This is a genomic window from Zobellia sp. 1_MG-2023, assembly GCF_030549125.1.
Lineage (GTDB): Bacteria > Bacteroidota > Bacteroidia > Flavobacteriales > Flavobacteriaceae > Zobellia > Zobellia russellii.
Genome location: NZ_JAUOSY010000003.1, coordinates 230,687 through 288,357 on the forward strand (window position 1 = coordinate 230,687; position 57,671 = coordinate 288,357).

The window sequence follows — 57,671 nt, forward strand, 5'->3', positions numbered from 1 at the left end:
AGCAGCTCCATTTCAAAAGGTTTACGTATATATCCTTCAACACCCAATTTTAGATTTTCTATTTCACTTTCTTCGGATGCTTTTGCCGTAAGCATTACCACTGGAATATGACTCGTTTCTTTATTGGTCTTAAGTTTTTCGCAGAACTCGGTACCGTTCATTACGGGCATTAAAATATCCGTTAAGATAATATTGGGCATAAGACTTTTAGCTAGTTTTAAAGCTTGTTTGCCGTTTTCCGCCTCGTATATTACATACTCCGCTTCCAAAGCCTGTTTTACCAAAGTACGAATATCCTCATTGTCATCAACAATAAGTAGAATAGGGAGTTTAGGGCGTGATTTTGACACATCTTCATCAAGAATTTCATCATTTATCCCAATGGCAAACGACTCAGTTTCCGAAGAGCGCACCAAGAAATCGCTTTCTGAAACCTCTTTTATACTCACCTCTGGAATGTTCATAAAGGTTTCCTTTTCCATTGGAAGTCGTACTATAAAATCAGTCCCTTTATTCGGTTTACTCTTAACGACAATAGAACCTTGATGTAACTCGATCAAATTTTTAGTAAACGATAATCCTATACCCGCCCCTTGAAGATTTCTTCTGTCTTTTTTATCCTGAGTATTAAAACGTTCAAAAATAGTGTTCACTCTATTTTTTGCTATTCCAAACCCAGAATCTCGAACTTTAATAACTACGTTTCTGTTACTTTCCTCAGCTTCACCACTCTTTTCTCTTTCTATTGATATCTCTACGTTTATATGTCCTCCATCAGGAGTATATTTAAAAGCATTGGATAACAGGTTGTTCATAATCTTTTCTAGAGCATCATGATCAAACCATGATACAATAGCGTCATCACTAGCGGAAATATTAAAATCTACATTTTGCTTGTGAGCTAGAAATTGGAAGGGCTGACAAACTTCTTGAATAAATTCAACAACATTACTATTACGCACTACCAAGTGCATTTTTCCCTGATCTATCTTTCTAAAGTCTAAAAGCTGATTTACCAATTTCAATAAATAATTGGTGTTTTTGTACATGATATTGTACTGCTCCTGAACTTTAGTTTGGCTTACCTTTAGCCCATCCTTCCTTAAATATTCTAGCGGACCTTTTATGAGCGTGAGCGGTGTTCTAAACTCATGCGAGATATTGGTGAAGAACTCAAGTTTTACACGTTGCATTTCTTCAGATTTCTCTTTTTCAAGATGATCCAGTTCTAATTGATGTTTTTTACTAGTCCTGATAAACGTGTATCTCCAGAATAACCATAAAACCCCCAACATTAAAAAGCTATAAAACAAATATGCGGCAGAAGTTTGCCAAATTGGCGGTGTAATCTTAATTTTTATTTCCGAAGGAGACTGATCCCATAGACCATCATTATTGGACGCTTTTACCCTAAAAGTATAATCTCCCGGTCCTAAATTTGTATACGTAGCAAAGCGTTTATCCGAAGTAGTTTGTATCCAATCCTTATCAAAACCCTCTAACATATAAGCGAACTTATTTTTTAAAGGTGCTGCATAATGTAAGGCCGCAAATTCAAAGGAAAAATTATTCTGTTTATAGCTAAGTTCAATATCACTAATTTGATTGATGTTTTTTTTCAGAATGACCTTGTCATTCATTTTCTCACCAACCCTTACGGATTTATTGGATACGAGTAAATCCGTAATTACTGTTTCCGCGGGCTGTTCGTTATCATTTATTTCTTCTGGGTAAAACGCATTAAATCCGTTTATCCCGCCAAAAAGCATTTCTCCATCTGCCCGTTTAACACACGCCAATTCCTGAAACTCATTATCTTGCAAACCATCACTTTCATTATAGTTTTTAAACGTCTCGTTTACGGGGTCAAATTTAGAAAGCCCCATATTGGTGGAAAGCCATAAGTTACCTTCACGATCCTCTAGAATACCTTTAATTACATTATTGGGCAGTCCGTCTTTTAACGAATAAGAAATGAAACTATCATCATTTCCGTTTTCACCTGGTATGAATTTGTTTAATCCACCACCAAAAGTACCTACCCATAAATCTCCCGCGATACTTTGGTACAAGGAAAGAATATAATTGTGGCTTATTGCCCCTTTTTGATTCGGGTGCGTTTTATAGGTTTTAAATTTTGGTTGTTTTTTGTAACGTTCTATCTTATTAAGACTACTCAAACCATCTCCAGTTGCAAACCAGATAGTACCATTACTGTCTTCAAGAATATCCCTAATGATGTTGCTAGGTAAAGCGTTGGGTTGCTTGGGGTAACTTTTAAAAGTTGATTTAAGGTAGTCTTTGCCATTATCCTCCTTAATCCACCTATGAATACCTGAAGTATAAGTCCCAATCCAGATATTTTCGTTAGAATCGTTCAAAAGACTGAACACGCCGTGCATTAATCCTTGGGATTTCAGATTTGATTCTTTGATAGCATTTGGATTGCTAATATCCAAAAGATATAGACCCGGTGTGCCTTCTGATCCAATTAATAAAGTTCTCTTATTTGCAATTGTTGTTTCTGTAATTGCAAATGTTCTAGAAATAGAATTAAAATGTTCAAATTTATTATAATTACCGTCATCATCTTCTTCCAATAACATATTTAGGCCGCCACCTTCTGTGCCTACCCATACGGTTCCATTGCTATCCTCGTACATAGCCCTAATCTTATCATAACTTAAACTCTTAGGGTCCGGTGTGTTTCTTACATTTAGGAATTGTTTTTTACCTGGATCAAAAGTATTGACCCCGCCACCGTTGGTCCCGACCCAAATGATACCCGTCTTATCTAAATACAGTGATTTTATGATATTCTTACTAATGCTACCTATATCTCTAGAATCATACGTAAAGCGTTTGACAAATTTGGGTTTTTTCTCAATAGACGTGTTCTCAAAATAAAAGAGTCCCTCATTGGACCCTGCCCAAATGCGGTTGTTATTGTCAACTAGAAGGTTGTTAAAATTGGTGTCGTGAATTTTTACAAGTTCTCTACCCTTGCCTTTTACTTGGCAAAATATACCAATGTTAGTAGCAATGATTAATCGGCCCCAATTATCTTCTAAAATACTCCTAACAATACAATCAGGGAGTCCTAATGAATTGTTTACGTTCCCGAAATAATCCTTTCCGTTTGAATCTTTTTTTAATTTAAAAATACCCGTTGCCCCACCAATAAGAATTTGGCCGTTCTTATCTTCATAAATCGTGTAAATAGAGCTACCGTCCCAACCAATAATAAAAGGCTCCTGTTCAGAATTAAAATGCTGAAACTTTATTTTCTCTGGCGAAACGTTAAGGTCAACCATATCCAAACCGTCACGAACACCTACCCACAAACGGTTTTTACTATCCTTGAACAAGGCAGTCACATGGTTGCCTATAAGACTATTTGAATTTTCATCCTCATTCCTATAAGAGGTGAACGTACCTGTAGCAGCATTATAAAAATTAAGACCACTCCCCGTGGTTCCTACCCATAAGTTACCCTTATCATCCCCTGTTATGGCTCCAATAAGGTTACTGCTAATCTGATTTGGTGAATTGGCACTTGGGTTATAGACCGTAAACTTATACCCGTCATATTTGTTTAGACCATCATGCGTACCAAACCACATGAAACCTTGTTTATCTTGATAAATGGCGTTAATATCACTTTGCGAAAGACCATCACTTGTTGTAATGTGTTTAAAGCTAATGTGGCTTTGGGCATTACCAACAATGGTAAACAAAACTGAAACAATTATAATTATATAATCAAAAAGCTTTACTCTCATCTTCATATATGTGCCCCCTTCTTTTCTATTTCCTTTAATCTAGAACAACCTCTCTACTTATACCTTCAGCATCATAAATTAAAATCTTATCCATTGATTCGTGAACCTGAATACTATTTGACGATTGCGATAAATAACCGGCACCATAATAGAACTCTTGCTTGGCTACATCTCCATTTTTAAAATATATCTCGGCATTAGTTTCCCCCGGTTCAAACTGCACAATGGGTAACTTGAGATTTTGTCTAAAACGTTTTACCTTATTGGAATTTACCGATGCTAACCACAAAAGGGTAGAATCATTTAGAACCACATTCACCAAAGCACGTGCATCATTCTCAACTTTAAACCCAGTTTTAGTATGTAAAACCGATGTGAAGTTCCCTTGATTATCCCCGCTAAGCACAACACCTTTTCCAGCATCATACCAGCCTGAGATTACCTCGGTAAGATAAAAGTTTCCAACTCCCAAAATATCATCCGAACCATCTGAGTTAAAATCACCTGTATCCAAACCAAAAAGTGGAGACAGCTGTGCTTTTTGAGGTAATGGGACTACAGTAAATTTTCCGCTGCCTAAATTTTCAATATAACTAGAGCTTATATAATTAACCTTCAACACTCTCATTCCAGTAGTATCTAATGCCTTTAGTACTTTGGGCATATCAGCCTCTGCATATTGATCATAATTAGGAAATATTCTTTTAATGGAAACCAATTGTTTTGCCAATTCACCTCTAGGAGCCAAGGGTACTTCCTTCCCTTTAATATACCTTGTAATTATAGGATCTATACTAGAATTTTTGTCAAAATCCTTGGCGTATACCCTCATTGGTTCTTTTTTGGTTACTTTATATGCGGTGTTTTCCCCTAAATTACCTGCTATATAATCTATATCTCCATCATGGTCAAAATCCTTACCGATTAAGCTATTCCAAAATCCACTATAATTCTCCAGCCCAGTTTGAGTATTATGCTCCAATCTACCATTTTTATTTTCAAATATGGTTATTGGCATCCATTCTCCAGCCACCATAAGGTCCAAGTCGCCATCATTATCATAATCTGTCCATAGAGCAGAACTGACCAACCCTATTGTACGCAGTTTTTCCGCTTTCTTTTCAGTAACATCTATAAATTTTCCATTAACATTCTCGAGCAAATAACTATTTGGTGTGTCCGGAAAATTTCCTGGAACAATCATACCCCCAACAAATAAATCCAAATCACCATCCGAATCAAAATCGGCAGCTACTACGCAAGATCCGCTAGCCTTTATTTCTGGTAATGCATCTGTTTTATGTTCAAAAACTTCATTACCCTTATTAATGTACAGCCTATCTTGATAGTGACCTTTATCAAAATATTTTACAGAACTACCTCCGCTAACGACATATAAATCAAGGTCATCATCTCCGTCAGAATCAAAGAATAGAGCCCCAAGGTCTTCATATTTTTTGGAGCCCGGAAGACTTATAGAATCAAAAATACCGTTTGACCTGTTGAGAAAAATTTTACCGGGGTAATTTCTTGCCCCACCAACATAGACATCCTTTTTACCATTACCGTTAATATCTCCTGTTGCTATTCCAGGGCCATTAAAATCATTTAAATGCAATAGTAAAGGTTCTCCTCTAAAATCACTGTTATCATTTTCAAAGTGATTATACCCTATAACATTTGCATCTTCAATTTCCGTAAACATTCTGGCAGCAGGAACTTGATTTTTCTTATTGATTGTTGATGCTTCGTTCTTGTTAAGGTTATATAATGTATCTACACGAATATTTTCAAGAAGCTGTTGAGTACCATCTTGCCAAATAACTTTTAAAGAATCTACATGGTTTTGTTTACCTAGCCCCATGTGAATGGCAGAACTTACCGATGACATATAACCCTTTACGGGGTTGTATTCATAATAAAGTTTTTCTTTACTGGATAAAAAAGCAATGACCTTTGCTCCTATACCTTCTACATTATTCTTATTTCCATTTAACCGCACTCTTAAATAGTGGTTTTCCTGAGTCTTATCAGAATTATTTTTATAGAGAAAGGCCGGAGCATTAATATTATTCACGACCAAATCCAAATCTCCATCGTTATCAAAATCTGCATATACAGCACCGTTGGATAAAGATGCCTGTTCAAGTCCCCATAGTTGGGTCTTATCCGTAAACTTTAAACTCCCATCATTGGAAAAAGCGTAATTAGGCAAGAATATACTATCCAACTTTTTTAAGCGCTCTACTATTTTCTTTTCGGAGGCCCTACCCGTTCCATTTTTAAATATTCCGGCCTGACTTGAATATTCCATAAAGTCGTGATTGGTTATATCCCGCCTAAAGCCATTGGTTATATAGACATCTTTAAACCCATCATTATCAAAATCTGCAATTAACGGAGACCAACTCCAATCTGTTTGATGCAAACCAGAATAGCGACCTATTTCACTAAAAACAGGCTTACCTTGTACGTCGTTACCTTGATTTAATTGCAGTGTGTTTCTAATGAACTGTGGCGAAAACCCCTCCCTAAGGGTTTGTTTAAAATGTTCGTGGTTCATATTGGCGGTCATGGTTTTCTGACGCTTATTAATCTCCGGTAGCATATCCATGACCAGTACATCAGGCAGGGCATCATTATTTATGTCCGAAACATCTATACCCATACCATTTCTTGATGTATGCTGAAAATATTGAGATAATTTGTTCGAGAATGTACCGTCCTGATTATTAATATACAAAAGGTCATTAGCAACAAAATCATTGGCTACATAAATATCCGGCCAACCATCTTTATTAATGTCCGTTATTGCAAGTCCCAAACCATAACCCTCTATTAAAATACCAGCTTTTTCCGAGACATTTTCAAACTGAGGATAGCCATTTGCTCCCACGCCCTTATTCTCATATAGACGGTCCGTACTTGGTCCTGAACCATCATTTTTTGTATATAGCTTTTCTATTTCTTTTGGCGGTTCATTTGCATGAGTCATTACATACAAATCTAAATCCCCATCTCTGTCATAATCAAAAAATCCGGCTTGAGTAGAATATCCGGAATCATCTATACCATAATTTGCTGCTTGCTCCGTAAACTTAAAGTTCCCTTGATTTATATAAAGTTTGTTTTTTCGCTCAGCCTCAGTAGCAAAGCCTCCAACAGAGACATACACATCCATCAAACCATCTTGATTAATGTCAATTACGGATATCCCATTAGCCCAATAGCTGCCTTCAATACCCGAACTTTGGGTAACATCTTCAAACTTAAAATCTCCAGTATTCTTGTAAATCTTGGATGAAACCACGTTTCCCGCAAAAAAAATATCATTAAGGCCATCATTATCAAAATCTGCCACACCAACACCTCCTCCTATATAGATGTAGGGGAAACTAAAATAATGGAGTTCATCGGTTTCGTTTATCGTGTTTGCAAAATCAATACCTGAATCACGCTCAGAAACCAGCTGAAATTGTTTTTGTTGATTATCGCAGGATATAAAGGAAATCAAACTTGCTATAAATAGTAATTTCTTCAAGGGCATAATTCTAAAATTCAATTTAAAAAAAAAGGAACCATCTCGCAATGGTTCCTTTAAAAATAAACAACAATAAATTAGTATCCTGGATTTTGTTTAAATACAGGGTTAGCATCTATCTCATTCTGAGGAATAGCAATATATTCACGACCAGGTCTATATGAGCTTGTACCTGCACTCTCAGATTTTAACTCTGGTTTGTTTACAATATACTCCTCTACTTTACCCCATCTTAGAATATCAAAGTATCTGGTTCTTTCCAAAGACAACTCTTTAACTCTTTCATCTTCTATGTCTTGCATTGTAATGCTTGTTAATGCCGGCATATCAACTCTTGCCCGTACTTCATTAATAGCATTTAGAGCATCTGCAGTAGAGCCATTTAACATAAACTCGGCCTCTGCATACATCAATAGGATATCTGCATAGCGTAACAACCTTAAGTTGTTACCTGACTGATGCCATCCGTTATCTTGAGAACCTGTCTTATCGTCAAATTTTATATCCAACCACTTGTTACCCCAAACTAAATCGGTATCTGGAAACACCTCTTTATAACTTTTATCTCCGTACGTCTGAGAAACCAATGTATCTCCTTGATAAACGGTAAACTCGTCCGTATTAAAAAATAAAGTTGTAAAAGCTCTTGGGTCTATTTCATCATTTACGGTTCTTTCATCTAAGAATAAATCTAGAACCCAATCATTGATACGCATACCATCCTGGCCTGTAAATCCTCTAGGAGCTATATCCGGATGAAAAGCAGCACCTTTACCAGCTCCAGGAGCATCTCCTCCCCAACCAGTATTTCCATCGTTTACCAATTGAATTTCAAACAATGACTCCTTATTGTTTTCCGAAGCTTCGGTAAAGTTATCCGCGTAGTTTTCCATCAATTCGTATCTGCCGTCCATTATTTTGGCAAATTCCGCTTTGGCCTCAGCATATTTCTTTTGATATAAATAAACTTTACCCAAGAAACCTGTTGCGGTACCAGAAGTAATCCTTCCTTTCATAGCAGACGGCCATGATTCTGGCGCCATAGCCTGAGCTTCCTTTAAATCGCTTTCTATTTGTGCCCATACTTCTGCAGGATCTGCTTGCGGAACCGCCTTAGGGTTTTCCAAATCTGAAATCGGTTCCGTAATAAGCGGCACATTTAACCAACCGTTTACAAGGTTAAAATAGTTATAAGCACGAATAAAATAGGCTTCGCCCAATATATTTTCTTTGGCCGTAGCATCCATTTCTATATCAGGAACATTGGCCAATACTTCGTTGGCACGGGTTACTCCTTGAAACATAGCACTCCAAACCCAAAATGCACCGTTACTTTGCGGAATTCCATTAAAAGATCCCGCTGCAGTACGTTCTGATGTTGCGAAAGCATTCACAACGTCATCTCTATAATCCGAAAGGAATATTTCAAAACGTGTATAGTACCAAATATGTGTAAACGGACTGTAAGCCCCAATGATACCTTTATTGGCGTCATCCTCTGTTTTCCAAAATGATTGCGGTGTTACCGCGTTTGGATTTTCCTGTTCTAATATGTCTTTCCGACAACTATATGATATCACTAGCAGCAATACCAGTGCAGCCAATAGACTTCTTGATATTATTTTATTTTTCATGTCTTTTTTTGTTAGAATTAAAATGAAACCTGTACTCCCAGTTGAATAGTTCTTGCTGTTGGATAAGCACTTTCATCTACACCCGAGCTAAAAATTCTTCTAGACGATCTTGTGTTTCTACCTACCTCAGGGTAATAACCTGTATAATCTGTAATTGTAAACAGATTTGTAGCAGAACCGTATATACGCAACTTCGTCATCTTCATTTTTTCAGAGATATCAGATGGAATAGTATAACCCAACTGCATATTCTTTAATCTGAAGTAAGCACCATTCTCTAAATAAAAATCAGATGGTCTTCTGTTGAAACCTGGATCTGACTGTGTATTTCTTGGAATGTTAGTATTCGTATTTGTTGGTGTCCAAGCTCTTAGAGCATCCGTAAGATAGTTCCCCTCTGTATCAAAATATCCTCGATAAATGTTACCGTTCAATATTTTGTTACCTGAAACGCCGTTAAAGAAAAGACTTAAATCAAAATCTTTGTATGTCGCGGAAATATTGAAACCGTATTCAAAATTAGGAGCGGGATTCCCTAAAAAGGTTTGGTCATTTTCATCAACAATTCCATCTGGCCCTGAACCATCGGGACCAGCGATATCTCTAAATTTTAAATCTCCCGCTTGTGGGTTATTATTATCATTTGCCGCTAGAGCTTCTGCATCTGTTTGATAGATTCCATCTACAATATATCCATAAAAAGAAGAAACGGGTTGACCAACATCTGTTTTAGTTCCTCTTAACCCATTTGATGTAAATTGTCCTTCTATAATTGGAGTAGCATCACCCAAAGCCGTAACTTCGTTGTTTAATGTTGTGAAGTTTCCACTAATATTAAATGAAAAATCTTCACTTAAACTATCCGAATAATTTGCCAAAAATTCAAAACCAGTATTTTCAATACTTGCCGTATTAAATGGCACTCTGTTTCCAAAACCAGTATATAAAGGTAACCCCAACTCAACCAATACATCTTCGGATTTCTTCTGAAAATAGTCCATTGTTATACTCAACTTCTGATTCAATGCCCTAAATTCCAAACCTATATCGGTTGTCTTACTGGTTTCCCAAGTAATTTGATCATTAATACCTTTAGTAATTGAGTATCCCGTAGCTCTTTCCTGACCGTCACCTATTGGATATTCACTATTAAGGTTCAATTCTGGACTTAATGAATAAATTGGAACGTTATCCGACCCAACTTCACCATAACTTGCTCGAATTTTTATATCAGTAATGGCTGTAAAGTTTTCCATAAAACTTTCATTACCTAAATTCCAACCTATAGCAAATGAAGGAAAAGTACCCCATCTAAGATCTTCTTTGAACAATGAAGAACCATCTCTACGTATGGTAGCCGTTAACAAGTATCTGCTATCATAAGCATAACTCAACCTACCAAAGTAACTCTGAATAGTTTTAGTTAAATCTTGGGATGGAAAATTAACTTTATCTTCGGCAGCAGAAGCTACACGCACATCGTTAGAAGGAAATTTTCTAGCCAAAGCTCCAAGAGACCTTGTGTTTGAAACCTGATCTGTATAACCAGCTACAAAGTTTATATTATGTTTATTGAACTCCTTACTGTAAGTTAAAGTGTGTTCAATTAAGGTTGAAAGAAAGTTTGTATTCGTTTCGGCCAACTCAGCAAATTGGTTGTTACCAAACGTGGCAGAATTGAATACATAGGTTGGGGTAAATCTATAATTATTGTTCGCATAATAATCTAAACCTAAATTTAGTTTATAGGTCAGCCCATCGATAATTTCAAACGAACCGGCAATATTACCTAATATACTGTTTCGAGTAACCGTTCTATCTTCAACGGTTGCCAGACCTAAGGAGTTACCTACGTTTCCAACACCATAAAATGCTCCTACCGCTACATCAGCTGGCTGATCAGTAGCACTAAAGTTACCTTCATCATCGTATATACGGATAGTTGGTACCAAATCTCTTTCCTTATTGAAATATGGGTTAGGGTTATCAATAGAACGTGTTAAACCTACCGTGTTTTCTAACTTAAACCTTCCTTTTGTCAATGTAGCGTTTATTCTCGCAGTAGTTCTTTTATAATCTGACTGCTTTACAATACCTTCTTGATCATAATGGTTCATAGAAAGGCTATAGGTGCTATTTTCAGTACCACCATAAATTCTTGCATTGGCATTCATTACGCCAGCAGTACGTAGTGATTCCTTTTGAATATCACTATCTATACTAGGATTGAACTGAGCATCATTTGCTGGAAACCTTGCGTTTCCATCATTATCCCTAGCCCTGTTAACAATGGTAGCATAATCTCTAGAGTTGGCCCAGTCAATAGTCTTTACAGATGATTGAAGACCATAGCTATAATCCAAATCTACTTTTATACCTCCACGGGTACCTTTTTTTGTAGTAACGATAATAACACCATTAGCTGCCCTAGAACCGTAAATAGCACTGGCAGAAGCATCCTTTAATACGGAGATACTTTCTATATCACCTGGGTTCAACGACGTCATGTCTCCGGTAAGCATACCATCAATCACATATAATGGACCTGCATCTGACAAGGTACTGGAGCCACGAATGGTGACTAGGGCATTTGCACCGGGAGAACCTCCATTGGCCTCTACTCTCACACCCGCTGTACGACCTTGAATAGCCTGAGCAGCATCATTATAAGTAAATTTATTTATTTCCTCGCTGTCTACAGTACTTACCGCCCCAGTCAAATCCGACTTTTTCTGAGAACCATAACCAATTACAACAACCTCTTCTAATTGACTGGCATCTTCCGCCAGGGTTGCATTAACCACTGTCTGACCATTAACAGCAACCTCTTGCTTGGTAAAGCCAATATAACTGAATACCAAAGTTGCATCTCCTTCTGCGGTAATAGTATAGTTACCATCAAAATCTGTTTGGGTACCGCTGGTTGTTCCCTTTACAAGTACATTGGCACCCGCTAAAGGAATTCCTGTGTCATCCGAAACCGTTCCGCTTACGGTTATCTCTTGAGCATGGCCATACGCTATGGCCAAAAGCCATAACAATCCCGACAGATATCTGTGGGGTAGCCAGTTTTTAATTTTAAAGTTAGTTCCATTCATAAGTTAAAAAGTTTAATTGAGCAGTTAACATTTGTTTAAGTTTCCCCAAATGTGAACTTTATTTAACTATTCCTTAACAACAAATGATCAGATGACTATAACAAATGGTTCAGAAGTGTTTTTAAGTGTACTAGATACACAATATATGCGCTAAAAGCCCATGTAATAAAGAAATAACCTACACTCAAATAGCCTTTAAAAAGTATTATCCCACACTTATTTTGAACAAATTTTTAGTTGTTTTTATTTAAATGTTCCAGTATTCATGAATATTTTGCCTTATTAAATTCCGTTAAAAACTAGATTTCAAACCTCCACTTCTATCATTTAAATTAGATTGTTTTATCTTGGCCTTTTAATATAAAACATGAATACATTATGTTCAACATAGAAAATAAAGTTGCTGTCATAACAGGTGCGAGTGGTGCTTTAGCCGGTAGCGTTGCCAAAAGCTTGGCAAAGTCTGGAGTTAAATTGGCCTTGTTAACGAGAAAGAAGACATCGGTACAATCCTTATTAGATGGAATTAAAACCGTGGGCGTACACGCTAATGCCTACGAGGCTGATATTTTGAGTGAACAATCTCTTGAAAGTGCAAAAAACCAAATTATAGCTGATTTTGGAAAAATAGATATCCTTCTTAATATCGCCGGAGGCAACCTTCCTGGAGCTACAGTGGCTCCCGACAAAACCATCTTTGACATAAAAGTTGATGACTTTAAAAAGGTTACGGAACTTAATCTAAACGGAACCCTTATCCCCTCTCTAATATTCGGCAAAGTGATGTCCAAACAAAAAGAGGGTGTCATTATAAATTATTCTTCTATGGCCGCTGACCGTGTCATAACCAGAGTGGCCGGTTATTCCGCCTCAAAAGCAGCAATGGAAAACTTCACAAAGTGGATGGCCGTTGAAATGGCTACGAAATTTGGTAGTGGTATACGGGTTAACGCTATAGCCCCAGGTTTCTTCATCGGAAAACAAAATAAGGCCCTACTAACAAATGAGGATGGCTCATTTACCCATCGTGGTGAAACCATTATTAGAAACACACCAATGGGGCGTTTCGGAGAAGTTGAAGAATTAAATGGTGCCATACAGTTTTTATGCAGTGATGCTTCTAAGTTTATTACCGGCATTGTTCTTCCTGTAGATGGTGGATTTAGTGCTTTCAGCGGAGTATAGTTACCTATCAAAATTTTAAAATCATATATCAAACAATCATAAGTACCTAATATGGAACAAACATGGAGATGGTATGGGCCCAATGACCCAGTAAGCTTACAGGATATTAAACAGGCAGGTGCCACAGGAATCGTTACCGCTTTGCACCACATACCTAATGGCGAAGTTTGGACTGTAGCCGAAATAGAGGAAAGAAAAAATCTATTAGAAAATAATGGGTTGGTATGGTCCGTAGTAGAATCTTTACCTATTCATGAAAGTATAAAGACGCAGCAAGATGGCTTTGAACAACTTATAGAAAATTACAAACAGAGTTTGATTAACCTTGGCAAATGCGACATCAACGTAGTTTGCTACAATTTTATGCCTGTATTGGACTGGACGCGCACCAGCCTAGACCATGAAGTGGAAGATGGGTCCAAGGCTCTTTTTTTTAATGCCACCGCTCTAGCCGCTTTTGACCTATTTATATTAAAAAGGCCCGATACCGAAAAAAGTTTCTCCCCATCACAAACTAAAGCGGCAAAATCTTATTATGATGCTATGTCCGAAGAGGACATACATAAATTAGTAAAAACAATTATAGCCGGTCTCCCTGGCTCTTCCGAAACATATAACATACCTAAGACAGATTTTGATTTAAGTCTGTTTCAGAAGACTTTAGACACCTATAAGGGCATGAACGAAGATAATATGCGCAGCAACCTTGTTTATTTTTTAAATTCCATAATGTCTACTGCTGAGGAAAACGGAATACTCATGTGTATTCACCCAGATGATCCGCCATTTTCTATATTAGGATTGCCACGTATTATGCGCACCGAAGAGGATTACGCCTATATTTTTGATAAAGTACCATCTATAAGCAACGGTATTACTTTCTGTACGGGTTCTTTAGGGGCCAGGGCAGATAATGACCTACCGAAAATGTTTGAACGTTTTTCTGATCGTGTTCATTTCCTGCACCTTAGAAGTACAAAGCGTGATGATAACGGGAACTTCTACGAGGCCAACCATCTTGAAGGTGATGTACCCATGTATGACCTAATTAAATTGATTCTTGCTGAAGAAAAAAGAAGACAAACAGAAGGAAGAAAGGATGCCATAATTCCTATGAGACCAGATCATGGTCACCAAATGTTAGATGACCTCCATAAAAAAACCAATCCCGGTTATTCAGCTATTGGCCGCTTGCGCGGTTTAGCCGAATTACGAGGATTGGAATTAGGAATTCGAAAAGCGTTTTTCGAATAGTATTAAGATCTTAGCTTTTTAATCAAAGCCAAAGTTTCCCTTACACGATTTTCTAGGCCAGCATAATCCTTGTTGGCCAAAATATCTTTACTGATTAACTGAGAACCCATACCCACACAGGTAACGCCAGCATCAAACCAACCTTTTAGATTAGCTTCATCTGTACTTACACCTCCTGTTGGCATAACGCTAGTCCATGGTTGTGGGCCTTTTATAGCCTTAACATACCCTGGTCCGTAAGTAGAACCTGGAAAAAGTTTGATGATTTCACATCCCATTTCTTCCGCTCTATTTATCTCTGCCAAAGAACCGCATCCCGGTGACCAAAGCACCTTTCTACGATTACAGGCAATTGCTATATCTTCACGAAGTGATGGCGTAACAATAAAGTTAGCCCCCATTTGCATGAACAAACTAGCAGCAGCGGCATCAGTAATAGAACCAACTCCCATAACCATTCCAGGAAGTTCTTTTATCGCATACTTGTTCAATTCCAGAAACACCTCATAAGCGAAATCTCCGCGAGCGGTAAACTCCATTAAACGTGATCCACCGTCATAACATGCCTTTAAAACTTTTTTACCCAACTCTACATCTGGGTGATAAAACAAAGGCACCATACCGTTTTCTTTCATTACGGATGCAACCTCTATTCTTGAATACTGAGCCATATTTTATTGTTTGTAGTTAATGTTCTTATCTTGCAACACGACCGGAAGCATCGCCACCCATCAATTTTTCAACTTCGCTTACGGTTACCAAGTTGGCATCTCCTTTAATTGTATGTTTCAAACAGGAAGCAGCAACGGCAAAGTCCAATGCATTTTGGTCATCTTCAGGGTATTTCAGCAATCCGTAGATCAAACCGCCCATAAATGAATCACCTCCTCCTACTCTATCAACAATATCCGTAATTTGGTATTGACGTGTTTCGTACATTTTGGAACCGTCCCATAATACACCTGCCCACGTATTGTGAGAAGCAGAAATAGAGCCTCTTAAAGTTGTAATTACCTTTTTGGCTTTAGGAAATTTTTTCATCATTTGTTTACAAACGGATAAGAACGCTTCTGCCTTAACATCGGCGCCATCCTTATGAACGTCCAAACCTTCAGGGTGAATACCAAAGTGCTTCTCTGCATCTTCTTCGTTCCCCAAAATAATATCACAATATGATGTAAGTTCGGTCATGATAGCTTCTCTATCACCACCGTAATTCCAAAGCTTGGCCCTGTAATTTAAATCAGTTGAAATAGTAATTCCTTTTTCACTTGCCGCTTTTACAGCTTCCAAACAAACATCTGCAGCACCTTGAGAAATAGCTGGTGTAATACCTGTCCAATGGAACCATTCTACGCCTTCAAACACGGCGTCCCAATCAATCATTCCTCTTTCTATTTCAGCAATAGCGGAATGAGCCCGGTCATAAACTACCTTACTCCCTCGGCTAACAGCTCCTGTCTCTAGGAAATAAATTCCCAAACGGTCACCTCCAAAAACAATTTTATCGGTACCAACGCCACGCTTTCGCATTTCCATTAGTGCACATTCACCAATATCATTCTTTGGCAAACGTGTTACAAAATCAACTGGTACACCATAGTTAGCTAGAGAAACGGCTACATTGCTCTCGCCTCCACCGTAAATTACATCAAAACTGGTGGCTTGAGAAAACCTTAAAAATCCTGCAGGGGCCAAACGCAACATAATTTCCCCGAAAGTGACTACTTTTTTCATTTTAACAATTAGGTTATTTAGTTCTTAGTTTACGAAAATAGTTGTTATTTTTTTGACAGCTACAAAACTAAGATTTCCCACAAACTAATTAACCGTAAATACTGGTCAATTATTTAACTTTCTATACGTTTAACAATATTCATAGCTTTTGAGATATAAGCCACCCCTACCAATACCTACTAATAATAAGGAGTTTACACAAAAAACGAATATAACTACCGTTCAACCAAAAACCATCTTTACTTCTAATAATATTTTTTTATTTGTGTCCTGAGCCAAAACTATAGACATGAAAAACCACCAAACCACTAACGGCGCTTTGGTAAATACCCTTACCGAGGTAGAAAAAGCCGCTTTTTACAGAAAAACCTATGCCCATTTAGCTAGCGCCGTGTTACTGTTCATTCTTATTGAAACCCTATTTTTTCAGATTCCCCCACTATTGAATTTTGCACTTTCGCTAACGCAAGGGTATAGCTGGTTGATTATGTTGGGAGGTTTTTTATTCATTACCAATTACGCAGAACGTTTGGCTTTGAAGAGCGATAAGAACAGTACGCATTACTGGGGTCTTCTCCTCTATGTTGTTGCCGAAGCATTCATATTTATTCCATTAATATTTATTGCCATAACAATGACAGAAAGTGGCTCTCTTGATATTTTAAACCAAGCTGCCATCATGACCCTATCTTTGTTCACAGGTCTTTCTGCCATTGTACTTCTGACCCAAAAGGATTTTTCCTTCCTGAAATCAATATTGGCCGTGGGTTTTGCCATTGCTCTAGGACTCATTGTAGCAGGTATATTATTTGGTTTTAACCTAGGGCTTCTATTTAGTGCCGCCATGGTAATTTTGGCGTCGGGGTCTATTTTATACCAAACCTCAAACCTGGTCCATAAATATAAATCCAACCAGTATGTTGCAGCTTCCTTAGGACTATTTGCCAGTCTTATGTTGCTTTTTTGGTATATACTGAACTTACATACAAATGATTAATTTTTAGTGTTTATTTATTTTGAGAGAGGCCCCGGAAATTTTGCGGGGCTTTTTTTATACCTTACCCCTGTATATCGTAAAACCACTAAAAAATGAAAAGCACCTCTTTATTCTTTTTTGTATTATTGACTTCAATAGGAACACTTTACGCCCAAAATAGTGATATTGAAACCATAAAAAATATTCTTCACAATCAAGAAAAGGCATGGTCTAATCAAGACCTAGAAGGATTCATGGAAGGTTACTGGAAATCCGAAGACCTTACCTACTATAGTGGTGGTAGAATCACAAAAGGATGGCAAACCACTTTGGATAATTACAAGAAAGGATACCCCACCCAAGCCGAAATAGGAACATTAAATTTTAAAATTGACCAGATTTCCAAAATAACCGAAGACTCTTACTACGTTATGGGGCAATATTTTTTAGTACGAGACGTAGGTGATGCCAATGGCACATTTATGATAATCTTTAAACGGATAAATGGTGAGTGGAAAATTATAGCAGATTCTTCCTGCTAATATTTCAATTCTTCTGTTCTTCCAAAACGGTCTGATTTGCAACCGGCGGGTAATATTTTATACGTCTTGTAGTATACGTGTTGCTAGGTGTAATTATTTCTTTTACCCAATTATTGGCAGAAGTACCATCAAATTGATAAATGTATTCTTGAGTAAGCTCACCAAAGCGCTTTTTGGTCGTGACAACAGAAAGGAATCCGTTTTCATCGTATTGATAACTTTCATCGTTCAATGATATCCATTTTTCTGTAGAACCATCAAACATGAACTCTTTATGCTGTATTACCTTGTTCTTTGGGTTTAAAACCTCAACGGTTTTAGAAGCAAGATTGCCTTCCATATAGTTTTTTGAAATAACCTTTTTAAATTTTCGGTCATTCTCTACAAAAAAAGTGGTAGTAACCAATTTAGATAATACCCCGTTTACCTTTTTAGAAACCGTATCTACGGTATCATTCTTAACATATTCAAAGTCTATTTCATCTATACCACTGGTATTGGTGCGAACAAGTTTTACTAATTTCTCATCCGTATCATAACTATAAACGTTCTTTTCCAATTGTTTCTTTTCATAAGAAACGATTTTCTCCATTATCTTTCTTGCTACGGTATCTATCTCATAAAGACTGGCAATGGAAGTGGCATAATCAAAAACGCCATCCATATAATTCTCTATCCTACGTTCTTTTAAAAAACCGTCCTTAAACTTATAATACGTGGTTTCATAATCCGTATCATTATAACGGGTAACCGATTTGGTTAAAAAACCCTCTGGATTAAAGTAATATTCTTCCTTACCATAGTCCGTGATTACCAAACAGGATTTAACATTTCCCTTTAGGTTAAAATCGGAAATTTTAAAAATCTCGATGTCTTGGGAAAATACCATTGAGGATATGCCCCATACCATACACACAAACAAGAATTTCTTAATCATACTACAAAACTACTTGATATTCTGTCAACTGAAAACAAAACACGTACCAAATTGACAAAACGAAAAGACCCGCCCAGAGAAAACTGGACGGGTCTTATATGTAGAGCGCTAAACGCTTATACTTATTTTACTTCTTCAAAGTCTACATCTTCTACGTTATCACCTTCTTTAGGCTCTTCCGCCGTAGCAGTATCACCTTCAGGAGCTGCACCGTTTTGCTGTGCTTCTGCTTGAGCTTTGTACATTTCTTCAGAAGCAACTTTCCAAGCCTCATTGATTTTATCCAAAGCTGGCGTAATAACTGCTAGGTCTTTAGATTCGTATGCTGCTTTTAACTCGGTTAAAGCTTCTTCAATTGGTTTTTTCTTATCATCTGATAATTTTTCACCAAATTCTTTCAGTTGCTTTTCTGTTTGGAAAATCATTCCGTCTGCTTCGTTCAACTTGTCAGCAGTTTCTTTTGCTTTTTTATCAGATTCAGCATTAGCTTCCGCTTCCGCTTTCATTTTCTTGATTTCTTCCTCTGTTAATCCTGAAGAAGCTTCAATTCTGATATCCTGCGTTTTGTTCGTTGCCTTATCCGTTGCAGAAACTTTGATGATACCATTGGCATCAATATCAAAAGTTACTTCAATTTGAGGTGTTCCTCTTGGTGCTGGTGGAATACCGTCTAAGTGGAAACGACCAATTGTCTTGTTGTCTGATGCCATTGGACGCTCACCCTGCAATACATGAATCTCTACTGATGGTTGATTGTCCGCTGCCGTAGAAAATACTTGAGATTTCTTTGTTGGAATCGTAGTATTCGCCTCGATCAACTTGGTCATTACGCTACCCATAGTTTCAATACCTAAGGATAATGGAGTAACATCCAATAACAATACATCTTTAACATCTCCTGTAAGAACACCACCTTGAATAGCTGCTCCAATTGCAACAACCTCATCCGGGTTTACTCCTTTAGAAGGTTTCTTACCAAAGAATTTCTCAACCGCTTCTTGTACTGCTGGAATTCTTGTAGAACCACCTACTAAGATAATTTCATCAATATCGCTCTTAGAAAGTCCAGCAGATTTAAGTGCTGTCTCACATGGCTCAATAGTTCTTTTTACCAAATCTTCGATCAATTGCTCAAACTTGGCTCTTGTAAGTGTACGTACCAAATGCTTAGGTCCTGTAGCGGTAGCCGTTACATAAGGTAAGTTGATTTCAGTTTGTGCAGAAGAAGACAATTCAATTTTAGCTTTCTCAGCAGCTTCACGTAAACGTTGTAATGCCATAGCATCTTTACGCAAATCTATGCTTTCGTCTTTATTGAACTCATCCGCCAACCAATCAATAATTTTTTGATCAACATCATCACCACCAAGGTGTGTATCACCATCTGTTGACAATACTTCAAAAACACCGTCACCCAACTCTAGGATAGATACATCATGTGTACCACCACCAAAGTCAAAAACAACTATTTTCTGATCCGTATCTTTCTTGTCCATACCGTAAGCCAAAGAAGCTGCGGTAGGCTCGTTGATAATTCTTTCTACAGTAAGACCTGCTATCTCACCAGCTTCTTTAGTTGCCTGACGTTGTGCATCGTTAAAATATGCTGGAACGGTAATTACCGCACGGCTAACATCCTGCCCTAAATAATCTTCTGCAGTTTTCTTCATTTTCTGAAGAATCATAGCAGAAAGTTCTTGTGGCGTATACAAACGGCCATCAATATCTACACGTGGTGTGTCATTATCTCCTTTTACTACTTTATAAGGAACTCTTTCGGCCTCTTTACTAGACTCCGAAAATTTGTTTCCCATAAAACGCTTAATAGAATATATAGTGTTGTGAGGGTTGGTTACCGCCTGTCTTTTTGCAGGATCACCAACTTTAATTTCTCCACCTTCTACAAACGCAATTACAGAGGGTGTTGTTCTTTTTCCTTCTGCATTAGGGATCACTACCGGTTCGTTACCTTCCATAACGGAAACACAGGAGTTGGTAGTACCCAAGTCAATACCTATAATTTTACTCATGCTATATGTTTTAAATATTAGTGCTAATTTTTATAATCGGTTTCTAAATGACAAACAATATGCCAACCGTCCACAACCTGACATGATGTCATTTTTACTTTTTTTATAGCGAAGAACACGCCAGAACAACCCTTTTTTACTGCTAAAACCGACAACTTAGGGCAAAAAAGCAACAATTGACTTAAACGGGTATTGCTATTTCTTAAGTTTTTGGCTTCCCGTTTTTGACTTTGCCAGAAGCATGCTTTATCTATCTTTACACCATAAATTAAGTTTATGGAGTCCATCAGTATTTTTGATATGCTTAAGATCGGTGTAGGCCCTTCTAGTTCCCATACCTTAGGTCCGTGGCGAGCTGCCGAACGTTGGATTAGCGAACTACGGTCTGCGCAAATCTTTGATGAGGTTATTGCCGTAAAAGTACATATGTACGGCTCTCTCTCCCTAACAGGCAAGGGGCACGCTACGGACTATGCCGTAATGCTGGGTCTATCCGGCACCGATCCTGTTAAAATTCCTGTTGATACCATTCACTCCATTATATCGCACATACAGGAAAACAATGTATTAAACTTTGGGGCATGTAAAGAAATTCCCTTCCACCCTAAAACCGATATTATATTCCATAAAAAATTTCTAGAATTTCATGCCAACGGACTTCAGTTTGAGGCTACCTTAAAATCGGGTAAAACTAAAAAGAACACGTATTATTCTATAGGAGGCGGATTTGTAGTTGTTAAAGAACGAAAAAATGCCAAACGCAACATAGCTACTTTTGACAGTTTTCCTTTTCCAATTCAAAAAGGCTCCGAACTTTTGGCATACTGTGCAAGCGAAAACAAAAGTATTTCAGAAATAGTACAGGAAAATGAACGCTCCTTACGTGATGATGCCCAAATAGATCAAAAGTTAAATGATGTTTGGCAAACCATGTTGGAATGTATGTACATTGGCTGTCATACCGAAGGTAAATTACCCGGGGGACTAAACGTTACCCGTCGTGCTTTTGAGCTCAACAAAAATTTATTGGGAGATTCTACCACTTATAATTCTCCCCAATCTTGGTTAAACACCATTCGCAATACAGAAGTTAAATTCCGCCAAATCCTAAAATGGGTAAGTTGTTTTGCTTTAGCGGTCAATGAAGTAAATGCTTCGTTGGGGCGCGTGGTAACAGCTCCCACCAATGGTAGTGCAGGAGTCATTCCCGCGGTTCTTATGTATTATATGGTGATAGAAAACCATGAGGCCCATTTTGAGCACGTCAAAAAATTTCTGTTCGTAGCCGGTGAAATTGGCAGCATTTTTAAAAAAGGCGCTACCATTTCTGCAGCAATGGGTGGATGTCAAGCAGAAATTGGTGTTTCTAGTGCCATGGCGGCAGGTGCTCTTACTGAATTACTTGGCGGCTCACCAGAGCAAGTCCTTATGGCGGCCGAAATTGCCATGGAACATCATCTTGGCCTAACTTGCGACCCCATAGGCGGACTCGTACAAATACCCTGTATAGAGCGCAATAGTATGGGCGCCATAAAAGCCATTAACGCCGCAGAGTTAGCATTAGTCTCAGACCCTAAAGATGCTAAGGTTCCGCTGGACAAGGTAGTTGAAACCATGTGGGCTACGGCAAAAGACATGAGCTCCAAATACAAAGAAACTTCGGAAGGCGGACTCGCAGTGGGTATCAACATGAGTGATTGCTAATACCTGTACCAATGTTTAATATGTCAAACATTTATTTAAAAAGTAGTGTAATTCTTTCTAAAATATAAGATTATTCCTATTTTAATCATATCTATTATACTCATGATATTTAGCCCCAGAGCTAATAAAACAAACAGAACCAATGTATCAAATTGAATTTATTGAAAATGAAATCCGCGATTTACGAAATCAACTTCAAAATCACCCCCTTTACAATAACCTCAACAGTATAGAAGATATTAGAACCTTTACTGAAAACCATGTGTATGCGGTTTGGGACTTCATGTCGCTGCTAAAGTCCCTTCAGATATCATTGACCAATGTTAGTATTCCATGGACCCCCAGTGCCAATCCTGTGTTAGCACGGTTTATTAATGAAATAGTACATGGTGAAGAAAGTGATATAAACGAATTAGGAGAGCCTAAAAGTCATTTTGAGATGTATTTGGAAGCTATGCAGCAATTAGGAGCTGACATTTCAAAATCCAAAACTTTTATTCGCCATCTAGAACAAGGGGTTACGGTAAACGACGCATTGCAAAAAATAGACATTCCCAAAAAGGTAGCGGATTTTGTTCGTTTCTCATTTGAGACTATCGCTACCGGAAAACCGCATTTAGTAGCATCTGCATTTACGTTTGGCAGGGAAGATGTTATACCGGATATGTTTATGGAAGTTTTAAAAAGTGCCGATGCAGAAAACAAAGAATACAACAAGTTTGTATACTACCTAGAAAGACATATTGAGCTAGATGGTGATGAACATGGCCCACTCTCCTTGCAAATGGTATCCGAACTTTGCGGACATGACGAACAAAAATGGCAAGAAACATTGTCCGTAGCCAAAGAAGCCCTGAATAATCGCATAAAACTATGGGATGCTATTGACGAAGCTATAACAAGAAATAAAACCGCATTAAAAAACAGTTTGTAAGGACGTAAGCTTACGTAAAAACAAACATAATTTAAAACGTAGAATAACCACTCAACTACTAAAGTTTTGCATTTTTGATGTCTTAATCTTAGTAACACACCTATTTATGGCTTTTGATAGTAATTTTTTGAACACCCCTATACATCCTCCAAAGTTAAATAACATAGATGCTGCTTATCAATTGGAAGGCTCTGAAATAGTAGATTACACCCATTTTTCTTTGGCGTTAAGTAGACGCACCAAATTTGCTATTTGGGTGGCATGGAATATAGATGGCAGAAACCTTAAAAAAGTCCCCCGAAAGGGTGCAAGCTTTTTTGAGGATTCAAGAATACCATCAGAGAACCAAGCAGGAAACCAATTGTACAAAAGCAATCCTTTAGATCGTGGCCACCTTGCCCGTAGAGTGGATTTAAACTGGGGCAGTTATGCCGAGGCGAAAAAAGCCAACTCTGATTCTTTTGTTTTCACCAATATAGCGCCACAAATGGACAGTTTTAACCAAAGTGGAAAAGGCGGTGTTTGGGGAGAACTTGAAAATTCCCTGTACGATCAAACAGAAATGGATCGGTCTCGTGTTAGCATTATTGGTGGGTGTATTTTTAATGAGGATGACCGTGAATACCGAGGTTATAAAATCCCTTCGGAATTCTACAAAACCATTATGTACGAAGAGAACGGAAAGCTAAAGACCAAATCATTTATATTGACGCAAGATTTAAGCAGGTTGTCCTTTCTAGATTTGGAAGCGTTTAAAACGTACGAAGTGGCTCCGTCAGAAATTGAAGCCAAATGCGACTTTACTTTTGACGAGGCTATTCACCAAGCCAATGAATTTGATTTAAATTCTATTATAACAACGGAACGTAAGCCTTTGACACTTTCTTCCGAAATTAACTGGTAGCAATACAAAAACGCCTACTGCTCAAAGGCGGTAGGCGTTTTCTAAGTATTCTTATTGAAGCACTACTCTACTCTTGGAGTTACCTCAAACTTTCTGAACATTATAGGACCGTGATCTCCTTGAATTAAAAACGGACCCGGCTCTCCTTCCTTACTATCTAGCGCCCCACCGGTTATTCCTGGAATATTTTGATCGTTTATAATCGTTTTTCCGTTTGCCACAATGGTCACACGACGGCCAATTAACGTAATATCATACGTTTGCCACTCACTGGCATCATTAGCCGCCATTTCATTTGGGGTCAGAAAGCCGTAGATACCTCCAAACAATACACTTGAAGGGTCAGAACTCTTATCATCCGTAATCTGCACTTCGTAACGTCCTCTTAGATAAATACCGCTATTACTTCCAGATGGCACTTTAAATTCTGCATGTAATTTAAAGTCCTTGAACTTTTCTTCGGACACCAAGTTGGCACCAGACTTTGGACTGGACAGAATACCATCTTCAACTAGCCACTGGTTTTCCCCCATTGCTTTCCATCCGCTTAAATCCTTACCGTTAAAAAGCTCTTTGGTCTTACCCCATTTGGCTTTTGCTACGTAATCTAATTTTGGTGCCCTAACGGCGGTCCAACTATAAGGTTGCCCATCCGTATAAATCATAGTTCCCTTAAGACCTTCGCCATCCAAAGCTCCGGTAAAGGTCATATCCGTTCCTTCCGGCTCCCATTGCTTAGGTATAACAAAACTAAAAACATCATTATTTACCACTACTTCCGAAATTGGTCTTGCACTACCAAATGCATACACAAAACGACCTACCAAAGTATTTGTTCCGGAATGGGTAATCTCTAGCCACGAGGGAAGCTGGGTTCCATCCTTTTCAATTACCAAATCCCACTTTCCTTCTAATGGGTTTTCATCTTGCGCTTGTAACACATTTCCTGTCCACAGTAATAAAACTGTAGCTGCCATCATTAATCTTGACTTCATTTTCATTAATTGAGTTGTTTTTAGATTGGTCCGGTTAGCTGAGGTCCCCGTTACCAATTCTGAATTAGTATAAGGTGCTAAATTTATAGATTATTTTTAATTCGGTAGCAGTTCCTCAGATGAAGTTGGGTGATTTTCAACTTCATCTTATTCATGTGGCTCAATATGAATTAATACATGGCCCAAATTTGGTATTTCTGATTTTAAATGGTCCTTTAGGTTATGGGCAATTTCATGTCCGTCCTTTACGGAAATAGTAGCATTTACCCTAGCGTGCAAATCTACATGGTATTTCATTCCCGCTTTTCTAATGTAACATTTTTCAGTATCCAGCACTCCGCTCACTTCCATAGATTTTTCTCGGACCCTAACCAATATGTCATCATATAATTGCTCGTCCATAATCTCACCAAGTGCAGGTCTAAAAATCAAATAGCTATTGTAAAGAATAAATGCCGAAGCCAGCAAAGCTGCCCAATCATCCGCAGTTTCGTACCCCTTACCAAAAATAATAGCTATTGAGATTCCAATAAAGGCCATTATAGAAGTTACGGCATCGCTTCTATGGTGCCAAGCATCGGCTTTTAAAGAAGAGCTATGGGTCTCTTTACTTTTCTTGATAACCAAACGATATAGAATTTCTTTCCATAAAATTATACCCGCTAAAACTATAAGTGTCCACGCTTTTGGAACCTTATGGGGTGTTTGTATGTTCTGTATACTCTCATAGGCAATAATGGTTGCCGAAGTCACTAAAAAGGCTACCACCCCAAAAGTAATTAAGGGCTCAATTTTACCATGACCGTACGGATGGTTGGAATCTGCCGGGCGTTTTGCGTACTTAAAACCCAATAAAACTAGAGCCGAAGAAAAAATATCCGTAGTAGACTCTATGGCATCGGCAATTAAAGCATAAGAGTTTCCAAAAATACCGGCAAGCCCTTTTATAAGTGCTAAAACCACATTCCCAAAAATACTAAGATAGGTGGTGCGTATGCCAATTTGCTCGTTGGTCATCATTGCTTTTTAGGTTACTCGTCATGTAAATTTTAAAGGTAGCAAATACATATGGTTCACCTTGTATTTGCTTAACTGATACCTCTACTATTATGAAGTTTTAACTTTTCTTCAAAGTGGGGGAAATTTAAGTAACTTTAGAAGCCTTTCACAACTAAAACCAAAAATTAATGGCACACAAAAAAAACAACTCCTCAACCAGTTCAAGAAGATCCTTTATTAAAAAAGGAGCAATCGCATCCTCAATTTTCATTGTCCCCAGGCACGTTTTGGGCGGTGTGGGCTACTTGGCCCCAAGCGACCGTTTAAACCTTGCTGCCATTGGCGCAGGGGGCAAAGGTTCTAGCGATATTTTTAATGCCTCCGTAAACGGCCGCGAAAAAGTAGCTGCTTTATGTGATGTAGATTTTGGCGGTTCTGCCAAAAAATCCGTAGAAAATTTTCCAAAGGCGAAGCTCTATGCCGATTACCGCAAAATGTTGGATAAAGAAAAGGGTATTGATGCTGTTACCATTTCTACACCTGATCACATTCACGGCCCAGCTGCAGCGTATGCTATGGAAAGAGGCATACATGTCTACGTACAGAAACCCATGACGCATAACATACGCGAGGCGCGAATCCTGACCCAAATGGCACGGGACAACAAAATTGTAAGTCAGATGGGAAACCAAGGAGGTTCCAATCCGCTTTTAGGTATGGTTCAAAAATGGATAGATGATGACGCTATTGGTGCCGTATCCAAAGTCCAGGTATGGACCAATCGTCCTGTATGGCCGCAAGGTGGTGCCATGCAAGCTCCCGACCCAAGTTTAAAACCGGATAGCCTAGATTGGAATCTTTGGCTAGGCCCGGCGCCTGAAAAACCTTATACGCCCAACTTGCACCCTTTTAGCTGGAGAGGTTGGTGGGATTATGGTACTGGAGCCTTAGGTGATGTAGGTTGTCATTTGATAGATATTCCGTTTAGAACATTAGGATTAAAGTATCCTACGGATGCCGAGGCCAGTGTTAGTTCTGTATATTCACAAATGTGGAATGCGGATTATCACCCTGAAGGTTGCCCAGCTTCCTCGTTCATTACACTTCATTTTGATGCCACGGAAAAAACTAAAACCCCAATTGAAATGACCTGGAACGATGGTGGAATTAGACCTTCGCACCCAGATATTATACCGGCCAATAATGACATAGGTGGACCAGGAAGCTATAATGGAGTTCTTATCATTGGAGAAAAAGGAATTATCTCTACCAACATAAACGATAGTAGTCCGCTTACTCCAAAATTATACTTGAACGATGGTACAACTGATTTTGGTCCTGAAACTGAGCCTAACGAAGAACCTGAATACGGACATCAGCGCAAGTGGGTAGATGCCTGTAAAGCCGGTTTTGGCAGTGAAGAACATAAAGGTTTAACTTCCTCTTTCGATTATGCCGGTCCTATGACTGAAACCGTTCTTATGGGGAACTTGGCCATTAGAAGCTATTTGTTGAGAAAAGAAGACAGTGCCGGCAAAATGGATTTCTATGCCCGGAAAAAACTTTTATGGGACGGCGAAAACATGCGCATTACCAATCTAGAAGAAGCCAACCAATTTGTAGGCAGAACCTACCGTGATGGCTGGAAAGTTTAAATTGACACCTTGTAAAGATTGAAAAAGGCGGGTTTAACAATCCGCCCTTTTATTTACAATTTTCCTTTCTCCTAGTATCTATAATGTAGATTATTTTCCAATCTTTCTCGTTCTCTTTTACCAATTGAAAAGAGTTGACCCCACAATGATGAAACGCACCATCAATTTTAAAGATATAAGGCGTCCAAGCATTAGCCATTGGACCATCTATTTGAATGGAATAATCAGTTATAACCTCTTCAAATTTTGTGCTTTCGGGAATACTGACTATCGATTTTAAAAAATCTGAAAACTCTTGGGTCTTTACTAATGGGTTTCCTTTTTCATCCGTTGCAATGGTTTGCATGATTACGGTATTGGAAACTGTATTTTTAATTTGAACCGAATCTTGTTGATGAAATCCATCAAAAAAAGCTTCAATGGTCTTCTTAATGGCTATTTCTTCTGTTTCCTGAGCAGAAACGGACAATGAGAAAAGGCAGAATAGTATTTTAAAAATGTTTTTCATCGCTATCTGTTTTATCAAACTTAATAAATATTCCATTTAGTACTAGCAAGTTACCCACCCTTATACCTCTATATACTAGAAGGCAACGGCGTTTAGCCTCTAAACCCAACATTTTCCTTACATTTATCCCACCAAAACAAAACTACTATGTCAACGGCAAAGAAAGAATATAAGAGAGTAACGGTAAAGTCTTTAGTGGACATGAAAAAGCACGGCGAAAAAATATCTATGCTTACGGCATATGATTATTCTATGGCCAAGATTGTAGATTCTGCCAATGTAGATGTTATTCTTGTAGGTGATTCCGCAAGTAACGTTATGGCGGGCCACGAAACTACCCTGCCTATTACCTTGGACCAAATGATTTATCATGCTACTTCGGTTATTCGTGCTATAGAAAGAGCTTTGGTGGTTGTGGATATTCCTTTTGGGAGTTACCAGAGCGATCCTAAAGAAGCACTCCGCTCAGCTATTAGAATTATGAAAGAAAGTGGTGCACATGCCGTAAAACTAGAAGGTGGGATAGAAATTAAAGAATCCGTAAAGAGAATATTGAATGCGGGCATACCGGTTATGGGCCACTTAGGGCTTACACCGCAGTCCATTTATAAGTTTGGCACCTATACGGTTCGCGCCAAAGAAGAAGAGGAAGCTGAAAAATTAATAGAAGATGCCAAACTCCTTGAGAAACTAGGGTGTTTTGCTATTGTTCTGGAAAAGATTCCGGCAGCATTGACCAAAAAAGTTTCCGAAAGTATTTCTATTCCTACCATTGGTATTGGCGGTGGTAAGCATGCAGATGGACAAGTACTTGTAATTCATGATTTGCTAGGTATGACCCATGAGTTTAACCCAAGGTTTTTACGCCGTTATATGAATCTCTATGAAGAAATGGGAAGTGCCATTTCGCAATATGTTACCGATGTAAAGAATAGGGATTTCCCTAACGATGACGAGCAATATTAAGTCCGTTTTACCAACTCTAATTATTTGCTCCAGTGGCCAAAAAAGTTATTTCCGACCCCAAAAATCTATTGGTACTATCCGAAGACAATCATCTGATTGCCATAAACAAGCGGCCGGGAGATATTGTGCAGGGCGATAAGACCGGGGATATGCCGCTTAGCGAGGTGGTTAAACTGTATATAAAGGAAAAGTACAATAAGCCGGGGAATGTTTATTTAGGTGTGGCCCATAGGCTAGACCGCCCCACTTCGGGTATTGTGGTCTTTTCAAAAACGTCAAAGGCCCTACCCCGTCTAAACAAATTGTTTGCCGAAAAAGAAGCAAAAAAGACCTATTGGGCCATCGTAAAAAATGCACCTAACAAAAGCCAAGATACCCTTACACATTGGTTGAAGCGTAATCCTAAACAAAACAAATCCTACGCCCATTCCAAAGAGGTTCCGGATAGCAAAAAAGCGGTTCTAGAGTATAAAGTGATAAAAAAACTGGATCGTTATTTCCTTCTTGAAATAGATTTACATACCGGTCGCCATCATCAAATAAGGGCGCAATTGGCCGCTATAGGTTGTCCTATAAAAGGAGATTTAAAATACGGTTTTGACCGAAGCAATCCCAATGCCAGTATTCATTTGCACGCCCGTAAACTAAAGTTTGTGCATCCAGTAAAAAAAGAAGCTTTAGAAATAGTGGCCCCGCCCCCTAATGACCCAGTTTGGAACGCTTGTTGTTAAAAACAGTATATTTAACTGTATAAACACAAGACCATGATCAGAAGAACACTAATCCTTTGCAGTCTTGTACTGCTTGCCTCATGCGGTACTTATAATTCAATAGACACTTTCTACAACGCCCACAAAGAAGATGACCATGTAACGGCCGTACGGGTACCCCGCTTTATGCTCTCGCTCATTAGTGGCATCTCTCCCGAAATGAAATCCCTTGTTGGCAATACCAAAGATTTGCGTTACATGTCTTTTCCCAGCACAACTGCTGCGAAAACCGAATTTTTAAACAAACAAATGAACGGCATAACGGGTAGTTCTTTTATTGAAGTATACCGAAAAAACGATGAACTAAAGCGTAATGTGGTAAGCATACGTGAAAAAAGAGATGCCGTCAAAGAAATCCTGATTTATAATAACAATAATCAAAATGGCTCTTTTCTATATTTTAACGGGAACTTTGACCCGGTAAAAGTGCGTCAAATGGCGCAGAACGAAGAATTTCAAAAACTGGGAGATGGACTTATCAACCAATATCAGGGTGGAAATTTTACTCCTGGCATCAACCAAGAAAAAAGTAATTAAATAGCTTAGAGTCGATTTTATTTATAAGCCATGAATAGAATAGTTAATTTCCAACAGGAATAAGGTTAGCTTTCTATTTATCATTTACAGACTTAGACTTGAATGCATTCTAAAAAACGCTCGTAAGGAAATCTATTCTTATGAGCGTTTTTTTTTGGTTACTTTGCAGAATCATACTAATTAGTATCTTTTATGGGCAAAGCATCAAATACACGCAACACTATCCTTCAAAAGGCCTTTCAACTTATTTATAAAAAAGGGTACCAAACCACCAGTATTGATGAAATAATTGCTACCACACAAGTTACTAAAGGTGCCTTCTACTACCATTTCAAAACAAAAGATGAAATGGGAATAGCAATTATAAACGAAATCGTTAAGCCGGAGATACAGTCGGCATTTCTAGCCCCGTTGCAAAATTCCAAAGACCCAACAGAAGGTATTTATGCTTTAATAAAATCTCTTTTGCTGGAAACCCCTTTCTTACAATTTGAAAATGGCTGTCCCATAAGCAACTTAGCCCAAGAGATGACACCATGGAACCCTAAATTTTCCGAAGCACTTAATGAATTGGTAATGGAATGGCAAACAAGTCTAGAAAATAGCATACAAATGGGAATTGACAGCGGAGCTTTATCTGTAAACGCAAACTCAAAACAGGTAGCCCATTTTATACTATCTGGCTATTGGGGCGTTCGTAACTTGGGAAAAATATTTAACAGTGCAGACATTTATCATTCTTATTTAGAAGAACTTAAAACATATTTAGACCACCTGAAATAACTTAGATAAACAAAAACATACTATGTAGTATGTTTTTTATTAGATTTGCATTGATTTTAATGAAACACCAATGTATCAATCGCTCCTGTACTATCATTCTATCATACGATGGTTTGTTCTTGCTTCTCTAATCATCTCTATTTTTAAGGCCTGTAGGGGTTATTTTCAAAACTTAAAATTCTCCAAACTTGATAATCTCATTAGACATTGGACGGCGACAATTGCTCACCTTCAACTTGTAATCGGCCTTATTCTATACTCCCAAAGTCCTATCATAAAATATTTTTGGAAGAATTTAGATGAAGCCGTAAACAACCTTGAAGCCCTATTTTATAGCTTATTGCACATGATTCTCATGTTATCTGCAATAATCTTCATTACTATTGGTTCTGCTATGGCAAAACGAAAACCAACGGATAAAGAAAAATTCCGGACCATTCTCATCTGGTTCCTAATTGCCCTATGTATCATATGTATTGCCATCCCATGGCCATTTTCACCATTAGCAAACAGACCATATATCAGATAATTATGAAGAATTTACTTAACTCAAAAGTGGGTCGTTTACGTATAATTGGCTTCATAGAAGGCATTTCACTTTTGGTGCTTATTTTCATTGCTGCACCTATGAAACATTATTTTAACGAACCAAGTCTAACAAAATCATTAGGCCCTATTCACGGTGCTATTTTTATGCTCTTTGTTATAAATACCTTAAGCGTTGGAATTGAGCAAAATTGGAAATTCCGAACCACGACATGGAAAGTAATTTTAGCCTGTTTTATTCCATTCGGCACTTTCTATATTGATAATAAAATCCTTAGCAAACTGCAACCGTGAGTTCCTTTCTGATTCTTGCTTATTCTTAAATCAGTTATTATTTACTCAAACCGGCCTATTAAATTTTAAAATATGGTACACGTTTTTAAAACGAGCGTTCAAAACAAAAACCAAGTCGCCAACTTAAAACCGTATTTAGACGTTTTATTTGGCGAATCTCACTGGAATTTTGATCTAGAGGATTGCGATAGTATTCTTCGCATAGAGAGCAAAAACTGCTCAAACAAAACCGTTATAGATTTATTGAAAATTCAGAATTTCAACTGTAAGGAACTCGAATAAATATGATTAACATCCTTCGTTTCTTTACTGGAAAACTTACCTGTACGACCGGACACTCTCCACGATAACCGAGGTAAGTATCAAACATCCACCTATAACGGTAGACCATGCCGGGATTTCCGATAGAACCAAAGCACCGATTAGGATTCCATAAACTGGTTGAATACTACTCAAAATACTAATAGTGGTAATAGAAAAGTATTTAAAACAATTTACGAACATAGTATGACCAAAGACCGTAGTCACTACCGCCAATCCTAGGAGTCCCGCCCATTGGCCAGGTATAGCTTCTAGTTCGTAATAAAAAAAAGCTGGCGCAAGCATTAAACAAATTATTGCCATTTGATACACCATTAAAACCGATCCTGGATAAGTATCTACCTGTTTCTTTAGTATTAAATTACGGACGGCGTAGCACAGTGCAGAAAACACACCAAAACCAATGGCCACGGTATAACTATTCTCAAAACTAAAATCAGGCACCAAAAAATAGATGCCACAAAGCACCAAAATACCCAACAACAAATGCATTTTCTGAAACCTTGTCTTAAGAAACAGGGGCTCTAGAAAAGCGGTAATCACAGGATACGTAAATAATGAAAGCATACCTATGGCCACATTGGATTTTTGTAAAGCCATAAAATAAGCCAACCAATACACCCCCATAAGGACTCCGCTTACTAGTACTGGCATCCTATCTTTACTACTCAACCCAAATGAAATTCCCTTTAAGCGACAATAGAGAAACAATAGCAGAAGTGCTATTAAAGATCTAATACCAATGGTTATAGGTACTGGCAGCTCTATAAACCTACCTAAAGGACCAGAAGTACTTAATAGTACCATGGCCAAGTTAATTTCCAGAAAGTTTTTGATGTTAAAAGAAGTATTGGACCCCAAATGTTATCTTTTTACGGCCATAGCCTTTTCACGAATAATTTCTGCCACAGGTCTGTTTTCTAAATGACTTTCTAACCAAGAAATAATATCTAAGTACAGAAAAGCTCTCTTTTCATAGGGATGATCCTCATATTTTTTAAGCTCCGTGTGCAATTTTTGAAATTCGTTTTTTAGTTCGTTGGGGAAAATGTTTCCGAGGTTTCTTAGAAACTTTATCATCTCTTTTTGAACCGCGTGTAGATCGTTCATCTTTAAAAGAAACTTATAGGTACTCTTTAACTGAATTTCTAAATGATAGTCCATTCCAGCCTCATAATGCGCCACCAAACTTAAAACCCGTGCGAAACACATGAGGTCTTCCCTCATTTTCAAGTTCTTGTTGTTTATTATTTTCTTGAGGTATTGTATACAAGTTTTATTATCGCCAATTCCAAAATACAAACAGGCTATTTTATAGTACAACACCATGATATGATGAGCATCTATACGGTCTTTGTGCTTATTTATTCCGTATTCAACAATTTTAACCAGATACAGGCCCTTGTTAAAAGTCCCTTCCAAAAAATGAAGGTTTAATTTATTCGCATTAATGTACAGAAATGATAAGGACGCAATGTTATCGTTTTTTGGAAAACTCTTACTCTCCACTACGGCTTCCAACCGTTCTAAAACTTCTCTAAAGTGGGAACTGTATTTTACATAAAAAATAGATTCTAGCAAATAGTGGTTTCCCTTTAAAAAGAAAACCGGATTAAGATGTATTTGCTCTTCATGCTCATAAAAAAGATCTACCCATTTAGTAGCATACTTGTAAGAAGACAGAAAATCTTGGGTTAAAAAACTGTACCAAAGATGTGCCTTATATAACCATAATTTCTCCCTAAAACCTAAATCCTTTAATTGATATTTGGGCAAATGGGTTTCAAAATAAGTCTTTACACGATTATAGTCTTCATCACTTCTAACATAGCCTACTTTTAACATAATACCGTATAGCTGCAAAGAAAGATTAGACAATTTACTGGTCATTACATTCTGTGCGGAAAGCTCTTTGGCCTGTATGGCCAACTCATCTGCCCTATCCGGAATACTACGGGTAATATACTGGGTTTCAATAATTTTCTCCAGTTCCACTATTTCGTAAGCTATATTCTTCTCTTCGTTCTCTATGGCGGTAGATTTTGCCTTGTCAAGAATTTTCAGGCTTTGTTTGTAAAGTCCCTTTTGATAAAGAATTGTGGCAAAATCTAATTGTTCCCGTATTTGAACCCGAATATTTTGGTTCACCGGATTCAACCTTAAGCTCACCAAAATTTGTTTATATAGATGCGCTTTAAGATTAGATAACTGTGCTTTTTTAACGATTCCGCTATCCAAAATCGCCTTTTCGTCATACTTTCTAAGCTTGTCCATTAGGTTGAACAAAGCCAAGAATTTAGCATCGGTATTTACCCCCAATCGCCCCACGTATAATTTGAATTGGCGCTTTTCGGATTTTGAAAGAGATTTCACCAGCACGAACAAAGCATCTCTGTGCGCATTTGTCATCGTAAAAAATATTATTTAATTTACTTACTATCAATATGTTAAACAACCAAAAAACCAGCTTAACGTTGTACTATTTAATGCAGGTACTAGGTGGTTCGCTCTATTGGTTATATATTCGTATTGAACTTTATTGCCATTTTTTGTTTGGATCCTAACATATAGACGTTTGTACAATAATCTACCCATTTTGGCAAAAGACAGGGCTAAGGTTATTAAAAAATGTTGATATAACAGTACAAAATATGATATTTGTAGACAAAGAAATTATTGCAAGCAGTTCTTAAGTTAGCTAAACTACAAGATATAATGAGTAAAGATAAGGTACAAATTTTTGATACAACACTTCGTGATGGTGAGCAGGTGCCCGGTTGTAAATTAGATGCTGAACAAAAATTAGTAATCGCTGAACGACTGGATTATTTAGGAGTAGATATTATTGAGGCTGGTTTTCCTGTATCGAGTCCCGGTGATTTCAAATCCGTTACCCAGATATCACAACTCGTTAAAAATGCTACTGTTTGCGGACTTACCCGTGCGGTAAAGAAAGACATTGAAGTTGCTGCAGACGCACTTAAACATGCCAAAAGGCCTCGTATACATACAGGTATAGGAACTTCTGACTCTCACATAAAATTCAAATTTAATTCCAATAGGGATGCCATAATCGAAAGAGCAGTTGATGCCGTTAGTTATGCCAAAACTTTTGTAGAGGATGTTGAGTTTTATGCTGAAGATGCCGGCCGAACCGACAATGAGTTCTTGGCCAGGGTCTGTGAAGCCGTAGTGAAGGCAGGTGCCACTGTTTTGAACATTCCAGATACAACAGGATATTGTTTGCCAGAAGAATATGGTACAAAAATGAAATATTTAAAAGAAAATGTAACCGGAATACATAAGGCTACACTTTCTTGTCATTGCCATAATGATTTAGGTTTAGCAACAGCAAACTCCATTGCCGGCGTTATAAACGGTGCCCGCCAAATAGAATGTACCATTAATGGTATTGGCGAACGTGCCGGAAATACTTCTTTGGAAGAAGTTGTAATGATTTTACGTCAGCATCCTAGCTTAAACCTAGACACGAACATTAACAGTAAATTGCTTTTTGACACAAGCCAAATGGTTTCTCAAAAAATGGGAATGATGGTACAGCCCAACAAGGCTATTGTAGGCGCCAATGCTTTTGCCCATAGTTCCGGAATTCACCAGGATGGTGTCATAAAAAATAGGGAGACTTACGAAATTATTGACCCGGCGGATGTTGGTGTTAACGAATCATCTATTGTTCTTACCGCAAGAAGCGGTAGAGCTGCTTTGGCTTACAGGGCCAAATTAGTAGGATATGAGTTGACAAAACTTCAACTAGACGAGGTATATCAAGAGTTCTTGAAATTTGCAGATAGCCACAAAGAAATTTCGGATCAAGATATTCCAAAAATCATTGAGGCCAGCAATATTACTATAGAGAGTATTTCCTAAGCAAATATACTGAAGGTCTGATCCTTTTATATTTTAATCTTTTTTTAGCCATAATGTCCCAAAAATTTTTAATCTTAGCTTCCTATGATTAAAATCACTTTCTTGTGGGTTTTATTCAGGTAGCACTTTAAAAATTCTCTAGATGCAGCTAAAAATTGCCCTCCTTGGCGGTGACGGGATAGGTCCAGAAGTATTGGCACAATCCGTGAAATGCCTTAAAGCGATCGAAGAAACGTTCAACCATAGGTTTGAACTTGTTGAAGCGCCCGTTGGTGCTATTGCCATGTCTGGGTCAGGAAGGCCTTTACCGGACAAAACCTTGCAACTGTGCAGAGAATCCGATGCTATTCTTTTTGGCTCTATTGGCGCCTTGGAATACGATAACAATCCCGAAGCTAAAGTACGGCCCGAACAAGGACTATTGCGTTTGCGCAAAGAACTTGGTCTTTTTGCCAGTATTAGACCCATAAAAATGTTTCCTGCATTTTTGGACAACTCTCCGCTTAAAAGAAATATTGTAGACAATACCGATCTTGTTATTTTCAGGGAGTTGACGGGAGGCATTTATTTTGGAGAAAAAACATTGAGTGCAGATGGTACAACTGCATCCGACCTTTGCTCCTATTCCGAAGAAGAGATAAGCCGTATTGCACATTTAGCGTTCAAAACCGCTAAAAAAAGACGCAAAAAACTGACTTTAGTGGATAAGGCCAATGTATTGGAATCCTCTAGACTTTGGAGAAAAACGGTAACGGATATCTCAAAAAGTTATCCGGAAGTTACTTTAGAGTGCCTTTTTATTGATAATGCAGCAGTTCAAATGATGCTCAACCCGCGCCAATTTGATGTGGTTCTAACCGATAACATGTTTGGTGATATCCTATCCGATCAAGGGAGTGTTATTCTTGGTTCCGTGGGATTGCTGCCCTCCGCATCCGTAGGTGCCGAAAACGCCATGTTTGAGCCTTTTCACGGTTCATACCCTCAAGCAAAAGGAAAGAACATTGCTAACCCTGTAGCATCTATTTTAAGTACAGCTATGTTGTTGCAACATTTTAATTTAAACGAAGAAGCCAATGCCATTGTGGCTGCGGTTCACAAATCTTTTATGAAGAAGGTAGTTACCACAGATGTTTTGGGCAGCAGTAAATACGGAACGGATTATGTAGGCGATTTTATATCGGAAAATATTGTGGAATCTGATGAAAACCCAAGTATAAACGACGAGAATATCGGTTTGGGAAAATCCACTATTATTTAATTTCTACTCATTCGCCAACATTTTTACATACGCATCAAATTCCTTTTTGAACTTGGTATATTTATCTCCGGTTGCAGGACCGTTAAATCCAGTATGGATTTTTCTTACTTCTCCTTTTTTATCAATGAACAAAGTGGTAGGGTACGACAGGACCTGGTTTAACATTGGCAACTTTTGTTGTGCTTCCTCTTTATCCGATGAACCATACTGAGCCAATAGAATTGGATAATCTACTCCTATACGCTGTCTCAAACGCTCAATACTCTTAAAGGCAAGTTCCTTTGTTTTAGCATACTCGAACGCCAAGGCCACTACCTCTAAGTCTTCTACCCTATTTTCATTTAAATAATTGACATAAAATTTAGTCTCATCCAGACAATTGGGGCACCATGAGCCCATAATTTGCACTAGAACAACTTTATCCTGAAACCTTTTATCCGTTAATGAAACCATATTTCCTTTTGCATCCGGAAAAGAAAACGCAAATTTATCATAGCCTTCCTTTAAAAATGTAAGTGAGTCCGCGTCCGGAAGCTCAAAACTTTCGTTTCTTTTAGCTACAAAAGGTTCCTTAAAATGATTGTCCGAATAAAAAATACCGTTCAAAGTACTGTCCGTTATCTGAGCTTTGAACAAAAAGGCATGAGCTCCGTCAAAAGCCGAAAGTTTTAAGGAATCTCCTGTTACCACTCCGTCCAAATACCTATAGTCGCCAGTGGTAGTCCTAAAAGTTCCTGTTACCTTGCCAGCATTTTCAGCAAAAATCCCTTTTCCCATGTAACTCTCCGACGTATTAGGACTAAATTCCGTTTCCCAAATACCTGAAACATTTACAGAAGCTGGCTGAGTAATGGAAAAGCGGTCTTCCTCTCCAAAAATCGCCTCGAATGACACTACCCTATCCAAGCTTTCTTTTACAAAGCTCCCTTCTATGCGCTTTTCGTTAAATTTACCCGAAATGTAACCCTCAAATACCGGGGTTTGAATCCGTATGGAATCACCCTTTATAACAATCTCATCTACTGTTATTACTTCGGTGGCGTTATAAATTTCCATTACGTACGCACCGCTCTCCGCTTTTTTCAGATTAAAATTAAAAGGAAGCTTTTCTCCGTCCATAACTTGCAATTTCCCCAACCAAATACCTTCGGACAGCCCCTGTATCTTCTCTTCCTTACAGGAAACCAAAACCATTACCGCTATCCACAAAAACATTAATCTCTTCATTATTACTTATTTTCTTTTACAATCGGAATAGATGCCAAAAACTTACAACAAAAAAATGAGTAATTCAGTAGCGCTGTGTATTGAATGTCTTAAAGCATTGTTTTATCTTTACCGCCACTAAAACTTACCGATGCAGATTTCATACAACTGGTTAAAAGATTTTCTTAAACTTGATTGGGATTCCCAGAAAACAGGTGAACTTTTAACCGATTTAGGTCTTGAAGTAGAAGGAATCACTCCTTTTGAGTCTATAAAAGGAGGATTAAAGGGTATTGTAGTAGGACATGTGCTTACTTGCGAAAAGCACCCAAATGCCGACAAACTTAAAGTTACTACCGTAGATATTGGTACCGGCACACCGTTAAATATAGTTTGTGGTGCTCCCAATGTGGCAAAGGGCCAAAAGGTTCCTGTAGCTACTGTTGGCACTACTCTATACACCCCAGAAGGAAAAGCTTGGAAAATAGGAAAAGGGAAAATTCGTGGGGAAGAAAGCCATGGTATGATATGTGCCGAAGATGAACTGGGCCTAGGTTCTAGTCATGAAGGTATTCTTGTATTGGACTCCAAACTTAAACCGGGCACCCCTTGTTCCGAGATTTTTGATGTTGAGATAGATGAAGTTTTTGAAATTGGCCTTACTCCCAATCGTGCGGACGCCATGAGTCATTACGGTGTGGCAAGGGATTTAAAAGCCGGTTTAAAACAAAAAGAAATTACCAAAGAGCTTATCACTCCATCCATCAGTCATTTTAATATAGACAACCGTTCTCTTAAGTTACAGGTTCAAGTAGATGATAGCAAATTGGTACCGCGTTATGCAGGTATTACTCTAAGTAATTTAAAAGTTAAACCATCTCCTAACTGGTTACAGAATAGATTGCGTGCCATAGGCATTAATCCTACAAACAATATTGTAGATGCTACCAATTATGTGCTACATGATTTAGGACAGCCGCTGCATGCTTTTGATGCCGATCGTATTCATGGTAAAAAAGTAATAGTAAAAACACTTCCGGCCGGAACCAAATTCATGACACTGGATGGTGAAGAGCGGGAACTACATGAAGATGACCTTATGATCTGTGATTCTGAAAAACCGATGTGTATTGCGGGGGTTTTTGGAGGAATAAACACAGGAGTAACAGAAAAAACAACTTCCATTTTTCTTGAGAGCGCCTATTTTAACCCAGTAGCGATTAGAAAAACTGCTAAAAGACACGGGTTGAATACCGATGCTTCGTTCCGGTTTGAACGAGGTATTGACATAGAAAATGTAGAATATGCCCTTAAACGGGCCGCTCTTTTGATAAAGGAAATTGCCGGAGGCGATATTACTTCGGACATAATTGATTTTTACCCAAAAAGATTTGATGAACATCAGGTTTTTCTAACGTTCAAAAAAACATACTCGCTTGTAGGTGAAGAAATTCCGCAGGATACCATTAAATCTATTTTAGCTTCTTTGGACATCAAGGTAAAAAGTGTTACCGAAGCAGGCCTTGGGCTTTCCATACCTACCTACCGGGTAGACGTACAACGTGAAGTAGATGTTATTGAAGAAATTTTACGTGTTTACGGCTACAACAACATCAACTTTGGCACAAAACTAAACGCCTCAACAGCGCTCGTATCCAAGTTTGATGATTATAAGCTACAGAGCGTAATAGGAGACTTTTTAGCCTCACAAGGTTTCTATGAAATCATGACCAATAGCTTAACGGCTCCGGGTAACGCACAAATGCTAGAAGACAGTGCTCCTGAGGAAAGTGTATCAATGTTGAATCCGTTGAGCAACGACCTTTCCGTTTTGCGTCGTTCCATGTTATTTACCGGATTGGAAACCATTTTATACAACAACAACAGAAAGAAATTAAACCTTAAGTTGTTTGAATTTGGTAAAACCTACGAACAGAAAAAGTCTAAATATATAGAAGACAAACACCTTTGTCTTTATTTGACCGGAAACCGCAATGAAGGTGGTTGGGCCGGTACGGATAAAGTGAACGATTTCTTTTTCTTGAAATCCATCGTTACTAATATTTTAAACCGTCTTGGTATAACCAACGCCACACCAGAACCTACTTCCAACACCTCATTATCCGAAGGCTTAAGCTTAAGAGTTGGAGCCAAGGAATTGGTTTCTTTTGGTATTGTTAAAAAGTCGATTCTTAAAAAAATGAGCCTTAAACAAGAGGTTCTTTATGCTGATTTTAACTGGGACAATGTTATATCCTATGCGGAGAAAAATAGCATTACCTATCGTGAAATACCCAAATACCCTGAGGTAAAGCGAGATTTTGCCCTTCTATTGGATGATTCCGTTACTTTCCAAAACGTGTACGAACTAGGCAGAAAAACAGAAAAAAAGCTATTGAAGAATATCAATCTTTTTGACGTATATACAGGAGATAAACTGCCCAAAGGCAAAAAGTCATATGCCGTAAGCTTCACATTACAAGATAGCCAACGTACGTTAACGGACAAGCAAATAGACCGTATTATGGGCAAGCTTGAAAAAACCTACCAAAACGAATTAGGGGCCGAATTAAGGTAATTTAGTAGTAATAAATAAGATAGAAACTGAACAAAAGGGGAAATTAAGAAGCTCTTAAATTTTCCCTGGAAGGATAACGTTATCAATTTCATGAATAACCCCGTTGCGCTGCTTTGAATCTGCCACAACAATGGTTGCCGTATTTCCAAAGCTATCATTAAGAATGATATCTACACCTTTCATTGTTGCGGTAATTATATCTCCTTGAACCGTGGTAAAAGTTGCTTTCCCTTCACCCCTACACATGGCCTTTAAAATTTTGGAAGCAGTTATATGGCCGGCAACGATATGATACGTTAATAAATCTTTTAATTCTTTTCTGTTTTCAGGATCCAAAAGATATTCAACAGATTTTCCCGATATTTTTTGAAATGCCAAATCTGATGGTGCAAATACTGTAAAAGGCCCTGCATGATCAAGTAAGTCCTCCAAATCTGTAGCCTTCATTACCGCCAAAAGCGTTTGATGATTCTTAGAAGTGGCCGTAGAGTTAACTATAGATTTTTTAACTTCGGATTTTTTATATTCGGATTTTTTATATGTCGAATTTGATTTACTTACACCTTCTTGAGCAGTAAGTGAGATAAAAGAAGAGAATAGCACACAAGAAAGAACTTTAGTAAGGTATTTCATATAAATAAGGCAGGGAGTTGTTAAAGTAGTCGATTAACGGTTCAAATACTTCGACAAGTTACAACATATGAAATTTATCTTCTTATTTAAACCTCCTCTTATGTTAATTTTTAACAAATTATTAACAAATACTTGTGATTTTGGAATTCAAACATCCCTCTTAAATTTTCTAAATTTGAGATATACCCCACTATTATGCTACTCAAAAAAGTTAATATCGAAGAAAAACTGAGCAAAATACGCCCCGAAACGGACCATAAAAACCTAAGCGAATTATACCAGATTCTTAACAGGGATATAGAAAGCAGAGAAAAAATTGGGAATACCCTTCAAAATAAAAACAGTTCGGCTACTAACGCTTTAAATCTTGATTTACTAGAAACAAACCGGATATACCATGTAAATCAAATAAAGAAAATCTGTGTAGATTACAGGTTACGTTTTTTAACATCCAATTATTTTAAAGGAGAAATTCCTGCGGAGGCCATAGCAGAAATAAAGCGGATTGAAGAAGCTCACAATATTGAATTAAAAGGTTTTAGAATTCTTGCGCCTTCCAAGCTCTTTAAATTAGAGGATAAGGACGACCCCGTATTATTCGCCCCCATAGGTAACAACTATTTTTATCTGATTCATAAATGGGGAAATGACCTTCACCCCCTAAGAAAATGGCTCATGTGGCCTTTTAAAAATATTGTAAACTTAATTTTGCTCATAGTTTTCCTAAGTTTTTTTATGGCCCTATTGGTGCCTGAAGGTCTATTTTCAAAGAACAGCTCTAACGCTCAATTTTTTATTATTTTCTTTTTTATATTCAAATGTTCTGCGTCGGTGGCTATTTTTTATGGGTTTGCATTGGGTAAAAACTTTAACCACGCCATTTGGAACAGTAAATTTTACAACGCTTAGCAGTGTATTATACATCATAAAAAAAGGGCATTCCACCAAATTATGGAATGCCCTTTAAACTTTTACAGGTGTGCTTAGTTTATAAATATAGCGGTTGGTATACCTGCTACATCTATACTGTTCAAAAATTTTGGTTCAGGAGCCGGCTTTACCAGCAAGAGCCCTCCTTTGTTCTCCCCGCTTTTCTTTTTGTACCCTATCAACAGTACATTGGTCTCCTCGTCATAGCTTACCATTGTTGTTTTTTCAACTTCAAATTCAAAATTGAGCTGAGTTTCCGTCATGAAATTTTCGTAAGCGTACAACACGGTTAAGTTTTTACCAAAATCATAAATAGCCGGTATTACTGGAAATATACTATGTGCCGTAGGTGTCATCTCATAGTACATCTTACCTTCCGTATCAAAATGCAAAGAAGCAGATTTTGTGAAATTAGGTTCTTTTCCAACACCATAGCTGGTATGTGTTATAGCAAGACTTACACTGTTCATTGTACTATGCAAATCGTCATAACTAATGATAATATTATCATCCGGGTTGGTAAAAATTCGCCTTACATCAAAACCTACCAATTTACTATGAACAACAGCATTGGCATTAGCATCTATTACTGTAATAGAGTTTTCATCGGTAACATTATCATCAACGCCTAAAACAAACAGTCGTTTGTTGGCATATGCCAGTTCAATAGGTCTTTGGTCAAGTTTCACGTCCAAAGAAGTTGTTTCTGAGGCAGACACGTTTAAAACACGTACATAAAACTCATCTACCGTAGGGCTTACATGAAGTTCGTATACAATGTAGAGCATATCTCCTTTTCGTAAAATTGACTTTGCCGTAAGACTGCACGCCCCTAAATCTGAAAAAACTTGGTACGTTTTACTGCTATCATCGTTAAAGTCGTGAATTGATAACTCACCGCTACAATTGGATTTTTTATGATACGTGGTCAATACACTGTTTTCTTGAAACGAAAGGTCAGGCTCCATCATAGAAGCAAATTTACTCTTTTCCGGATTAATGGTAAGGGCATCATCTTCTACATTGAACAATGTTCCACTTAAATTTCCTTTGTTGTTAACGAGTAAGGTGTAGTCTGCTTGAACGCTTTTTTCTTCCTCTTTTTCGTTGCCAAGTGAGTCACTCTCAGTTTTGCTGCAACCCATAAGGACTAATAACGCCATAAGGGCATAAAATAGATTGTAGGTTTTCATCTGTTGCATTTTAATGTATCCTAAATGGCTTTTTCCAGCACCTGCCAGTTGAGCAAAAAAGGGCCTTTTTTAAATTCAAGTTTTGGGTCCTTGAATTTAAAAAACGCCCCCTTACATCATTTAAAATACTGGTTTAACAAAAGCTATACCGTAGCAACGTCATACATTTTATTACGTTGCTCCCGTAATGTCTTGTCAGACATATATTCATCAAACGATAAATATCTATCAATGTTGCCTTTTGGGGTCAACTCCACGATTCTATCGGCAACCGTCTCTGCAAAGTGATGATCATGGGTAGTAAACATGACCGTTCCCTTAAAATTCTTTAGGCTATTGTTAAATGCGGTAATACTCTCTAAGTCCAAGTGGTTAGTAGGCTCGTCCAACATAACTACGTTGGCTCTGAGCATCATCATTCTACTTAACATACAACGTACTTTTTCTCCTCCTGAAAGTACGGTACATTTTTTAAGGGCTTCTTCGCCACTAAAAAGCATTTTACCTAGAAAACCACGAATGTAGACTTCTTCCCTTTCCTCTTCGGTCTTTGCCCACTGTCTCAACCAGTCTACCAAACTTATATCCTCTGTAAAGAAATCAGAGTTGTCTGCAGGCAAATACGATTGTGTAGTAGTAATACCCCATTGAAAAGAACCTTTTTCAGCCTTCTTTTGACCATTTATAATCTCGTAAAAAGCCGTGGTTGCCCTAGAGTCACGAGAAATAACGGCAACCTTATCGCCTTTGGCCAAGTTTAGATTCACATTTTCAAAAAGCAAATCTCCATCTTCCGACTTTGCAGAAAGTCCTTCCACATTCAAAATTTGGTCACCAGCTTCACGCTCTCTTTCAAAAATAATGGCAGGATATCTTCTACTGGAAGGCTTTATATCTTCTACTTTAAGCTTAGAAAGCATTTTCTTTCTAGAAGTAGCTTGTTTACTTTTTGCAACGTTGGCACTAAAACGCGCAATAAATTCTTGCAATTCTTTTGCCTTTTCTTCGGCCTTCTTATTCTGTTGCGCTCTCTGGCGAGAAGCTAACTGGCTGCTTTCATACCAAAATGTATAGTTACCACTATACAGGTTCATTTTACCAAAATCAATATCGGCAATACTGGTACAGACCGAATCTAAAAAGTGTCTATCGTGAGAAACTACAATTACCGTGTTTTCATAATCTGCAAGGAAATTCTCCAACCAGTTGATAGTTTCATAATCCAGGTCATTGGTAGGCTCATCCATAATCAACACATCTGGATTTCCAAAAAGCGCCTGCGCCAGTAACACACGAACCTTAAGTTTTGAATCTATATCCGACATTAAGGTATAATGAAACTCTTCTGTTATTCCCAAATTTGATAATAAGGCCGCAGCGTTACTGTCTGCGTTCCAGCCGTTCATTTCTTCAAACTGAACCTGAAGCTCTCCAATTTTATCAGCATTTTCATCAGTATAATCCGCATAAAGCGCATCTATCTGCTGCTTTATAGAAAAAAGCGGCTTATTCCCCATAACAACGGCCTCAAGAACAGTAGACTCATCGTAAGCGTTGTGGTTCTGTTCCAAGATGGACATACGTTTACCAGGTTCAAGGTTTACATGACCCGAAGTTGGTTCTATTTGTCCAGATAAAACTTTTAAGAATGTAGATTTTCCCGCTCCATTTGCTCCAATTACCCCATAACAGTTACCCTGAGTAAAGGTTACGTTAACTTCATCGAAAAGGACTCTTTTTCCGAATTGTACGGATAGATTTGATACCGACAGCATAGCTTTCTTTTTAAAATTCGTGCAAAAATACAGAATTTTAATGGCCTAGACCAATAAACTTAAAAAGCATTCACTTTGTCTTAAACCTTAACTCAACCCTGTCATTTTTAACTCCCTATTAACAGCAAACTGCCACAGGGTTGTTTAATTTTGAACGTTACACAGTTAGCGATACCTATATGAATAGAAATTTACTCTATCTTTTTTTTCTTGTTCTAGGAAGTTGTGCTGCAGAAAAAAGCTCCCCTACTGTATTTTTTTCTGGAGAAATTGTTAATCCTACCAGCAATCATATTGTTCTATTAAAAGGAGACGTTGTTATAGATTCGGCAGAATTGGACGAGGACAACCGGTTTGCCTTTTCCCTGGATTCTATCTCAGAAGGCCTGTACCATTTTAATCATGACCCGGAATTACAATATGTTTACCTAGAACAAGGAGACAGCTTAGTGGTTCGTCTAAATACATCAGACTTTGATGAATCTTTGGTATTTTCAGGAGACGGAGAAGAACTCAACAATTTTCTTTTAGAAGTATTTTTGGCACATGAAGAAGAAGCAAGTGCCGTTCGCTCTATGTACCGATGGAATCCAACAGACTTTGAACGAGGCATTGACTCTTTAAAGCAACTAAAGTTAGATGTACTGGACGAAATTAAAAGCGAAGACAAGCTTTCTGAAAATGAGCTTAAAATCGCTAGCGCCAGTGTAAACTATAACTACAACACCTACAAAGAGGAATACCCGTTTAAACATAAAAGGCTTACCGGAAAGGAAATACTAAAAAAGCTTCCTTCTAATTTTTACGACTACAGAAAAGATTTGGTTTTTGATGATAAGGATTTAACCTATTTAAGGCCTTATTACAATTTTATGATCAACCATATTGGTAATATGTCTTTCATGACCTGCTCACACGCATGTAGCATAAAAAATAATGTAGTTCGTAATCAGCTTCATTTTAACAAACACAAGCTTCACCTTATAGATAGCCTAGTCCAGGAAAAAGAACTAAAGGACAATCTTTTTAGATATGTGGCATTTGATTATTTGTTGAAGGTTCATGACTCCGAAGAAAACAACGAAGAATTTATTAGCGGTTTCAGAGAGTTGAGCAACAACAATAGGCATATGAATGAAATAGATGCTTTGTATGAAGGCATTAAAAACATTCAACCTAAAAAAGAAATTCCCAATGTAGCGGTTACGAGCACAAACGGCACCACACTTACTATGAGAGAGATTGCCGCCAAGAACAATAAAACGGTTTTCTATTTTTGGTCCGCCACGGATAGGATGCATTTTGAGAACATAAAAAGAAGAATTGAACACCTCTCTGCTAAAAAACCTGAATATTCTTACGTAGGTATCAATATAAAAACTAACGAATCTAACTGGAAGGCTATGTTAGAGATGTCCGGCTTAGATCAATCAAAACAATACCGGTCTTCAGATTTTGAAGCGTTAACCAAGTCACTTATTATATACCCGTTAAACAAGTGTATCATAACAGATGACAAGGTCATTGTAGATGCGTTCGCAAATGTCTATACCTCTTTTTAATTTAGATTACCACACATAAAATATTTGTATAAAAAAAGGGATGCTAAATAGCATCCCTTTTCTACTTTATATTAAACAGCGAGATTAGTTCCCCTTGTTGTAATCTGCTAAGAATTTCTCCAAACCACTATCCGTTAATGGGTGTTTTAGAAGTCCAGTAATGGAAGATAGACCACTGGTCATAACATCCGCACCAACTTTAGCACAATCAATTACGTGCATTGTATGACGAATAGAAGCTGCCAAAATCTGAGTTTCGAACGCGTAGTTGTCATAGATGTGTCTTATTTCTGCAATTAGGTTAAGACCATCCGTAGAAATATCATCCAATCTACCTATGAAAGGAGAAACATATGTAGCTCCCGCTTTAGCTGCCAACAAAGCTTGTCCTGCAGAAAATACTAAAGTACAGTTGGTTTTGATTCCCTTATCGGAAAAATATTTAAGTGCTTTAACACCATCTTTGATCATTGGAATTTTCACTACAATCTGGTCATGTAGCTCAGCCAATTCCTCACCTTCTTTCACCATCTCGTCAAAAGTTGTTGAAATTACCTCGGCAGAAACATCACCATCAACAATGTTACAGATATCTACGTAATGCTTTAATATATTATTTCTTCCAGTAATTCCTTCTTTGGCCATAAGAGAAGGGTTGGTAGTTACACCATCAAGAACACCAAGTTCCTGTGCTTCCCGTATTTGATCCAAATTAGCTGTGTCTATAAAAAATTTCATTTTCTAGAGTTTATTAGGTTTAATATTAGAGATATACAAAGTTTTTCGGAATCTTAAATTCCCAAGAAACAAAATTACAACTTATAATGGTTTAGCAAGAGTTTCTCGTATACTTTATCTGGCAAAATTCGCTTGAGTACCACAGAAAATTTCTGCAATGGCGAACCTACATTGTAATGCACTTTGGGCTTCTTGTTTTCAATGATTTCAAAAACCTTTTTAGCAACTGCAATAGGATCATCTCCGTTAGATACATCTTCGTTCATCATCTTCAACGTATTCCCATACGGCTCCTTATAGGGCGAATCCTCTAAAACTGGTGAATGGTAACGTCCTGCTGCAATATTTGTGGCAAAATCTCCTGGGGCCAAAGTGGCAACTTTTACTCCAAACCCTTTGGTTTCCATACGTAAAGCTTCGGTGAGGATGGAAAGTGCGCTTTTTGTAGCAGAATAAACTCCACGATACGGCAAGCCCATATATCCGGCTATGGAGGTTATGTTTATTATAACTCCTCCTTCTTGTTTTCGCATTTGGGGCAATACAGCTTGGGCCACTCTAAGTGGGCCATACACATTGGTATCAAAAGCTTTTTGTACTTCATCTGGAGGCGTTTCTTCCAAAGGACCGGTAATTCCCACCCCTGCATTGTTCACCAGCACATCGATCCTCCCTTCAGCAGCTATGACTTGATTTACGGCAGAAACGATACTCTCATTATCCGTAACATTAAGTTGAAGTAAATCAAATACTTCAAAATCCTGATGTCTAGCCAAATTTCTGGTAGTTCCATAAACTTTAAACCCTTTTGACTTGAGATACAACCCAATGGACTTTCCTATACCTGAAGAACCCCCGGTAATCAATACTATTTTTTGCTCCATAAGGGTGCAAAATAACAATAATATAGTGTAGTAGAAAAGAAATTAAACCTTGAAGAAGTGGTGAAACAGAAACTTAACAAATGCCCTTATAATTTGAAGAATTTAGAGCAAAAAAAATCGGCAAGCTACCTACATCGCACCGCTACGACCGTATACCCTTGCTGCGTTCCCACCCTGGGGGATTCTACAGGAGCTGGTCGTGTAGGACTTGCCGACTGCAAATATACAACCTTTTGTTTCTTTCGCAATCGTTTTACATTCTAATTTTTATATGAACAATTTGTTTTGAGTTCGCTATTTTTGTGCAACTAAAAAATGCCTGTAAATCAGGCTAAACCAAATTTAATCTTGTAATGACAACTTTAAAGTTTTTTCCATTTTGCTTTTTTTTAATGCTTTTTATGGCCTGTGGAGGTGATAATTCTCCCTCTTCCCTATTCGAAATTCAACTAGAAGGAAACAGTAAAAGCTTTCAGCAAAACCAAAATGTAGCGGTTTCCATCAAAAACAAAAAGAATAAAACCATTGAAAGTGTTACGTATGCAATTGATGGTAAAGAGGTTCCCGTTAATGATGGCAAAATTTCACTGAACATGCCCCATTTAGGAGACAAAACAATTACGGCAACCGTTTCCTATGACGATGCCTCAGTCGAGATTTCCAAGCATCTAAAACTCCTGGCGCCAAATGCTCCAGAAATTTACACCTACAAGATACTAAACGAGTACCCCCACGATAACAAAGCTTATACACAGGGGCTTGAATTTTATAACGACACACTTTACGAGAGCACAGGAAAAAAAGGAAGATCCTCTTTACGAAAAGTAGATTTTAAATCAGGCGAAGTATTACAACAGGTAGATTTGGACCAAACCTATTTTGGAGAGGGCATTACTATTCTCAACAATAAAATCTACATGCTTACGTGGCGCAGTGGTCTTGGATTTATCTATGATTTAAAGACTTTGGATAAAATTGACAATTTTCAGTTTGGAGAAAGTAAAGAAGGTTGGGGATTGACAAACGATGGAAAAAAACTCTTTAAAAGTGACGGCACAGAAAAAATATGGTTTTTAAACCCGGAAACTTTGGTTGAAGAAGGTCATATAGAAACCGTGACCAACAAATCTATAAATGACAGTGCCAACGAATTGGAATATGTAGATGGAAAAATATATGCCAACGTATACCAAAAACCAAGTGTTATGATTATTGATGCCAATAGCGGTGCTATTGAAGGCGTTATCAATTTTGGAGGGCTTAGCAGCAAGGTTACACACCACGCTACATGGAGCGATACGGATAATGTTTTAAACGGTATAGCATATCATCCAGAGAGGAAAACGTTTTTTGTTACCGGTAAAGAATGGGACAAGATGTTTGAGGTGAAAATCCAAAAAAAATAAATGCAGAGTTATCAAAAAACGATTACCGTAAAGGAAGACGATCTAGATGACCTTGACCATGTAAACAATGTACGGTACGTTCAATGGATGCAGGATATATCTAAAGAACATTGGATAAAAGCTGCTCCAGAAGAAATGCGCAAAGGAATTATTTGGGTGGTAATGACACATCATATCACCTACAAAAGTGCTGCAGTTCTAGGTGATGTTATTGAAATGAGCACTTACATTCAAAAAAGCAAAGGTGCCGTTTCCGTAAGAATTGTAGAAATGCACAATAAGAAGACCAAAGAACTGTTAGTAAAATCAAGTACAGAATGGTGTCTATTAAATGCTGAAACATATAGACCTATGCGCATATCGGATGAAATCAAGGATTTTTTTACCCGTTCATAGCCCAGTGTTGTCAATCTATAATTTCGCAATTAGAAAAAATGGTTTGAAAACAGCTTTAAAAGTAGATATTTAGACAAAAGATATGAGGCAATACTTAATGACAATAGCACTACTTGCCTTATTTATATCCACTGGGTCTTGCCGTAAAGATTTTGAATACGCACCAAGTTACGGAAACCTTGAATTCTCAAAAGACACCGTTTTTTTGGATACTATTTTTTCCAATATTGGTAGCAGTACATACAGTTTAAAAGTATACAACCGGAGCAAAGATGATATTTCTATCCCCTTCATAGGATTAAAGCAAGGGGAAACAAGTTCTTACCGCCTAAATGTTGATGGTGTTGCCGGGAAAACTTTTTCGGACATTCCCCTAATGGCCCAAGACAGTCTCTATATTTTTATCGAAACTACTGTAACCCTCCAAAATACAAATCAATTTTTATACACGGATATATTACAATTTGACCAAGGCAACAACAGTCAACAAATCCCTCTAGTTACTTTAGTGCAAGACGCAATATTTCTCTATCCCAATAGAAATAGTAAAGGAGAAAAAGAAATGGTCGTAATTGATGTAGATGCAGATGGAAATAATATAAGCGCTCCCGGCTTTGAGCTTAAAAACGACCAATTACACTTTACCAATGAAAAGCCTTATGTCATTTACGGGTTTGCCGTAGTTCCCAGCGAACAGCAACTAATTTTAGACCCTGGCGCGCGAGTGTTTTTTCATCAAAATTCCGGAATGGCAGTACGCCCTAAAGCTAGCCTGAAGGTCAATGGCGCCTTAAGTTCAGATCAAGAGCTATTAGAGAACGAGGTCATTTTTGAAGGAGACCGTTTGGAACCTGAATATGGCAATGTGGCAGGACAATGGCAAGGGATTCGTTTAGAGGAGGGCAGCAGCAGCAATACCATTAATTATCTCACCCTTAAAAATGCTACCGTTGGTATTTTTGCCCAGGGTGAGTCTTCGTTATCCTCCCCTACCTTAACTATTGAAAACTCTCAAATTTACAATAGCTCCAAAATAAATCTATGGGGAAAAACAGCGTATATTGAAGCTAAGAACCTTGTTGTGGGTAGTGCCGGGAACAGTTCTCTTTATTGCAACTTAGGAGGAAGCTATTCATTTACGCAGACCACAATTGCCAATTATTGGACAGAGAGCTTTAGACCTAACGCTGCATTGACCATAAACAATTTTGAACCTGACGGGCAAAATAATTCATATGGGGCAGATTTAATAAAAGCTGATTTTAAAAATTGTATCATTGACGGAAATGGCGATTTTGAAATTTCCCATGGTTCCAATGGCTCAAATGCCTATAATTTTCTATTCAGTTCTTGTCTTATTACGGTGAATGAAAACAACATTCCATCCAAATCCGGAGAATTGTACCAATTTGAAGATGACATAACATACAAAAATAGTCTTATAAATGGGCTGACCGAATTTGAAGATACCCAAAAGAACAACTTCAGATTAACTTCTACTTCCGAAGCCCTCAATATTGGGGACAAAATAGATGCACTTGCTATTCCTTTGGACATCTTAGGAACAGAGCGTACAGAGTCTCCTGACCTAGGAGCTTACGAATTTTTTGAATTGGACTAAAACATATACAGCATTAATTATTTGAGCCCCCGTTCGACCAGAATAAATCTCTTAAATCAATATGCTACAACTCAATTTTTACCTACAAAAAAATCAGACAAGTGTACTACAAAGTTGTTTGAACAAATACTAATTAACGATTTGGTCAAAATTTAACATAAAAATGTAATCTTTTTCCTTCAAATACAAATAAAACCTTTATATTCCAAATAAAAACCCCAAATATTGTGGGGAATATCTTTATAGCTATGTAACTTACTGTCACTAATTTGCATCCAAATAATGTGTCTTGGAATATACTTACACCATAATAGATTCAGATGCGACTTCAAATTTGCAATTACAGCACTATTTGGAGGATTATGGTGACTTCACCTGTGCCGGTCTGGCGCAGAACAGTACGGATGGCATTAATACAATTTTAAAATACTCCCCAGATGTAGTTTTCATAAATTTGAACGAGAGTGCTTACGAGTATTTTCATATGGTTATGGAGCTTCATCAATACATAAATGAGCTTCCTATTATAATAGGCATATCCAATAGTAAGGATTACGCCTACGATGCCATTAAAAACGGTTTTTTTGACTATTGGCTAAAACCATATAATGAGTTTGATATTAGGAAATCTATACTACGTCTTAAAAAGCAAGTTCCTGCAAAAGCAGAACCCCAAACCCTTTGTTTAAAATCATATCGAGATTTTCAGTATATAAATACAGACGACATTCTTTATCTTCAGGCAGACAACAATTCTACAGAGTTTGTCATGAAGGATGGAACAATAAATAACGCCTACAAAACGTTAAAAACCTTCGAAAATCAACTGCCTAAAAATTTTGTGAGAATACACCAGAGTTATATTGTGAACACCAACTTTATTTCTCGTATTAGTTATGGCAAATCTTTCTGCACTTTAAAGCAAACAAAAATGCAGTTACCTTTTTCTAAATCTTATAGACAGAACATTGATGGTCTTAAAGATTTATTGTCAAAAAACACAATTTCAGCCCTTAATTAATTAAATTCTATTGAAACTCACCCGTTTACTCTCAAAACTGGTGCTTTTACTACTACATTTTTTCAGTTAGTTAATATGCTGTTAAACAATAATAGTTTAGCAGTGTAAGAAATAACAACAACCCCCTAAAACTGGTTTAATTATGAAAAAAGTAGCAAGCATTTTAGCATTAACGATTATGTCATTTGGAGTGATCTCATGTGAAACCGAAACAGATTCAGCTTATGATGTAAATGTTGATTCTTCTGTTGACGGTGATGATGTGCCAACCGATAGACGTGGTTCTTCCGTAGATGGTGACGATGTTCCAACAGACAGACGTGGTTCTTCCGTAGACGGTGACGATGTTCCAACAGACAGACGCGGTTCTTCAGTAGACGGTGACGATGTGCCAACCGATAGACGCGGTTCTTCAGTAGACGGTGACGATGTGCCAACAGACAGACGCGGTTCTTCTGTAGACGGTGATGATGTGCCAACAGACAGACGCGGTTCTTCAGTAGACGGTGACGATGTGCCAACCGACAGACGTGGTTCTTCTGTAGACGGTGATGATGTACCAACCGACAGACGTGGTTCTTCAGTAGACGGTGACGATGTACCAACTGACAGACGTGGTTCATAATATGCAATCAAAATAGATTATCTTAGCCTTAAATTAATTTTTAAGGCTTTTTTTTAACCTGAATTTTTCCGCATGTTTTCTTTCAAATATGGACCTTCTCAGTCAGTTTTTTTTATAAGTTGTTTCTGGCTAGCTCTTGTATTTGTTTCATGCAACAATAAAAACAACCAACTTAGTAATAACCAAATTTCTACCCAAGCAGACTCCATTTTCTCATTAATAGACAGTTCTTCTAACTCAAGATTTTCACATAACGAACATCTACTATTCCTTGAAAAAGCTGAAACTCATACCAATAAAATAGAGAATGACTCTCTAAAGAATAAACTGATTTCTAAAATTGCACTTAGATATTTAGTACTTAAAGACTCTACAAACTTTAGAAGAGCAAATCAACAAACCTTAGAGTTATCCAAACTATTGAATGATAGCATAACGTTAGCCGAAGCCAATTGGGATTTGGCCGATTTTCATAGATTGTATGCAAAAGCCGACAGTGCTTATCTTCACTTTTCGGAAGCGCAAAAAATATACGAAGCTCTTGATATGGATTATGAATCTGCACGTATGCTTTACAATATGGCTGTTACCCAAGCAGACATTAAAGACTATACCGGTAGTGAAATAAACACGATAAAGGCTATTGATATATTAAAACCCTTAGAAGAGTACAAAAGACTTTACCTCTGTTACAATAATTTAGGTTCAATTACCAAAGAACTAAAAGAGTTTGATAGGGCGCTAGATTACTACAACACAGCTCTGCAATATCAAATGAAAATAGACGCACCAAATAATTATCTGCTAAGCCTTAATAATAATATTGGAGTTGTTTATTTGGAACAGGGCAACTACAAAGAATCCATCCCCTATTTTGAAGAAGTTTTAAAGGACAAAAATCTCTCTACGGAACGTCCCTCGCTATATGCCATGGCGCTAAATAATCTTACGTATAGTAAAGCCAAAGTTAATTTTAAATCGGACCTATCTTCCAATTTCAAAAAGGTCATAAAGATTCAAGATAGTATTGGTGAAATTCAAGATATTTCAAGAAGTTACTACTGTTTTGCTGATTATTATTTAGGTAAACAAGACACTGTACAAGCTATAACCCAAGCAAAAAAAGCTATGGGTTATGCCAAAATTGCAAGTAATAATGATCGATTTTTAAAGAGTTTGCAACTGTTGGCTAAATTAGAACCTGAAAAATCTAGTTATTACACGCAACAATACATTTCTTTAAATGACAGTTTACAGCAGGTAGAAAGACAAGCACGAAATAAGTTTGCCCGTATACGTTTTGAGACAGATGAATTTATAGCTGAAAACGAAATACTATCACGACAAAAACAATTATGGACCGGTGTAGCGGTATCCATATTACTGCTAGGACTTATGTCCTACATCATTCTAGATCAGAGATCAAAAAACCAAAAACTTCGTTTTCAACAACAACAGCAAGCCGCAAACCAGGAGATTTTTAATCTAATGCTTACCCAAAAGGAAAAATTAGAAGAAGGAAAAAAAATTGAACAAAAACGGATATCGGAAGAGCTTCACGATGGCGTGCTAGGTAAAATGTTAGGAGCACGCATGGTACTTACAGGTCTCAACAAAAGAACAGAAGAAGAGGCTATTTCTGAAAGAAAAAAAGCAATAGACGCATTACAAGAGGTAGAAAAAGAGGTCCGTTCTATTTCACATGAATTAAGCCATGCCGCCTACCAAAACATTCCAAACTTTATACACTCTATAAAAGATTTATTGCTTACCGTCCAAGCTACAGGTAATTTTGACTATAAGTTTGTTTATAATGAGACCTTTAACTGGGATTCGCTTGGGGCAAGCATAAAAATTAATGTTTATAGGATGATTCAGGAAAGTTTACAAAATTGTGTTAAACATGCCCAATGTAAAAACGTAATTTTGGAACTTAGTAAAACAGATTCTGGTTTTATGGCCACAATCATAGACGATGGAAAAGGCTTCAAAACAAGTTCCAGAAAAAAAGGTATAGGTTTGCGTAATATCTCGTCTAGAATTGAAAAAATAAAGGGAACGTACACTATTAAGAGTAAACCTGGCAAGGGCACCACTGTTACATTGGAAGTGCCTTTAAATAAAGAAATTAGTTAGAAGCATTTTTTTTAAGTGTAGACTGACCAAGAAATTATGGATAATTTAATTAGAATATTAGCTGTTGATGACCATGAGATGATTGTTCTAGGTTACAAGTATACCATTGAAGGGTGTGATTTTGAAAAGTACAAAGTAACCGTAAATATTGCTCCTAGTTATCATGAAGGCAAAGCAGAAATAGAAAGTTCGGCAAACCGCATGCCCTATGATATAATATTATTGGACATCCAAATGTTTCCGGATAGCGCTAAAGAAGAAAGAGGTGGAGTAGACCTTGGGGTTTTGGTTAGAAAAATATCCCCCTCTTCTAAAGTAGTTTTTCTTTCTTCTTTTAGTGACAGCTACCATATTAACAACGTACTAAAGACTGTAAATCCTGATGGATATATGGTAAAATCCGAAGTTGATGAAAAAACGCTGCAAGATATGGTACGAACGGTTATTGAAAATCCTCCTTATTACACCGCAGCGGCATTGCAGGCCATACGCAGAAAAATGGCAAACGAAGACCAAATTGATGAACGTGATAAAAAAATATTGTATCAATTATCAATAGGAACCAAAACCAAGGATATCTCTTCTTTAGTTGCAGCATCCAGCACAACCGTTGAAAACCGAAAAAGACAGTTAAAAGTGATCTTCAATGTTGAAAACGGTAACGACTTTGCTCTTATTGAAGAAGCCAGAAAACGTGGATTTATTTAACAAACAACATATACATTGTTGAATAACAATAAATTACACATTAGTTTATTTTCTTAAAACAAAAAAACCCCAGTTTTTATGGGGTTTTTCTTTAAAGTTCAAACAGAACTGAAAACTATCTTTGGCACAAAGTGTATAACTACATCATATGCCACTATACCACGATAGTTTTAGGAACAACCATTCCAATGGTTATACTCCAAATTCACAAATGGAAGGAATGGAGTCTTTCGCAAATAGTTTGGAAAAATTGTTTTTTGCAGATGCTACCATTTTAAATTATACAAATAAAGATGAAAAAACCAATTTAGCCATTGAGCTAAACTGTAATATTTCGTTGGTAGAGATGTTATTTCACTTTAATAAAGGTACTTGGGGCAATTTTAAACCTGGAAGAACCTCTTTTATAAAATTGCTCAACAATCTTGTAAAAGAAAGTGGTTCCACAGTAGATATTGAAGAGTTTACCTTTTTCCTA

At 37.6% G+C, this 57,671-nt stretch carries 47 protein-coding genes and 1 other RNA gene (2 of these 48 running past the window's edge); 28 read left to right on the top strand and 20 right to left on the bottom strand.

The window, feature by feature from the left end; genetic code table 11:
* The 4 genes from Q4597_RS08355 to Q4597_RS08370 form a co-directional block, all read right to left on the bottom strand.
* Positions 1-3,788: the 5' portion of a two-component regulator propeller domain-containing protein gene (locus Q4597_RS08355; protein WP_303405791.1), read on the bottom strand. 445 nt of this gene lie to the left of the window's left edge; the window shows 3,788 of its 4,233 coding nt (coding positions 1-3,788); its start codon is at positions 3,786-3,788; its stop codon lies beyond the left edge, outside the window.
* 28 nt (positions 3,789-3,816) lie between these two features.
* Positions 3,817-7,329, bottom strand: a complete 3,513-nt coding sequence (locus Q4597_RS08360) for a VCBS repeat-containing protein (RefSeq protein ID WP_408065833.1) — start codon at positions 7,327-7,329, stop codon at positions 3,817-3,819.
* Between the two features lie 71 nt (positions 7,330-7,400).
* Positions 7,401-8,957 carry a RagB/SusD family nutrient uptake outer membrane protein gene (locus tag Q4597_RS08365; protein ID WP_215914533.1) on the bottom strand — a complete coding sequence of 519 codons (1,557 nt, stop codon included), beginning with the start codon at positions 8,955-8,957 and terminating at the stop codon, positions 7,401-7,403.
* 17 nt (positions 8,958-8,974) lie between these two features.
* Positions 8,975-12,055 (bottom strand): TonB-dependent receptor, encoded by a 3,081-nt coding sequence (locus Q4597_RS08370; RefSeq protein WP_289062901.1) that lies wholly within the window; start codon positions 12,053-12,055, stop codon positions 8,975-8,977.
* A 378-nt stretch (positions 12,056-12,433) separates the two neighbouring features.
* Between Q4597_RS08370 and Q4597_RS08375 the strand changes: the two genes are divergently transcribed.
* Both Q4597_RS08375 and uxuA read left to right on the top strand, forming a co-directional pair.
* Positions 12,434-13,240: an SDR family oxidoreductase gene (locus Q4597_RS08375; protein WP_303405796.1), complete on the top strand. Its 807-nt coding sequence runs from the start codon at positions 12,434-12,436 to the stop codon at positions 13,238-13,240.
* A gap of 51 nt (positions 13,241-13,291) precedes the next feature.
* On the top strand, positions 13,292-14,494 hold the full coding sequence (uxuA, locus tag Q4597_RS08380) for a mannonate dehydratase (protein WP_303405798.1): 1,203 nt from the start codon (positions 13,292-13,294) through the stop codon (positions 14,492-14,494).
* A 2-nt stretch (positions 14,495-14,496) separates the two neighbouring features.
* Here uxuA and Q4597_RS08385 read toward each other — a convergent pair whose 3' ends face one another.
* Both Q4597_RS08385 and Q4597_RS08390 read right to left on the bottom strand, forming a co-directional pair.
* Positions 14,497-15,165 (bottom strand): bifunctional 4-hydroxy-2-oxoglutarate aldolase/2-dehydro-3-deoxy-phosphogluconate aldolase, encoded by a 669-nt coding sequence (locus Q4597_RS08385; RefSeq protein ID WP_215439154.1) that lies wholly within the window; start codon positions 15,163-15,165, stop codon positions 14,497-14,499.
* Positions 15,166-15,190: 25 nt separating this feature from the next.
* Positions 15,191-16,231, bottom strand: coding sequence for a sugar kinase (locus Q4597_RS08390; RefSeq protein ID WP_303405799.1), 1,041 nt, complete (start codon positions 16,229-16,231; stop codon positions 15,191-15,193).
* 289 nt (positions 16,232-16,520) lie between these two features.
* Here Q4597_RS08390 and Q4597_RS08395 point away from each other — a divergent pair, with 289 nt between their 5' ends.
* Together Q4597_RS08395 and Q4597_RS08400 are read left to right on the top strand one after the other, a co-directional pair.
* Positions 16,521-17,228, top strand: a complete 708-nt coding sequence (locus Q4597_RS08395; RefSeq protein WP_303405800.1) for a Bax inhibitor-1 family protein — start codon at positions 16,521-16,523, stop codon at positions 17,226-17,228.
* A gap of 92 nt (positions 17,229-17,320) precedes the next feature.
* A complete protein-coding gene (locus Q4597_RS08400; RefSeq protein WP_303405801.1) occupies positions 17,321-17,749 on the top strand; it encodes a nuclear transport factor 2 family protein in 429 nt (142 codons plus the stop codon).
* 4 nt (positions 17,750-17,753) lie between these two features.
* Here the strand turns inward: Q4597_RS08400 and Q4597_RS08405 are convergent, their stop codons facing one another.
* Together Q4597_RS08405 and dnaK are read right to left on the bottom strand one after the other, a co-directional pair.
* A complete protein-coding gene (locus Q4597_RS08405) occupies positions 17,754-18,686 on the bottom strand; it encodes a hypothetical protein (RefSeq protein WP_303405802.1) in 933 nt (310 codons plus the stop codon).
* Between the two features lie 122 nt (positions 18,687-18,808).
* Positions 18,809-20,716: a molecular chaperone DnaK gene (gene dnaK / locus Q4597_RS08410; protein WP_303405803.1), complete on the bottom strand. Its 1,908-nt coding sequence runs from the start codon at positions 20,714-20,716 to the stop codon at positions 18,809-18,811.
* A 276-nt stretch (positions 20,717-20,992) separates the two neighbouring features.
* On the opposite strand from dnaK, the gene Q4597_RS08415 reads away from it, so the two are divergent.
* The 3 genes from Q4597_RS08415 (at position 20,993) to Q4597_RS08425 (ending at position 24,258) form a co-directional block, all read left to right on the top strand.
* Positions 20,993-22,420, top strand: coding sequence for an L-serine ammonia-lyase (locus Q4597_RS08415; protein WP_303405805.1), 1,428 nt, complete (start codon positions 20,993-20,995; stop codon positions 22,418-22,420).
* Positions 22,421-22,562: 142 nt separating this feature from the next.
* Positions 22,563-23,354: a DUF3050 domain-containing protein gene (locus tag Q4597_RS08420; RefSeq protein WP_303405806.1), complete on the top strand. Its 792-nt coding sequence runs from the start codon at positions 22,563-22,565 to the stop codon at positions 23,352-23,354.
* 106 nt (positions 23,355-23,460) lie between these two features.
* Entirely contained in the window at positions 23,461-24,258 is a 798-nt protein-coding gene (locus tag Q4597_RS08425) for a DNA/RNA non-specific endonuclease (protein ID WP_303405807.1), read from the top strand.
* Positions 24,259-24,320: 62 nt separating this feature from the next.
* Here the strand turns inward: Q4597_RS08425 and Q4597_RS08430 are convergent, their stop codons facing one another.
* Together Q4597_RS08430 and Q4597_RS08435 are read right to left on the bottom strand one after the other, a co-directional pair.
* Positions 24,321-25,253: a DUF1080 domain-containing protein gene (locus tag Q4597_RS08430; protein WP_303405808.1), complete on the bottom strand. Its 933-nt coding sequence runs from the start codon at positions 25,251-25,253 to the stop codon at positions 24,321-24,323.
* 147 nt (positions 25,254-25,400) lie between these two features.
* Positions 25,401-26,270, bottom strand: a complete 870-nt coding sequence (locus Q4597_RS08435) for a cation diffusion facilitator family transporter (RefSeq protein ID WP_289040673.1) — start codon at positions 26,268-26,270, stop codon at positions 25,401-25,403.
* 170 nt (positions 26,271-26,440) lie between these two features.
* Between Q4597_RS08435 and Q4597_RS08440 the strand changes: the two genes are divergently transcribed.
* Entirely contained in the window at positions 26,441-27,907 is a 1,467-nt protein-coding gene (locus Q4597_RS08440) for a Gfo/Idh/MocA family protein (RefSeq protein WP_303405809.1), read from the top strand.
* A gap of 49 nt (positions 27,908-27,956) precedes the next feature.
* Here Q4597_RS08440 and Q4597_RS08445 read toward each other — a convergent pair whose 3' ends face one another.
* Positions 27,957-28,415: a nuclear transport factor 2 family protein gene (locus tag Q4597_RS08445; RefSeq protein ID WP_303405811.1), complete on the bottom strand. Its 459-nt coding sequence runs from the start codon at positions 28,413-28,415 to the stop codon at positions 27,957-27,959.
* Positions 28,416-28,562: 147 nt separating this feature from the next.
* Between Q4597_RS08445 and panB the strand changes: the two genes are divergently transcribed.
* The 7 genes from panB (at position 28,563) to Q4597_RS08480 (ending at position 32,593) form a co-directional block, all read left to right on the top strand.
* Positions 28,563-29,381 (top strand): 3-methyl-2-oxobutanoate hydroxymethyltransferase, encoded by an 819-nt coding sequence (gene panB, locus Q4597_RS08450; RefSeq protein ID WP_289040129.1) that lies wholly within the window; start codon positions 28,563-28,565, stop codon positions 29,379-29,381.
* Positions 29,382-29,413: 32 nt separating this feature from the next.
* A complete protein-coding gene (locus Q4597_RS08455; RefSeq protein ID WP_303405812.1) occupies positions 29,414-30,112 on the top strand; it encodes an RluA family pseudouridine synthase in 699 nt (232 codons plus the stop codon).
* 33 nt (positions 30,113-30,145) lie between these two features.
* The gene (locus Q4597_RS08460) at positions 30,146-30,688 is read left to right on the top strand and encodes a DUF4252 domain-containing protein (protein WP_303405814.1); all 543 of its coding nucleotides are present in this window, start codon (positions 30,146-30,148) and stop codon (positions 30,686-30,688) included.
* 192 nt (positions 30,689-30,880) lie between these two features.
* Positions 30,881-31,471 carry a TetR/AcrR family transcriptional regulator gene (locus tag Q4597_RS08465; protein ID WP_303405816.1) on the top strand — a complete coding sequence of 197 codons (591 nt, stop codon included), beginning with the start codon at positions 30,881-30,883 and terminating at the stop codon, positions 31,469-31,471.
* A 70-nt stretch (positions 31,472-31,541) separates the two neighbouring features.
* Entirely contained in the window at positions 31,542-32,000 is a 459-nt protein-coding gene (locus tag Q4597_RS08470) for a hypothetical protein (RefSeq protein ID WP_303405817.1), read from the top strand.
* A gap of 2 nt (positions 32,001-32,002) precedes the next feature.
* A complete protein-coding gene (locus Q4597_RS08475) occupies positions 32,003-32,311 on the top strand; it encodes a DUF3817 domain-containing protein (RefSeq protein WP_303405818.1) in 309 nt (102 codons plus the stop codon).
* A gap of 72 nt (positions 32,312-32,383) precedes the next feature.
* Positions 32,384-32,593 (top strand): hypothetical protein, encoded by a 210-nt coding sequence (locus Q4597_RS08480; RefSeq protein ID WP_303405819.1) that lies wholly within the window; start codon positions 32,384-32,386, stop codon positions 32,591-32,593.
* A 36-nt stretch (positions 32,594-32,629) separates the two neighbouring features.
* On the opposite strand, the gene Q4597_RS08485 is transcribed toward Q4597_RS08480, so the two are convergent.
* Positions 32,630-33,493 (bottom strand): DMT family transporter, encoded by an 864-nt coding sequence (locus Q4597_RS08485; protein WP_303405820.1) that lies wholly within the window; start codon positions 33,491-33,493, stop codon positions 32,630-32,632.
* Between the two features lie 3 nt (positions 33,494-33,496).
* On the bottom strand, positions 33,497-35,041 hold the full coding sequence (locus Q4597_RS08490; protein WP_215439117.1) for a hypothetical protein: 1,545 nt from the start codon (positions 35,039-35,041) through the stop codon (positions 33,497-33,499).
* Positions 35,042-35,347: 306 nt separating this feature from the next.
* On the opposite strand from Q4597_RS08490, the gene Q4597_RS08495 reads away from it, so the two are divergent.
* The gene (locus Q4597_RS08495) at positions 35,348-36,520 is read left to right on the top strand and encodes a 2-isopropylmalate synthase (RefSeq protein ID WP_303405822.1); all 1,173 of its coding nucleotides are present in this window, start codon (positions 35,348-35,350) and stop codon (positions 36,518-36,520) included.
* Positions 36,521-36,662: 142 nt separating this feature from the next.
* Positions 36,663-37,781: a 3-isopropylmalate dehydrogenase gene (gene leuB / locus Q4597_RS08500; protein ID WP_215439112.1), complete on the top strand. Its 1,119-nt coding sequence runs from the start codon at positions 36,663-36,665 to the stop codon at positions 37,779-37,781.
* A 3-nt stretch (positions 37,782-37,784) separates the two neighbouring features.
* On the opposite strand, the gene Q4597_RS08505 is transcribed toward leuB, so the two are convergent.
* Positions 37,785-39,008: a TlpA disulfide reductase family protein gene (locus tag Q4597_RS08505; RefSeq protein ID WP_303405823.1), complete on the bottom strand. Its 1,224-nt coding sequence runs from the start codon at positions 39,006-39,008 to the stop codon at positions 37,785-37,787.
* A 130-nt stretch (positions 39,009-39,138) separates the two neighbouring features.
* Here Q4597_RS08505 and pheT point away from each other — a divergent pair, with 130 nt between their 5' ends.
* Positions 39,139-41,565, top strand: a complete 2,427-nt coding sequence (gene pheT, locus Q4597_RS08510; protein WP_303405824.1) for a phenylalanine--tRNA ligase subunit beta — start codon at positions 39,139-39,141, stop codon at positions 41,563-41,565.
* Positions 41,566-41,619: 54 nt separating this feature from the next.
* Here pheT and Q4597_RS08515 read toward each other — a convergent pair whose 3' ends face one another.
* On the bottom strand, positions 41,620-42,198 hold the full coding sequence (locus Q4597_RS08515) for a fasciclin domain-containing protein (protein ID WP_303405825.1): 579 nt from the start codon (positions 42,196-42,198) through the stop codon (positions 41,620-41,622).
* 195 nt (positions 42,199-42,393) lie between these two features.
* Here Q4597_RS08515 and Q4597_RS08520 point away from each other — a divergent pair, with 195 nt between their 5' ends.
* Positions 42,394-43,107: a hypothetical protein gene (locus Q4597_RS08520; protein WP_303405827.1), complete on the top strand. Its 714-nt coding sequence runs from the start codon at positions 42,394-42,396 to the stop codon at positions 43,105-43,107.
* A 74-nt stretch (positions 43,108-43,181) separates the two neighbouring features.
* On the opposite strand, the gene Q4597_RS08525 is transcribed toward Q4597_RS08520, so the two are convergent.
* Both Q4597_RS08525 and Q4597_RS08530 read right to left on the bottom strand, forming a co-directional pair.
* On the bottom strand, positions 43,182-44,321 hold the full coding sequence (locus Q4597_RS08525; protein WP_303405829.1) for a hypothetical protein: 1,140 nt from the start codon (positions 44,319-44,321) through the stop codon (positions 43,182-43,184).
* Between the two features lie 143 nt (positions 44,322-44,464).
* On the bottom strand, positions 44,465-46,096 hold the full coding sequence (locus Q4597_RS08530; protein WP_215914556.1) for an ABC-F family ATP-binding cassette domain-containing protein: 1,632 nt from the start codon (positions 46,094-46,096) through the stop codon (positions 44,465-44,467).
* A gap of 179 nt (positions 46,097-46,275) precedes the next feature.
* On the opposite strand from Q4597_RS08530, the gene Q4597_RS08535 reads away from it, so the two are divergent.
* Entirely contained in the window at positions 46,276-47,658 is a 1,383-nt protein-coding gene (locus Q4597_RS08535; RefSeq protein WP_303405830.1) for a transaldolase, read from the top strand.
* An 84-nt stretch (positions 47,659-47,742) separates the two neighbouring features.
* Here the strand turns inward: Q4597_RS08535 and fsa are convergent, their stop codons facing one another.
* The 3 genes from fsa to ffs all read right to left on the bottom strand — a co-directional run bounded on the left by fsa (position 47,743) and on the right by ffs (position 49,494).
* A complete protein-coding gene (gene fsa, locus Q4597_RS08540) occupies positions 47,743-48,396 on the bottom strand; it encodes a fructose-6-phosphate aldolase (protein ID WP_303405832.1) in 654 nt (217 codons plus the stop codon).
* A 74-nt stretch (positions 48,397-48,470) separates the two neighbouring features.
* Complete coding sequence (locus tag Q4597_RS08545) at positions 48,471-49,280, bottom strand: SDR family oxidoreductase (protein ID WP_303405833.1); 810 nt, start codon at positions 49,278-49,280, stop codon at positions 48,471-48,473.
* A gap of 115 nt (positions 49,281-49,395) precedes the next feature.
* Positions 49,396-49,494, bottom strand: an RNA gene (gene ffs, locus Q4597_RS08550) — signal recognition particle sRNA small type.
* Positions 49,495-49,633: 139 nt separating this feature from the next.
* Here ffs and Q4597_RS08555 point away from each other — a divergent pair.
* The 8 genes from Q4597_RS08555 to Q4597_RS08590 all read left to right on the top strand — a co-directional run.
* Positions 49,634-50,686 carry a glutaminyl-peptide cyclotransferase gene (locus Q4597_RS08555; RefSeq protein WP_303405834.1) on the top strand — a complete coding sequence of 351 codons (1,053 nt, stop codon included), beginning with the start codon at positions 49,634-49,636 and terminating at the stop codon, positions 50,684-50,686.
* Positions 50,687-51,082 (top strand): thioesterase family protein, encoded by a 396-nt coding sequence (locus Q4597_RS08560; RefSeq protein WP_303405835.1) that lies wholly within the window; start codon positions 50,687-50,689, stop codon positions 51,080-51,082.
* A gap of 82 nt (positions 51,083-51,164) precedes the next feature.
* Positions 51,165-52,703: a hypothetical protein gene (locus tag Q4597_RS08565; RefSeq protein ID WP_303405836.1), complete on the top strand. Its 1,539-nt coding sequence runs from the start codon at positions 51,165-51,167 to the stop codon at positions 52,701-52,703.
* Positions 52,704-52,992: 289 nt separating this feature from the next.
* Positions 52,993-53,724 (top strand): LytTR family DNA-binding domain-containing protein, encoded by a 732-nt coding sequence (locus Q4597_RS08570; RefSeq protein WP_303405837.1) that lies wholly within the window; start codon positions 52,993-52,995, stop codon positions 53,722-53,724.
* A gap of 142 nt (positions 53,725-53,866) precedes the next feature.
* Positions 53,867-54,349 carry a hypothetical protein gene (locus tag Q4597_RS08575; protein ID WP_289062870.1) on the top strand — a complete coding sequence of 161 codons (483 nt, stop codon included), beginning with the start codon at positions 53,867-53,869 and terminating at the stop codon, positions 54,347-54,349.
* Between the two features lie 72 nt (positions 54,350-54,421).
* Positions 54,422-56,485: a tetratricopeptide repeat-containing sensor histidine kinase gene (locus Q4597_RS08580; RefSeq protein ID WP_303405840.1), complete on the top strand. Its 2,064-nt coding sequence runs from the start codon at positions 54,422-54,424 to the stop codon at positions 56,483-56,485.
* Between the two features lie 36 nt (positions 56,486-56,521).
* On the top strand, positions 56,522-57,193 hold the full coding sequence (locus Q4597_RS08585; RefSeq protein ID WP_215439080.1) for a response regulator: 672 nt from the start codon (positions 56,522-56,524) through the stop codon (positions 57,191-57,193).
* A gap of 148 nt (positions 57,194-57,341) precedes the next feature.
* Positions 57,342-57,671, top strand: partial view of a hypothetical protein gene (locus Q4597_RS08590; protein ID WP_303405843.1) — the 5' portion only. It continues 327 nt past the right edge of the window; 330 of the gene's 657 nt are visible here — the first part of the coding sequence; the start codon lies at positions 57,342-57,344; its stop codon lies beyond the right edge, outside the window.

What these genes read in the sequence shown, in the direction of transcription:
- Q4597_RS08535 (WP_303405830.1), top strand. Translation starts at nt 46,276, where the DNA reads ATGAATAGAAATTTACTCTATCTTTTTTTTCTTGTTCTAGGAAGTTGT.
- Q4597_RS08435 (WP_289040673.1), bottom strand. Translation starts at nt 26,270, where the DNA reads ATGACCAACGAGCAAATTGGCATACGCACCACCTATCTTAGTATTTTT.
- Q4597_RS08365 (WP_215914533.1), bottom strand. Translation starts at nt 8,957, where the DNA reads ATGAAAAATAAAATAATATCAAGAAGTCTATTGGCTGCACTGGTATTG.
- Q4597_RS08375 (WP_303405796.1), top strand. Translation starts at nt 12,434, where the DNA reads ATGTTCAACATAGAAAATAAAGTTGCTGTCATAACAGGTGCGAGTGGT.
- Q4597_RS08490 (WP_215439117.1), bottom strand. Translation starts at nt 35,041, where the DNA reads ATGACAAATGCGCACAGAGATGCTTTGTTCGTGCTGGTGAAATCTCTT.
- panB (WP_289040129.1), top strand. Translation starts at nt 28,563, where the DNA reads ATGTCAACGGCAAAGAAAGAATATAAGAGAGTAACGGTAAAGTCTTTA.
- uxuA (WP_303405798.1), top strand. Translation starts at nt 13,292, where the DNA reads ATGGAACAAACATGGAGATGGTATGGGCCCAATGACCCAGTAAGCTTA.
- Q4597_RS08470 (WP_303405817.1), top strand. Translation starts at nt 31,542, where the DNA reads ATGTATCAATCGCTCCTGTACTATCATTCTATCATACGATGGTTTGTT.
- Q4597_RS08560 (WP_303405835.1), top strand. Translation starts at nt 50,687, where the DNA reads ATGCAGAGTTATCAAAAAACGATTACCGTAAAGGAAGACGATCTAGAT.
- Q4597_RS08460 (WP_303405814.1), top strand. Translation starts at nt 30,146, where the DNA reads ATGATCAGAAGAACACTAATCCTTTGCAGTCTTGTACTGCTTGCCTCA.
- Q4597_RS08495 (WP_303405822.1), top strand. Translation starts at nt 35,348, where the DNA reads ATGAGTAAAGATAAGGTACAAATTTTTGATACAACACTTCGTGATGGT.
- Q4597_RS08395 (WP_303405800.1), top strand. Translation starts at nt 16,521, where the DNA reads ATGAAAAACCACCAAACCACTAACGGCGCTTTGGTAAATACCCTTACC.
- Q4597_RS08415 (WP_303405805.1), top strand. Translation starts at nt 20,993, where the DNA reads ATGGAGTCCATCAGTATTTTTGATATGCTTAAGATCGGTGTAGGCCCT.
- Q4597_RS08520 (WP_303405827.1), top strand. Translation starts at nt 42,394, where the DNA reads ATGCTACTCAAAAAAGTTAATATCGAAGAAAAACTGAGCAAAATACGC.
- Q4597_RS08420 (WP_303405806.1), top strand. Translation starts at nt 22,563, where the DNA reads ATGTATCAAATTGAATTTATTGAAAATGAAATCCGCGATTTACGAAAT.
- Q4597_RS08515 (WP_303405825.1), bottom strand. Translation starts at nt 42,198, where the DNA reads ATGAAATACCTTACTAAAGTTCTTTCTTGTGTGCTATTCTCTTCTTTT.
- Q4597_RS08580 (WP_303405840.1), top strand. Translation starts at nt 54,422, where the DNA reads ATGTTTTCTTTCAAATATGGACCTTCTCAGTCAGTTTTTTTTATAAGT.
- dnaK (WP_303405803.1), bottom strand. Translation starts at nt 20,716, where the DNA reads ATGAGTAAAATTATAGGTATTGACTTGGGTACTACCAACTCCTGTGTT.
- Q4597_RS08445 (WP_303405811.1), bottom strand. Translation starts at nt 28,415, where the DNA reads ATGAAAAACATTTTTAAAATACTATTCTGCCTTTTCTCATTGTCCGTT.
- fsa (WP_303405832.1), bottom strand. Translation starts at nt 48,396, where the DNA reads ATGAAATTTTTTATAGACACAGCTAATTTGGATCAAATACGGGAAGCA.
- leuB (WP_215439112.1), top strand. Translation starts at nt 36,663, where the DNA reads ATGCAGCTAAAAATTGCCCTCCTTGGCGGTGACGGGATAGGTCCAGAA.
- Q4597_RS08525 (WP_303405829.1), bottom strand. Translation starts at nt 44,321, where the DNA reads ATGAAAACCTACAATCTATTTTATGCCCTTATGGCGTTATTAGTCCTT.
- Q4597_RS08505 (WP_303405823.1), bottom strand. Translation starts at nt 39,008, where the DNA reads ATGAAGAGATTAATGTTTTTGTGGATAGCGGTAATGGTTTTGGTTTCC.
- Q4597_RS08565 (WP_303405836.1), top strand. Translation starts at nt 51,165, where the DNA reads ATGAGGCAATACTTAATGACAATAGCACTACTTGCCTTATTTATATCC.
- Q4597_RS08390 (WP_303405799.1), bottom strand. Translation starts at nt 16,231, where the DNA reads ATGAAAAAAGTAGTCACTTTCGGGGAAATTATGTTGCGTTTGGCCCCT.
- Q4597_RS08360 (WP_408065833.1), bottom strand. Translation starts at nt 7,329, where the DNA reads ATGCCCTTGAAGAAATTACTATTTATAGCAAGTTTGATTTCCTTTATA.
- Q4597_RS08385 (WP_215439154.1), bottom strand. Translation starts at nt 15,165, where the DNA reads ATGGCTCAGTATTCAAGAATAGAGGTTGCATCCGTAATGAAAGAAAAC.
- Q4597_RS08545 (WP_303405833.1), bottom strand. Translation starts at nt 49,280, where the DNA reads ATGGAGCAAAAAATAGTATTGATTACCGGGGGTTCTTCAGGTATAGGA.
- Q4597_RS08555 (WP_303405834.1), top strand. Translation starts at nt 49,634, where the DNA reads ATGACAACTTTAAAGTTTTTTCCATTTTGCTTTTTTTTAATGCTTTTT.
- Q4597_RS08430 (WP_303405808.1), bottom strand. Translation starts at nt 25,253, where the DNA reads ATGAAGTCAAGATTAATGATGGCAGCTACAGTTTTATTACTGTGGACA.
- Q4597_RS08370 (WP_289062901.1), bottom strand. Translation starts at nt 12,055, where the DNA reads ATGAATGGAACTAACTTTAAAATTAAAAACTGGCTACCCCACAGATAT.
- Q4597_RS08530 (WP_215914556.1), bottom strand. Translation starts at nt 46,096, where the DNA reads ATGCTGTCGGTATCAAATCTATCCGTACAATTCGGAAAAAGAGTCCTT.
- Q4597_RS08440 (WP_303405809.1), top strand. Translation starts at nt 26,441, where the DNA reads ATGGCACACAAAAAAAACAACTCCTCAACCAGTTCAAGAAGATCCTTT.
- Q4597_RS08475 (WP_303405818.1), top strand. Translation starts at nt 32,003, where the DNA reads ATGAAGAATTTACTTAACTCAAAAGTGGGTCGTTTACGTATAATTGGC.
- Q4597_RS08405 (WP_303405802.1), bottom strand. Translation starts at nt 18,686, where the DNA reads ATGATTAAGAAATTCTTGTTTGTGTGTATGGTATGGGGCATATCCTCA.
- Q4597_RS08400 (WP_303405801.1), top strand. Translation starts at nt 17,321, where the DNA reads ATGAAAAGCACCTCTTTATTCTTTTTTGTATTATTGACTTCAATAGGA.
- Q4597_RS08575 (WP_289062870.1), top strand. Translation starts at nt 53,867, where the DNA reads ATGAAAAAAGTAGCAAGCATTTTAGCATTAACGATTATGTCATTTGGA.
- Q4597_RS08425 (WP_303405807.1), top strand. Translation starts at nt 23,461, where the DNA reads ATGGCTTTTGATAGTAATTTTTTGAACACCCCTATACATCCTCCAAAG.
- Q4597_RS08480 (WP_303405819.1), top strand. Translation starts at nt 32,384, where the DNA reads ATGGTACACGTTTTTAAAACGAGCGTTCAAAACAAAAACCAAGTCGCC.
- Q4597_RS08585 (WP_215439080.1), top strand. Translation starts at nt 56,522, where the DNA reads ATGGATAATTTAATTAGAATATTAGCTGTTGATGACCATGAGATGATT.
- pheT (WP_303405824.1), top strand. Translation starts at nt 39,139, where the DNA reads ATGCAGATTTCATACAACTGGTTAAAAGATTTTCTTAAACTTGATTGG.
- Q4597_RS08465 (WP_303405816.1), top strand. Translation starts at nt 30,881, where the DNA reads ATGGGCAAAGCATCAAATACACGCAACACTATCCTTCAAAAGGCCTTT.